The organism is Aquirufa nivalisilvae, from assembly GCF_004307455.1.
GTDB lineage: Bacteria > Bacteroidota > Bacteroidia > Cytophagales > Spirosomataceae > Aquirufa > Aquirufa nivalisilvae.
On record NZ_SEWX01000001.1, the window covers coordinates 519,044 to 576,714 of the forward strand.

Below are 57,671 nucleotides of genomic sequence, written 5' to 3' on the forward strand. Positions count from 1 at the left end.
CATTGGCAGCGGCTACTAATTTGGATGGGTTTGACATATTTTCTGTTTTAAAGGGACAAAGGTAAAGAAAATTCAAGGATTAATTTGAAAGCGGTCGGGCATCTTCGGGGAATTTGTATCTTTGTAAATAACTAAAACTACCACCTTATGTATGCTATTTTATTGAATGTACACTCGTACTTACGCTGGCTTGTTCTTATCCTAGGAATCTTAGCTATTTATAGAGGTTTTAAAGGGGCGCAATCTGGAGCACCATTTACTGAATCCGACAGAAAATCAGGTTTATTTTTCTTGATTTCTGTACACACGCAGCTATTGATTGGCTTATTATTGTATTTTGTATTTAGTCCGATTACGCAGGCTGCATTTGCTGATTTTGGCGCTGCGATGAAAGACCCAGCAGTTAGATTAATTGCAGTAGAGCATATCACAGTCAATATTTTGGCTGCTATTTTGGTGACAGTGGCTTATTCAAAAAACAAGAAAGCCATTGCAGATGCTCAAAAACACAAGAATGCTTGGTTGTTATTTGGTATTGCTTTGCTTTTGATTTTAAGTCGTATTCCTTGGAGTCGTTTAGCTTAATATGAGTAATAAATGCGTTTTTTTGGATCGGGATGGAGTGCTGAATGTAGATCGAGTGGATTATGTTTACCATCTAGGTCATTTTATTATTCCAGAAGGGGTTGTGGAGGCTTTGAAAGCATTGAAAGAAGCAGGCTATTTGTTGATTGTTATTACGAATCAGAGTGGTATTGCTAAGGGTATATACGAAAGAAAAGACGTTCAACTCATCCATGATGCTCTCCAAGAGGCTAGTGGAGGGGCATTGGATGATTTGTATTTTTGTCCTTACCATGAATTGCATGATAGTGCTTCTTTGACAAGGAAGCCAGGTTCTTTATTAATTGAGAAAGCTGCGGCTAAATATGACGTTGACATGTCCCAGTCTTATATGGTGGGAGATCATGAAAGGGATATTTTAGCTGGCACAAGGGCTGGACTTCGGACTATTCGAATTGCGGAGGAAGGAACAGTCACACAGGCAACATTTTTAGTGAAAGATTTATTAGCAGCATCTAACATTATATTATCGTAGAAATATGGAAAAGATTTATTTGAGTGACGCCGGCCCGAAAGTTTCTCCTGCTATTTATGGTTTTTGGAGATGGGAAAAGGAAAGTGCTAACAGTTTAAAGGACATGGACCAAATCGTTCATTTGTGTTTGGAATTGGGCATCAATACTTTTGACCATGCTGACCGTTATGGAAAATATAGCTGCGAAAGTCTTTTCGGAAAAGTACTTGCCAATAAATCATTTAAACGCAGTGATGTTGTTTTGTTTTCAAAATGTGGGGTGAATATTCCAGATTCTTCGAAGCCAGAAATCAGAGTGAGTCATGTGGATAGTTCGGCTAAGCACATTACGACCAGTGTGGAAAACTCTTTAAGAAATTTACAGACAGATTATTTGGATGTATTTTTATTAGATCAATTGGACCCGCTTTCGGATTTAGAAAGCACGGTTTTAGCTTTAGAGAAGTTAAAAAGTTCAGGAAAGGTAAAGAACATAGGTGTTTCTAATTTCTCGGTTTATCAGCACCAATTATTGGAGTCATTTTTATCTATTCCTGTCGTTTCTAACCACATTGATTTGAATTTGTTAAATACCTCTGCTTTGGATAATGGGGCATTGGATTATGTCAAGCAAAAATACATGCGTCCTTTAGCAGTATCTCCATTGGGAGGTGGTCGTATCGAACATGGCACGGATGAATTGGCCTTGAAAGTTCGTAAGAAATTGGTTGAAATGGCCGAGAAATATGAAAGTAATATTGAATCTATTGCAGTTGCTTGGATTGTTAAATTGGGGGCTCTGCCTTTGATTGGGACCTTGGAAGAAAAACGAATTCGCAATATTGTGAATTCATTTAGTGTCAAATTAGACCATCAAGATTGGTATGAATTGTACCATACGACACGTCCAGCACCCATAGTGCACGATTAAATTATCAATTAGATTTGTCAACTTTTTAAAAGTTGACAAATCTGTTTCAAAAGTTGACAAATCTTATCTTCTTTTACGACCAATATTATTTCTACGGTCTTTCCCTCTTGGAATTACGTTAGCAGGGCGCCCTTCTCTGCGTCTGATGCGGTTATTTCCAAAACGATCTCCACCAGACTTCATTCCGATTAACTCTAGGTCAATGGTTCTTTTAGCCAAATTGGTATCCCTAACTTTTACTTTTACCGCATCTCCAAACGAGAAAACACGTCCGTTGGATTTACCTACAATACGATAATTTTCTTTATCTAAATCATAATAATCGTCGTTCAAGTCGACCATCCTTACTAATCCTTCACAAGAAGTCTCGCCAATCTCGACAAAGATTCCAAATTCCGTTACTCCTGTGATGATACCATCAAAAACTTGAGGTTCATGCAAGGACATATATTCTACTTGTTTGTATTTCACAGAAGCTCTTTCGGCATCGGCGGCAAGCTTTTCTCTATCCGAACAATGTTTGCATTGAATTTCCAGTGGTGCCCTTTCTGGGGAAGCCCCTTTGTCTAAGTAAAGCTGCAATAAGCGATGCGTCATGACATCTGGATATCGACGAATCGGGCTAGTAAAGTGTGAGTAAAAAGGGAAAGCTAAACCGAAGTGCCCAATGGCATCGGTACTATAGCGCGCTTTCGACATGGTTCTTACCGCTAAACTTTGCAATACATGTTCTTCAGCTTTACCTTCCACGTTTTCCATTAGGGCATTAAACGATTGGGAAACTTGCTTAGGCTCAGTTGATACTTGATAGCCAAATTTCTTAGCAAAAGCAGAAAATACACGTAATTTTTCTGGGTCTGGAGCCTCGTGTACACGGTAAACCATCGTATTTCGAGGCTCTGTTTTTTTCAATTCATGCACGTATTCAGCCACTTTTTTATTAGCCATCAGCATGAATTCCTCGATTAATTTATGAGCATCTTTTCTCTCTCTTGGAAATACAGCCAAAGGAGTCCCATTTTCATCTAATTCAAATTTTACTTCAACCGTTTCAAAGTTGACCGAACCATGCTTGAATCTGTGATCTCGTAGTTTTTTAGCTATTCGATTCAAGTCCTTGATCACGGGTTCGTAAGCATCAATTTCTTCTCCTTCATTTTCAATTAAAACTTGAGCTTCTTCGTAGGCAAATCTGCGATCAGAGTGGATGACGGTTCTACCAAACCACTCCTTGACAATTATACTATTTGGATCAAACTCTAAAAGGGTAGAGAACGTTAATTTATCTTCATGGGGTCTCAAAGAACACAAACCATTGGATAGTTTTTCGGGTAACATGGGCACCACACGGTCTACTAAATAGACGGAAGTAGCACGACGAAATGCTTCTTGATCCAAAATACTACCGGGTTTCACATAATGGGAAACATCGGCAATGTGAACTCCAATTTCTGTGTTTCCATTGGCTAGCTTTTGATAACTAATAGCGTCATCAAAATCTTTGGCATCTTTCGGGTCAATCGTAAAACTTAAAATCTTACGTAGGTCTTTTCTCTTTTTAATTTCCTCTTTAGAAATTTCAGTTGAAATAGCTTCTGCTGCCAATTCTACCATTTCTGGGAACTCATATGGCAAGCCAAATTCGGCTAAAATGGAGTGCATTTCTGTCTCATTTTCGCCTGCTTTGCCTAGTATTTTAATGACTCTACCTTCTGCTTTTTTGCCAGGTGTTCCCCAACGGGTAACCTCCACAATGACTTTATCTAAGTGATTGGCTTGTAAGGTCTCTGTTTTTGGAATGTAGATATCCTCATAGATTTTTTTGGAATCAGGAATGAGGAAAGAATAATGGGGTGTTACTTGAATGACCCCAACTATTTCAAATGATTTCCTTTCTAAAATCTCTATAACTTCACCTTCTGGACGGTCATTTTTCTTTTTCTCGGATGGTCTTCTTGCTTGAACACGTACACGATCTCCGTCTTTGGCATTCATCAAATCTGCCGTAGCCACCCAAACATCTTTGCTTCCGTCATCTGGAATAACAAATGCGAATCTTGCATTGACATGATCAACACGGCCTTCAATTTGAAAGGATTCATTATCAAAACGGTAATTACCATCGGATTGTCGAATCAACCGATTCTCGATGACTAATTTTTGTACCAAATCAGCGTATAGCTCTTTGGTTTTACGGTCACGGATGGCAAATGCCTTATGAATTTGATTAATGGAGTAGGAACGATAGTCGTTCAACTCAAAAAATTCTAGGATGTCTTTTTGTAAACTAGCCAAAAAACGTTGTTCCTTAGGGGAAGTTGGCATATAAATGAAATTTAAAACTTACCCGAAGGTACGGGTTTTTACTTTTAGAATGATTATCAGTAGTTTATTTCCTTTCCTACATTCGATTTTCAAGATTTTTCAAAAAAATGTAGGCTTATCATCTCAATTTCAAGAAATTGTCTCATCAGGGGATTAATTCCAAGGGCTTCATTCCCTAATCCTAATTCTATTTAGTACTTTTGGGCTTGTTTTTCCTAATATTCATGAATCGATCTAGGGTTGCTCTATTATTGTTACTTGTCTTTATCCTCTCAGGCGTTGTTTATTGGTTTCAGAGTACCAGTAAAGTGAGTGAAGAGAAAACGGCAGCCGTTCAATTAGTTGACACACCGAATTTTAGCGCGGACTCTGCCTATGCTTATATCAAGCAGCAAGTGGATTTTGGTCCAAGGGTTCCTGGGACTAATGCTCATCAGAAGTGCCAAGAGTGGATTATTGCTAAGTTGAAATCCTATGGTTTACAAGTGAGTACGCAGCCATTTACAGCGACTAATTACGCAGGTAAAGTATTAAAAGGAACCAATATCATGGCCCAGTTTCAGCCAGAAATTGGGAAACGAATTTTATTGGCGGCACATTGGGATTCTAGAGCGGTAGCGGATAAGGATTCCATTCGAAAAAATGAACCAATCGATGCAGCGAATGATGGAGGAAGTGGAGTTGGAGTGATGATCGAATTGGCGAGACAATTATCTTCTAGTTCAAAAAAGCCACCTGTTGGCGTAGATTTTCTATTTTTTGATTTAGAAGATACAGGAGAACCCCATGGAGTAGAGACCAACGTTCAAAATACCTGGGCGCTAGGTTCACAATATTGGGCGGCTCATATTTTTCCACAAAATTACCGTCCTTTTTATGGAATATTATTGGATATGGTAGGTGCTAAAGGGGCTGTATTTCCTCAAGAATATGGTTCTATGCAATATGCGCCCACCGTTGTTCGGTCCATTTGGTCAGCTGCGGCAGATTTAGGATTTGGGCATTTATTTCTACAAGAAGAAGGCCCAGGAATAACCGACGACCATACGGCGGTAAATGAAGTAGCCAAAATTCAAATGATTGATATTATAGATTTACGGCCACAGGCTCCTGGAAGTATGGGAGATATCTTTGGTCCGTATCATCATCGACATGGAGATAATTTATCCATCATAGACCCCAAAACCTTACAAGCTGTAGGGCAAACTTTATTACAAGTTTTATATCGAGAATAATATGTCAGAACAATTACAACTCGTTCATTTGAACGATACCCATGTAGCGCTTGGAGCAAAAATGGTCCCTTTTGCTGGATTTAATATGCCTGTTTTGTACACCAATTTGATTGAGGAGCATATCTGTGTTCGTCAGCAAGTGGGGGTATTTGACGTGAGTCATATGGGGGAGTTTTATTTGAAAGGAGAGAAAGCCTTGGATTTGATTCAATATGTGTGCTCTAATGATGCTTCTAAATTGGTGGATGGAAAAGTTCAATATAGCTGCTTACCCAATGATCAAGGAGGAATTGTGGACGATTTGTTGGTTTATCGAGTGAAGGAAAATGAATATATGTTGGTGGTGAATGCTTCCAATATTGAAAAGGATTGGAATTGGATTTCTTCACACAATAGTTTTGGTGTTGAAATGACAAACCAAAGTGATGAGTATAGTTTGTTTGCCGTGCAAGGCCCCAAAGCCATTTTAGCATTACAAAAATTGACTGATGTTGAATTATCATCAATGCCGTATTATTCCTTTAAAATTGGTCAAATGGCGGGTGTTTCTGATGTGATTATTTCTAATACAGGTTATACTGGTGCCGGTGGTTTTGAGATTTATGTCAAAAATGAACAAGCATTATTTATGTGGAATGCGATTTTTGAGGCAGGAGCAGAGTTTGGAATTAAACCGATTGGACTTGGTGCGAGAGATACCTTACGTACAGAAATGGGTTATTGCTTGTATGGGCATGATATAGATGATACTACGTCTCCTATTGAGGCTGGATTGGGTTGGATCACATCATTCAATAAAGAGTTTATAGCTTCTGATATTCATGCCAAAATAAAGGCTGAAGGAGCTAAGAAAAAATTAGTGGGATTTGAGATGATTGATCGCGGAATACCACGTCAACATTATCCAATTGTGAATGAAGCTGGGGAGTCAATTGGTGAAGTTACATCTGGAACGCAATCTCCTAACTTATCAAAAGGTATAGGCATGGGATATGTGAAGACAGAATATGCTAAGGTAGGAACGGAAATTTTTGTACAGATTCGTGATAAATCCTTGAAGGCTGTAGTAGTTAAAATGCCATTTATTTAGAGTAATTATGAGAAAAATCGACGTTTGTTTGTCGCCAGAACTCATTCATTTGTATGATGTTCCTTCTCTAGCAGTTGTTGTCGTGGATATTTTTAGGGCGACATCCTGTATGGTGACGGCCTTTGCTCATGGGGCCAAGGAGATTATTCCAGTGGAGAAAATGGACCTTTGCAGTGCTTATGGAGCTAAGGGATATTTGACATCAGCAGAAAGAAATGGTGTTACTCCTGCGGGTTTTGATTTTGATAATTCCCCTTTTAGTTATCAAGTAGACAAGGTGAAAGGAGCAAAGATTTGCGTGACCACGACCAACGGCACTGTGGCTATTCGAAAGTCAAGAAAATCGCCAGCACTTTATGTGGGAGCATTTTTAAATATATCACGAGTTGCGGAGGCATTGAAAAAATGGGAGGGAGATGCGTTGATTGTATGTGCAGGCTGGAAGGGGAAGCCTAATCTAGAGGACACTTTATTTGCAGGTGCTTTAATAGATTTATTACATGGTTCTTACCATGTGGCAGATGATGCGGCCATGATGGCTTTGGGAACATACCGGGAGGCATCGGCTAACTTAATGCAAGCAGTGAAAGGATCTTCTCACGTGAATCGATTGTTGGGATTGGGTATTGAAAAGGATATTAGTTTTTGCTTGGAAAGAGATGTTTACCCAGTGTTGCCTGGTTTAAGAGGTAATAAATTGGTGTTGAAATAAGTATATGATGAAGTAGGTGTGATGCCTAATTAACAAAAAGGTGATGAAGTTATATAGTACACAACATCAAAGTCCTGATGTATCATTAGAAGAAGCCATATTTAGGGGATTGCCACCAGATAATGGCTTGTATATGCCATTGTCTATTGAGAAGATTGATTCTGCGTTTTTTGAAACCATTCAAGATAAAAGTTTCCAAGAAATAGCGGAGGCAGTGTGCCAACATTTATTAGGGGCTGATCTAAGCAAGGAAGAAATTCATGGAATTATTAGTCAATCGATGACGTTTGAAGCCCCTTTATTTGACTTAGAAAAGGATGTAGAGGTATTGGAATTATTCCATGGTCCATCCATGGCATTTAAGGATTTTGGAGCTCGCTTTATGGCGGCGATTATGTCGCACTATTTGTTGAAATCAAAAAGAGAGATTCGCATCTTAGTAGCTACATCTGGAGATACGGGTGGGGCAGTTGCACAAGGTTTTTTTAATACTCCTGGGATTTCAGTTACCATACTTTATCCAAAGGGGAAGGTTTCGGATATTCAGGAAAAGCAATTGACTACATTGGGTGGTAATGTCCATGCTTTAGAAATAGATGGGACTTTTGATGACTGCCAAAGTTTGGTAAAGCAAGCCTTTTTAGATGAGGAATTGAGGGCCAAATTTAATTTGGCATCAGCTAATTCCATCAATATCTCTCGATTGATTCCTCAATCTTTTTATTATTTCGCTGCTTTTGCAGAGGCGAAAAGAAAGGGATTAAAAATGCCAATAGTATTCTGTGTCCCGAGTGGTAATTTTGGAAACTTGAGTGCGGGCTTAATGGCATATCGCATGGGATTACCAGTAAAGGCATTTGTGGCAGCTTGTAATGAAAATAAAGTAGTACCAGATTATTTAACAACTGGGGAATATAAGTCAAAAACTAGCGTGGAGACCCTTTCCAATGCTATGGATGTAGGGAATCCTTCCAATTTTATTCGCATGAAATTGTTGGCTGGTGAAAAATGGGAATCTGTAAGGGAGTTGGTAAAAGGATATTTTACGAATGACGCGCAAACGAAGGTAAGGATGAAAGAGGTGTATGATCGGACAGGATATGTCATGTGTCCGCATACGGCAGTGGCTTACGATGGTTTACAGCAATACAAGGCAGAGGTTAAAGAAGAGTTTACAGGAATATTATTGTCGACAGCTCACTATGCCAAATTTTTACCAACAGTTGAAACTACATTAGGTCGACAAGTACCTATCCCAGAGCGTTTGTCAGCGCTATTAAGTAAAGAAAAAGTGGCGATTTCCTTGGGAACAGATTATGCTGGTTTTAAGCAGTATTTGTTGGAGAAATAGCCATATTTAAACAACGCTGTCAAGGTTCCGAACCTTGACAGCGTTGTTCGAACGAATCCAAATTTGAACTTATTGTCCAATAAGTTGGATACTTACATTCAAGTTAAAATGGCTAAAGTAATGCCTTAAACTTATCAAATTCTTGGTAAGCAATAATTCCGATTAAAATAATTAATACAGGGCCAGCGCCTAATCCTCCTAGAACTAAGAATTCTAAAACTACAATATTGATAGCAATTGGAGTCAGAACGAGTAATGATAGAGCTCTTTTGGAAGGTATAAGTAATAAGATGGCACCAATTATTTCTAGTGACTTCACAACTGCCATAAATCCAGTAGGCACCATTAAATTAAAAAAGACTGCTTGATTTCCAGATAATGGTGGAGTTGGTACAAATTCAAAGAAAAAATTTAGTCCTCCGAATAAAAATAGAAAGGCCAGTAAGAGGGTTGGAATCAGTTTTAAGTATTTCATGAGATAGGGTTTTGGAATAAGTTAAAAGAGAAATCTGACAACGCTGTCAAGGTTTTAAACCTTGACAGCGTTAAGGAAAATTAGGAAAAATTTTGGAATTGCCCAATCAATTTATTGATAAAACAATCAGAATATCAACTACTTAATAGCAGGTTTAAATTCGCCTTTGTTTAGCATTTGAACCATCATGAGATGAAGGTCATATTTTTTGACATTCTCTTTACTAAAGCCTAAACCCTGCTTTTCGTGAATGAACGATTGATAATCTTGAAGTAGAAATTCCTTTCTGCTTTTTATCGCTGGATAGTACGTAATGATAGAGCTAAGCCAAAATATCATAGCAACTGGAAGCACCCATTTGGTCGTAAAATTCGAAGAAACAAGATGGGTAGAAAGCACATAAGTAAGTAACATGGCTAATGTGGCAATAATTTTATAATTCCCTATTAAGAAGACAAATGGGCCGTATTTAGACCTTAAAACAGCCAATAAAACGCCATTTAAAAGGCAAAAAGTTAGACAACCCGCTAGAAAAAGTTGACTAGGATTAGCCATTTCTTGCGAAGTCCATCGATTTAATAAACTTGGATATGTCTTAAGCGCTTTGATGAAAACCCAACGTTGAAAGCCCCAAATAATAATGATAAACAGCAAAAATCCCATAGTAAAACTAAAGACCAATCTGATACTGGAATCTTGCTCATTGAAGTAGTCAGCCGAGCCTCCCAAAAACACAAAAAAGCCTTGTATACTTTGCCAAGGATGGCCCAACAAATAGATTAAACCATTTTGGTTTGCTCCCATACTGGGATAATTCCAGAAAAATAGTGTCAAAAATGTAATGAAAACGACCACCCAAATAACCAACTTTTTTAAGTCAAAAGCGGTTAAAAGTATCATCCCTCCTGAGGCAATGAATAGTAATCCATCCGAATTTGACATACAGGCTAACATGGTGCATACTATTCCAGTTACAAATAGTTTGTTGCCACCTCTGCTAAGACAAAACATAGCTAAAAACCCAAATCCAATAACCAAGTTTCTTTGAATGGAGACAATAAACCAAAAAGTATTTAAGTGGTATTGAAAGTTTAAATAAAGAAAGGGGATGGGTAAAAAGTACCACCATCGATTTTTAAGCGGTAAATTAAACCACATTAAAACAAATATGATGATGATATATAAATGAGAAGTGAGCAGTAATGCTTTTAAGTCCAATTGATGAAATACAAAATAATGAACCATCACCCATAAACGAAGTGTCACAATTCGGTGCTCATTATTGGGGAACCAAATCATTTTTAATCGGTCGAACCAGTCGGGATGAGCAAACCAAGCTCTAATGGTCATAGGAGCTTCAAAGTCATCTAACCAAGGGATATTGATAGAAAAGGAAAATAATGACCAAGTAAAAAATACGATAGGTATTAATCCAAGTAAAATAGAAATAAGTTTTAATCGTGGCAAGGAGGGCATTTATCGGAGGAGTGGTCCTTAATTAGTAATCGTTAGCGGAGATAAATATTGGTAAGTTGTAATATGATTCTTTGGAACATTTAGTAAATATACTTGAAAGCGGGGTATTGGCAAAGTATTGGGAATCAATAAATTACTATGTTTAATTCGATTTGGATAGTCATTAGATAAGGCGGCTATATAATATGTTGCTTGCGCAGAATTTGTTTGCTTTAAAACGAGGAACCTTTGATCGGATGAATTACTTTTTTCTTGTAGTTTATCAAAGGACAAAGATAATCTACCATCCTGAAAACGACTTATTTTTGGGGGAATTTGTGTATAATTTTGTTCCCTTAATTCTGGAAATTGAATAGGCAGCTCTTGAGTATCAAATTCATAAAAAGGTTTTTTCAATAATGCCATCGTTTGAGGAGGACAATCATAAGCGGTAGCGTTTTTAAAATAATAAGCTCCGAAAAGATCTGCAGTCCACCTCAGATTCATTTCTTGCAAGGGTCTTCTTGCCATAAAAAACGAAGCAATCATCCAAGTTCCAGATAGTAATAATGCCCAGGAAAGTCGAAGTGCTTGTTGTTTGTGGAGAATTAATGAACAGTAAATGGCAACAAGTGTAACATTACCGTACAATAAAAATCGATCAGAAAGAGTAATAAGCTCTAAATCTCCCATGCCAGACCTTCCATAGCAAATGAGAAATCCAGTGGCTAAAATTTGTAAAAAAAGTAAAGATGGAAATGATAGATTAATGCGAAAAGCACCTAAGATTCGCCAAGTAAAGAACAATATAATGGGAATACCCGCTAATAAATTAAACCATGCTCGCAGGGAATCGGAAATTGGTAAGGCCCAATTGCCCATAAAGATAAAAAGACCCTTTACGAGTGTCCACGATAGACGCCCATTGGAGGAAGAACTACCTGAATAGTCATGAAAATAAAAGAAAATGACCCCAAGGGCTAGTACTGTGAATGGCAATTTTAAGCTTGATTTTCTAGTCCAAAGCACATATCCTACCATGGGCAAAAAGGCAATGCCCTCCGTTGAAACAAAAGGGTAAAAGAGGGCTAAAAGAATGACCCAAATGCTATTTTCTGCGTAAAATAGTCCATACGCAATCCAAACTAAAAATAAGATGGAGCCAGTATGCTGTAATACACCTATTAAATTGAAGTTATCTAAATTACCAAATGGTGCAAACAGTAGACAAGCTATTCCAAACAAATGCCAAGGTGAGCGTTTGATTTTTTGTATGAATCTAAACAAAGGAATTAAAATCAATACCATTTGAACATTGGCTAGTAGAATGGCGGTTTTGAAATTTAGATTCCCTAAAACAGCAAACTGGATTAATATCCAGATTCTTGAATAGGCTATTCGATGAATATCATTATGAAAATGAAATATATACGCCATATTTTCCTGAAGAGTATGCTGTTTCACATAGTCTAGTAGCTCCAAAAAGGCATAGTCATCTCCCCAATTAGGAAAATTTAGGGTATAAACTTGAAGTCGATAAAAATGAAAGAATAGGAGAGCCCCCATGGCCAAAAACCAAGCCAATTTCTCCTTTACGCGCATGGTTGATGGAAGGAGTGAAAGCATTTATTTTTTTAAATAATCGTTTCTCGAAAGGTACTTTTCGATAAGAATGTACAATAGGATAAAAAGGTATCGACTTCCCATTTCTTTTATTTTCAAATTGGATTGTCCTGCTTTTCTATTGCGCCAAGAATTAGGTAAAACATCATAAGAATAACCCCGAATGATAGCCTTTAAGGGCAATTCAATGGTTAAATTAAAATGGGCCGATAAAAAGGGCTTTAGTCCTTCAATCGTGTTTTTTCGATACATCTTAAAGGCATTAGTCGAATCATTGTAAGGAATTCCTACTAACATACGAATGATCGTATTGGCCATGCGATTGATAATGTATTTGTGCTTAGGATAATCGTGGGTTGATCCTCCTTTGATGAAGCGTGAACCAAAGACACAGTCTAAATTCTTCTCGACCATTAAACGGTAAAATGCAATCAGATCTTGTGGATCATCGGATAAGTCGGCCATCATGACGGCCACTATATCGCCTTTGAATCGTTCAAGACCATATCGAATGGCATAACCGAAACCATTTGGACCTGGATTGGTATAAATGGTCAAGCTTGGAATACTTTTTTGTAAATTCTCTAGAATGCTTAAAGTTTGATCCTTGGAATTGTCATTCACCACGACAATCTCGTGGTCAATTTCTGCTTGTTGGAGTGCCTGATATAAAGACTCAAGCGTTTCTCCGATGGAACCTTCTTCATTATATGCAGGTATGACAATGCTCAGCTTGGACATACCTCTAAGATAAAATAGGTTGTAAAAATGCTTGATCTTGGATAAACCAATCATGTACTTCCTCCAGTAAGGTGGAGACATGTATTTCAGGTTTCCATTGGCTGAAAGCCGTAATTTGACTATTATCTGTGATGTAAATCGGAAGATCGCCAGGACGGTTTTCTTTCGAAGAACCAATCGGAATAGTATTCCCGGTGATTTGAACACATAAATCTGTTAATTCTGCCAGAGAAACACTATTTTCTAATCCGCCACCCACATTGAATATTTGACCTTGATGTAAATCTAGGTGCTGAATTTGCCAAAGGACCAATCGGAATAAATCTTTGACATGCAGCACATCTCGGATTTGCTGACCATTCCCTCCATAACCAATGTAAGAAAGGGATTTATTCCAAAAGTGTTTGGCCATCCAAAGCACAATAACCCCTTGATCGATTTTACCCATTTGATAGGGGCCACTTAATACGCCACAACGATTAATGACAGTTGGGATACCAAAATTATGCGCAAATTCTTGAATGATGTATTCAGAAGAAAGCTTGGTAGCACCATATAAAGAACGTAGGCCAGCTAAAGGAAAATTTTCAGCAATACCTTTTTCACTTAAACCTTCAAAGGGCTGTTGATTCGATAAAATAAAGCGTTTATCCTTTGTTTGGTAATTGATTTGGGATAAAGTATTGTATGGATAAACTCGACTGGTGGAAAGAAATATGAAAGCTGCTTGATGCTTTTTAGCAAAATACAGGGTATTGATGGTCCCATTTAAATTGGTATCAATTAAATATTCCAATTCCCCTGCTTGGCTACCCGCTAACACGGAAGGTTCTGCCGCGGCATCTATGACGACATCTACTTGAGGGATACGATCAAAGTCCGTTTTGATTCTTACGTCACCATGAACAAATTTTACCCCCAAAGGAAGGATTTTATTGAGGTTTAATTCAGAACCTCTTCTCGACAAATTATCAAGGCAATATACTTCACAATCAACAAGATGTTGTTTGAAAAGTGCCGCTAAATTTGAGCCGACAAAACCACAACCTCCTGTGATGAGTATCTTCATTATGCTTTGGCTTCCATATAACGGTTGTAAATATCTTGGAATACATCTTCCAAGGATTTAGTGATGTCCCAATTAGGATAATGGGCCTTCATTTTACGTAAATCGGAGTAGTAACAAATATGATCACCAATACGATTGGTCTCATCATATTTATATTTCATTGGAATGCCGCTTATTTTGGAAATGATTTGAAATGCTTCTAAAATGGAAACCGAGTTGGCTTTTCCACCTCCAATATTGTATACCTCCGCAATTCGAGGAGCCTGGATAAATTCTTCAATGAATCTGGCTACGTCATATGAATGTATATTATCTCTTACCTGCTTGCCTTTATAGCCAAAAACGGTGTATTCTTTTTGTTCTAAATTACATTTAATCAAATAGCTTAAAAATCCATGTAATTCAACGCCAGCATGGTTAGGACCTGTTAGGCAACCGCCACGTAAACAGGCAGTTGGCATATTAAAATAACGTCCATATTCTTGCACAGAAATATCAGCAGAAACCTTAGATGCACCAAAAAGGGAGTGTTTAGATTGATCGATGCTAAAGCTTTCTGAAATTCCATGTTCGTAAGTAGCATCATCGTAGTCAAAACGGGTCTCCAATTCTTTCATCGGAATGAAATTGGGAGCATCACCGTAAACTTTGTTGGTAGATAAATGAACAAATGGAACCGAGGTACTAAATCTACGCAGGGATTCTAATAGGTTAAAAGTACCTACAGCATTGGTATCAAAGTCTTCAAATGGAATGGATGCTGCTCGGTCATGGCTAGGCTGTGCAGCGGTATGAACAATGGCATCAGGACTTATTCTTGGAATCAAATCCAAGACTGCTTGACGATCACGAATGTCTATAGTATGATGTTGATAGGATTCTCCAAATTTGGCTAAACGATCTTGGTTGGTTGAATTGTCACCTTGAGAACCAAAAAATACGGCTCTTTGGTTATTGTCTATTCCGTGCACTTCCCAACCCTTTTCTAAGAAATATTCGCTCACTTCTGAACCAATTAGTCCTAAAGAACCAGTAACCATTAATTTTTTTGACATGTAGCTTAAAATAATTGGATTAAATCAAAGACAAAATTATCGTTTTATTTTTATAATATAGAATTAGAATGCGGATTTTGGCTTTTAATTCTACTATTTTTCGTTGAGTCTTTTTTTGTCGATTCAATGGTCCTTATATCCCTATGAAAAGGGAATTTTGATTTTGTTTGTCTTAAGAAAAACAAAATTCTTGGGACGATGAAGTAAAAGAAGATCAAATAATTAAATGGTTGTTTAATTATTTAAAATATTTCACAATTTCTGCCGCAATCAAGGCATGTCCTTTCTCATTAGGATGGTTTACTTGCGACATCAATTCGCCGATAGGAGTACCGGCTTTTACTTGCGTTCGAAACAAGCCATAGCTATCCACAAAACCCAACTGATGTAATCTGGCTAATTCATACACTTGTTTGCCATGTTGATCCAAAACAGAATTGGTATCCAAAATATCCACCCGTTGATCAGGAGAGGCACTTAACAAGATTACCTTGATTCCTTTGGATTGTGCCATTTGAATCATTTTTTCCCAAGCAGTTTTTGCTCTTTCCAAACCTAAACCTCGATCGTTTAGAACGTAATCAATAAAAATCACATCAGGACGATGACTTAATACGTCTTGCTCAAATCTCGCGGCTCCTTTTTCGGCATTTTCTCCTCCAATGGACGTATTGATGATATTGATGACAGCCAAAGGATATTGTTCCTTGATAGCTTTTAGTACTTGATATGGATATGCTCCTAGGGTATTTACTAGGGGTGTTTTGAAATAGCCAGCTGGGACAGAGTGTCCGTGAAAGACTAAATTGATCGTGCGATTTTTTGGCCATTCCTTGGCCAACTCTTGCTTGATTTCCGGTAAATAACTGGAAGAGGCGGCTTGACTCAAAGCTTGAATACTTAAGCCAAGAAAACAGACCATAAGGCCTGTCCATCGTGATGTTTTCATGGTATAGGTTTAAAACAAGAGCCTTAAGAGGCTCTTGTTAAATAGATAAATTACACATCTAGCGCATCAAAAACCACTACTTTTTTCCATAAATGGCTGTAGTTTTTGACAAAATCTTGGTGTATGCTATGGTCTTGATAAATCTTTTGATCTACTTCATTTTCAAAAAACATCAATTCCGATACATCCCAAGAAGTATCCACAACCTCTCTTTTTTCAGTAGAGGCTAATACACCAATGTGTATTTTTTTAATGGCATCAATGCCTTTTAGGGTGTTCAAACCTTCAATAAGTTTGTTTCGGTCTTCTAAAGACTCAGGATTGTTTAACCAAAAGAATACGTGATGTAATAAATATTTAGTTTCCATGTGTATAAAAAGATTCAGCAAAATAATAAACCTAAACTACATCAAAATGGGCAAAACGATGGTATTGTTTCTTAAAATTTAATACTTACTGAGTCTATTTTCTTCCTAAAATCTGTTTGATTTCTTGTTTTTCTTGTGCTGTAATTTTAGTCCAAACTTTACCCTGAATGGCCATTTCTATTCCGTAAAAGATGTTTAAATTGGGTTGTATCCCCAGTTCTACTAGTTTTTGAGAGATGCTGGGATAATCAGTCGACAGTAAATCTTGTTCCGTGTAAATCCCAATTTGGTTGAGGATACCTGTGGTATATGGCCCAAAGTTGCGAATATCTTCAAGTCGTCTATTGCTCATGGTTTTTAAAACTACTTTTACCAATCCACCCCAAATGTGTGTGGTCAAAACTATCTAATTTTAGACCATATCCTAGTACTCTGTCGATGGTGCTATGTGCCATAAAAATGATGCCTATTTGTAATAGTAGAGGTATCTGCCAATAAAAACCAATCAGAATTGCCAAGGCGATAACCCCTTGGTGGTGGAAAAAATTGTAGGCATGTAAACCTAGTTTTTTTGAGATAATAACGGCTACAAATGAAAGATCAGGGGCTAAAATCAACCAAGCAAATGTTCCCCATTGATTCGGAAATAGCTCCATGTATGCCCATATACTTAGGGCAAATAAGCCTAAGGACTCTAATTTTAATAGATTTTTCATGATATGCCTTTTGACCAAAATAAGGGTAAATATTTTAAAAATAGGAATGAATTATGACAAAAGGTTTATGAATTTCGTCATCCAGATGGCAGGCAGCAGGTTTCATTGAAAAAACTCAACGGGAAATAGGGTCATTTGTTCTTCCATGAATATTTAGACATATTTGAATTTCTAAGCCTTTGAAACATGAATCCATTACGTATTTTCGGTACTAGCATCCTTCTATTTTTTGGTTTAACTGTTTTTGCTCAAAAATCAAGTTTGTGGAAAGAAGTACAGCCAGGTGTCTGGAAGTCGCAAATAGGTAATTCCCGCCATATCAGTTTGCTCCAAGCAGCTGGTGGAAATGCGCTGCATGATGCATTGAAATTATTACCCAACAGTCATTTTCCCTTGTCGAAAGATGACATCAAAATTCAGATTATTGATAAAAAAATATACCTGCGCTTTCCTTTGAATCAAGAAGAGCAAATTTTTGGTTTGGGATTAAATTTTCAATCGGTTAATCAACGGGGACGGATTTTAAACTTGCATGTGGATCATTATGGAGGAAAAGATAATGGGCGTACCCATGCACCAGTTCCTTTTTATGTTTCTTCCAAAGGCTATGGAGTCCTTATAGATGCGGCAGCTTACATGACGGTTTATGCCGGCTCCAATGTACGTGCCGATGCCAAACGCCCAGCCCCTGTACAAGATAGAAATTCGGATAAAAATTGGGATTCCCAACCACCTTCGGATGTACTTGAAGTTTTTATTCCTGCTGATGGAGCTAGTATTTATGTTTTTGAAGGACCAAGTCCCATGCAGGTAGTACAGCGATACAATTTATTTAATGGAGGAGGCTATTTACCACCTAAATGGGGATTAGGATTTACTCAACGAGTTCCCACGCTGTTTAGTCAAGATGATATCATTAAGGAGGCAAAAAGCTTTGAAGCACATCAATTTCCGTTGGATTTTATAGGGGTAGAACCAGGTTGGCATAGTGCATCCTATCCTTGTACCTTTGAATGGGATCCAGGTCGCTTTCCTCGTCCAAAAGCATTTTTGGATACGTTATCTCGTATGGGATTATCCGCTAATCTTTGGTTGAATCCTTATGTTTCACCTAAGTCTTCACTGTACTCTGGAATTAAAAAATACACGGGCTCCCACTTGGTTTGGAATGGGCTTGTTCCTGATTTTACTATGGCAGAAGCTAGGAAATTGGTCAAGACTCATTTTGTAAAAAACCATTTGGATATTGGAGTAGGAGGCTATAAAATTGATGAAGTTGATGGTTATGACCATTGGATTTGGCCAGATGTAACCACGTTTCCATCAGGCACGAGTGCTGAGCAGATGCGGCAAATATATGGTTTGATGGTACAAGAAATGACGAGCTCATGGTTCAAGGAAAAAAATAAGAGAACCTATGGTTTGATTCGAGCTTCCAATGCCGGAGCAAGTTCATTGCCCTATGTGATTTATAATGATTATTACAGCCACAAGGATTTTATAACAGCTTTAGTCAATTCCAGCTTTATTGGAGTGCTTTGGACTCCTGAGGTGAGAGCGTCAAAATCGGCAGAGGAATGGGTTAGAAGGATGCAGTCGGTTTGCTTTTCTCCCATGGCCATGTTGAATGCTTGGTCAGATGGTACTAAACCATGGTCATTTCCAGAAGTAGAAAAGGCTGTTAGTGATGTGGCGAATTTACGCATGCAATTATTGCCTTACCTCTATACCACATTTGCCCAGTATCGTTTTGAAGGGAAACCTCCATTTAGAGCGATGAATTTGGTGGATGGTTTTGGGTTTAAACCTGTAGGAATGAAAGGGAAAGTAGATGGAACGGATAATCCTTATGGTATGAGCATTAAGAATGATATTAAAGACCAATATATGATGGGGGATTTTATCTTAGTGGCTCCTATGTTTGCAGGAGAAAAAACGCGGGATGTTTATTTGCCTGAAGGGAAATGGTTTGATTTTTATACAGGGAAATTAGTAGGGGAAAATCAAAAAATACAGATTAGCCCTAGTTTAGATAAGATTCCTCTTTTTGTCAAGGATGGGGCTTTGATTCCCATGGTGCCTGTGCACCGACAAGCCCCCAAAGACGGACAGGCTTTTGCATTAGAAATTCGACATTATGGTCAAAAGACAGGGACTTGGAAATTATATGATGATGATGGCCGGACATTTAATTTTGAAAAAGGAGCACATAGTTGGACTGAATTTGGGGTGAAGCAAGCAGCCAATGGGCAATTAGAAGCTTATCCTAAACAAGTAGCACCCAGGTCGAATTTTGGATATTTACCTGAAATCACTTGGACATTTATGACGAAATAAACCAAATAACATATGAAAAAAGGTATTCTATTAACAGTTTTAATGGCGTGTGTAATCGCCTGGAATGTAAGTGCGCAGGATCGCCCATTGCAAATTATCATGATAGGGGCACATCCAGATGACTGTGATATCAAGAGTGGAGGAACAGCGGCATTGTTTGTAGCCATGGGTCATCATGTCAAATTTGTATCAGTAACCAATGGAGATGCGGGTCATCAAACAGAAGGTGGGGGGATGTTGGCAAAACGAAGAATTGCTGAGACGAAAGAAGTGGCACGCAGATTAGGTGTTTCTTATGATGTGTTGGATAACCATGATGGGGAGCTTTTGCCTAGTTTAGAAATTCGTTTGCAGATTATTCGAAAAATACGGGAATGGAAGGCGGATGTGGTGATAGCTCCGCGTTCTAACGATTACCATCCAGATCATCGTTATACGGGTGTTTTGGTCCAAGATGCAGCTTTTATGGTAGGCGTTCCTAATGTGGCACCAGATGTAGAACCTTTGAGGAAGAATCCTGTATTCTTATATTTTCAAGATAATTTCAAAAAACCGAATCCATTTCAAGCGGATATAGCAGTTGATATTACGCCAGTGATTGAGAAAAAATTGGCAGGCTTAGATGCTCATCAATCTCAGTTTTATGAGTGGTTGCCATGGATAGGGAATTATGAAAACGAAGTACCTAAAGATCCTGCAAAACATAAAGAATATTTGTTAGCCAAACGTGTTCAGACGCCCAATCCAGAAGTGAGAAAAACCTTAGAAAAGTGGTATGGTAAATCACGTGCCGATCAAGCTAAATTTGCCGAGGCATTTGAAATTTGTGAGTACGGTACACAGCCTACGGAACAAGATATTCGTCGTTTATTTCCTATGCTTGGAAAATAAAATTTGGGGTCTGAACATTATTTAAATAGAAAGACCCCATACTTTTTATAATCATGGAAGGTGCCTGGTAAAGGTGACCAGGACCATTTCGCCATTTTCCCGGCATCATAGTCGAGCCGACAAAAATTCCCTTTCCACACTGTTCCTGGTTTTGCTGGTACATTTTCTAATGGTGTTAGTAAGGTAAATGGGATAAATAGTTCAGCTGACCAAGTACCAATACCTCCTGAAATGTGTTTGATAGAAACCTTCTTTTGAACTTTTCTATCTCCTTCATAATGCCATGGCAACCAACCATAAAATTTACCTTGGAAATTTGGTACCATTAAGACGAGTTCTTTTTCCAAAGGATTGATTTCATATTCAAAATAAAGAGGCACCGAAGGATTTGGATGGAAAAACACTTCGAATACATCGGCTTGGTATAAGTCCTCGAAATCGTTCTGAAATGTCGTACTGATTTTCTCATCTTTACCTTCCAAATACACATACATTCCTTTGTCGGAATACAGGATTTTAAATCGACTATCTAACTCTTTCGCTAATTCATTTCTGGCAGGCAGAGAATACCATTTGCTTTGTTGCCATGCAGGATGATTCGCTTGTCCATCGATCGTGAAGTCGGCAACATGCTGAACTAGCAGTGTATCTTGAGCAGTTACAGAAATTGGAAAAAGGAGTAATAGGTATAGCCAATGTTTCATATTGCTGGAGTGAGATTCATTTTTTTATGTCTGAAAAATAAGAATAAGGGGAATGCAAAAGCATAGCCAATCAGAAAAGTTAATAAAATGAATAGCCACATTTTTTTCATTTGTAGTCGATAACCTTCTACTAACATGAAAAAAGTCCCTGCTGTGGTTCCTGTCCAGAAGTCGAAAGTCAGACTTTTGGCATAATAACTTGTCCAAGTACTTTGAACAAACTGGACTACATCAAAATGTCCGTTTTGTTCTTGCATGCCTAACCAAACAAAATAAAAAGTGAGAGAACCTCCGACAACAGAAAGGAAGAGATAAAAATAGGCAATGTTGAATGGGAGAGGTTTCATGGCTTGTTGATTGTGAAGAGTAAAAGCTAATTAGTCCTGTACAATTTAGTCAAATATTCGAATCGGAACTTTTTATGTAGGTAATTCGGTTTTGGGATATTAACAAAGTCAACATGAAAATAGAAATTTGGAGTGATATCATGTGTCCCTTTTGTTACATTGGGAAACGTCATTTAGAAAAAGCCTTAGAACAATTTGAGTCGAGCACCCCGATTGAAATTGAATGGAAAAGTTATCAACTGGATCCTAGCATACCGATGCATTTTGATGAACCGGTGAATATTTATGAGTATTTAGCTGATCGCAAAGGAATCAGTGTGGAGAAGTCAAAGGAGATGCACCAACAAGTGGCCGACATGGCAGAAAAAGTTGGCTTGAATTACCGATTTGATCATTTGGTAGTGGCGAATTCCATGAAAGCACATCAGTTAATTCAGCTGGCCAAAGAGCAGAAGAAGGATAATGAAATAGAAGAAAAGCTATTTGAAGCCTATTTTGTGGAAGGGAAAAACTTGGCTAGCGAGTCAGAATTGCTTGCCATAGGGGAATCTGTAGGTTTAGAAAAAGAGGCTATTTTAGCAGCTTTGGAGAATGATGAATTGGCTTACCGAGTGAGACAAGATACGCAGGAAGGAGTAAGTTTGGGCTTGAAAGGGGTTCCCTTTTTTGTGTTCAACCGTCGCTATGGAATTCCAGGCGCTCAGCCTTTAGAAGTGTTTATCGACACGCTTCGTCAGGCAGCGGAACATGATTAATATCAGTATTTTATCGGGTAATTGGTAGTTTTCTCAGGAATCAAACCGGCTAATCTGTGTAGATTTGTCTGCGTAGGCTTGTCAACTTAGATTTGTCAACTTTTTAAAAGTTGACAAATCTGCCAGACTAGATCCCAAGCCAACAAATCTCTCAGAAGAAGCTGACAGATCACCCAGAAAATGCTGAAAAAATGAGTCCAATTGATACCCATTTACTGAATAAATACAATGTTCCTATTCCCCGGTATACAAGCTATCCAACGGTGCCTTATTGGGATAATCAAATAGATGCAAATCAGTGGAAATCTGCTTTTTCTATGCGCTTTGAGGAATGCAATGAAAATCAAGGAATTAGTCTCTACATTCACCTACCTTTTTGCGAAAGTATGTGCACCTTTTGTGGATGTAATAAGCGCATTACTACCAACCATAAAGTAGAAGATGAATACATCGATGTAGTGTTGAAAGAATGGCAATTATACCGCCAACAAATGACTTCCACTCCATTAATTCGGGAGTTTCATTTAGGAGGAGGTACCCCCACTTTTTTTTCCCCAAAAAATTTAAATCGCTTAATCCAATCCATCCTTTCGGATTCTCAGGTTGCCAAAGAGCATGAGTTTAGCTTTGAAGGACATCCTAATAATACGACCTACGCCCATTTGAAGACCTTATTTGATTTGGGATTTAATCGAGTGAGTTTTGGTATGCAAGACAGTAATCCTGAAGTTCAACAAGTGATAAACCGTATTCAACCTCAGGAAAATGTCCAACAAGTGGTTCAATGGGCCCGAGAAATTGGCTATGAGTCAGTGAATATCGATTTGGTTTATGGCCTTCCACTGCAAACCATTGACCGTATCGAAAAGACGATTCAAGATGCCATTTCCTTGCGTCCCGACAGGATTGCATTTTATAGTTATGCACATGTACCTTGGACCAGTAGAGGCCAGCGATTATTCGACGAAAATGATTTACCTGCTGCTTCCGAAAAATTAGCCTTGTACCAATTGGGGCGCAACCTTTTCTTAGCTAAAGGCTATCAAGACATTGGCATGGACCACTTTGCTCTACCAGATGATTTGATGTACAAAATCAAAGAGCAAGGGACTTTGCACCGTAATTTTATGGGCTATACTGTCCAACAAACGGGGATGGTTTTAGGACTAGGAGTTTCCAGTATCAGTGATGTTTTTTATGGTTTTGCACAAAACAAGAAAACGATTCATGATTATTATGAGGAAATCAAACAAGGAAAATTAGCGGTATTCAAAGGCTATTTTTTGACAGAAACAGATCAAGCGATGCGTCAATACATATTGGATGTTGCTTGCAATGGTAAGACTCAATTTAGACCAGAAGACCTTCCTATGTTAGAAACCTATACTTTTCCATATCTAGCCGAACTTGAAGAAGACGGATTAATTCAATGGGATTTTCAAGGGTTAACTTTAACTTCTATGGGGGCTAATTTTGTTCGAAACGTCTGTAAGGCTTTTGACTTAAAACTATTATCCGACGAGCATGCAACTCTGAAGTTTAGCCAAGCCGTATAAATAAACTAGCATTACATTTCATCCACCTTTAACCATACGGGATTTTTTATTTTCTTTACAGAAATAAATGGGGGCTTTTAGCCCCATCCCTATATATATGGGTATCAAGGTATTAAGAAGTCAGCGTTTATATGTCAAAGATCTAAATCTTCAAGACGTTCCATTTTTGTTGGAATTACTGAATACTTCTGGATTTATTCAATTTATCGGCGATAGAGGAGTTAGAACCTTACAAGAAGCGGAGGATTTTAGCATCAAATTGCGTGATAACCCAGCCATTCATTACCGAGTAGTTTTTCTCCAATCTAGCAATATTCCCATTGGAATCATTTCTCTGGTACAAAGAGATTATTTACCTCACCCTGATATTGGGTTTGCCTTCCTTCCTTCTCAGTCAAGTATGGGCTATGCTTATGAAGCAGCAAGCCTGGTATTAGATGATTATTTTGCTCATCATAAAGCGCCTATCTTCGCTACGACATTAGAACATAATGGACGCTCCATTAGCTTGTTATTGCGCTTGGGTTTAACTTTTGAGCGTTGTATTGAACGCGATCAGCAATTACTTCATCTTTATAAAAAAGATCCATGGAATCATTAGAAAGGCAAATCCACCAATTGGAAGAAAATATTGCTCATGCGCATGTGTCTAATTCCCAGATCTCTGAGGGCACTGTTGGATGGCATATAGAACATAGTTTACTGGTGATGATTACTGTCATCAGTGCCTTAAAAAAATCTGACCCCAATAGTTACCGCTGGGTATTTAATTGGAAAAGAGTGTGGATATTTTTTACCCAAAAAATCCCAAGGGGTCGAGTGAAAGCTCCTAAATATGTGGATCCCTTACAAGTAACGGATTTACTTGAATCGGATGTTCAAGAGAAAATGACCAAGGTGCACCAATTATTGGAAGAGATGAAAACACTACCATCAAAATCCTATTTTCGCCATTTTATTTTTGGAGATTTGGCTTTAAAAGACACCCATTATTTTTTGAGAGTACATACTCACCATCACTTGAAAATAATGGCCGAATTAATCCATGATAATGCCAAAGCTGGTCAGTAAACCGGCTAAACTTGATTTAGAAAATTTGGCTTTTTTGATTCGATTGATTTGAGGATTAATCTCAAAATGATATGCTGTTCTGAAATCGGCCTTTTCTAAGTTTGTTTGGTCAAATTGTGCATGCAATAAATCACAATCCTCAAAATTAGACTCACTTAAATTGGCATTGCTAAAATCAACTTCATGCAATGAGCAGTGTTTAAATTGTGCTTTTTTCATGTTACGCTGATAGAAGGAAGACAGATTCAAAAAGCAATTTTTAAAGTGTACTTCAAATAGAAATGGGTTGGCGTATTCGAAATGCAATCCTTGCAAGCGGCAATTCTCAAAGGACACATGTTGCCATTTGGTATTTCCCATTTTCACTAGGCTTAAATTACAATCATAGAATTCACAATCAATGAACGAATATTCTGATAAATCTAATTGGGCTAAATCACATTGTTTAAAAACGCAAGCCTCATATTCTCCCTTGGGCAAGCCTTCAATCGTGTAATTTTTCTTCTCAAAAGTTTGTTGAAATTGGTTTTCCATGATGGGAGATTTAAATAGCTAATTTACGAGAAATTTGAGCAATAACTCTATGAGGATTCATCTTTCCTAAGGCTAGGTGATTCAGAAAAAGATTGTAAATTAGGCAAGATTTAAAACCTATTTTCCCATCATGAAACACTTACTGCGAGCCCTTTTGGTATGTGCCCTGTTTGTGCATCCCTTTTTTGTTCAAGCTCAAAAATCCATCGAAGGTTCTTGGTCCAATGCGCAAGGAGATGTGTCAACTTGGATTTTGGTAACAGATCAAATTATTAGTGTTACTCAGTTTGAAACTAGCAGCCATAAGTTGCTGGCAACATACGGTGGAACTTATCACTTGAAAGGGAAAGAAATAGAAATTCGACAAGAATGGAATTCACAGGATTCATTACAAGTAGGTCAGTTGAAAAAGATTACATTTCAAAAGAAAAAGGGTCAAATTCAACTGGAGCAGCAGGTTTTCTCGCAGATGGACAAAGGGGAATCAGGGAAAATGAAAGGTGCATGGATAATTGTGGGGAATTTTTCGGGTGATGTTTTATCGCGAAGACCCAATCCTTTTTTTCCGAGGAGAACCATGAAAATCCATACAGGGAATGCCTTTCAATGGATTGCCTACAATGTTCAAACCAAACAATTTTTTGGCACCGGCGGAGGCTATTATAGCACCCAAGGAAATACCTATACAGAAGAGATTGTATTTTTTACCAAAGCCAGTTCTAGCATTGGCAAAAAGCTCCCATTTGAATTTCAAATTCAAGACGGCATTTGGCGCCACAAAGGTCAAAAATCGACAGGTGGACCCATGGATGAAGCTTGGTCTAGAAGGGAATTATTGGACCATAACTAATTTCCTTACATGATTGATTTGCTTGGCCATTTACATCCCATTTTAGTACATTTTCCCATTGGGATATTGGTCATTGCTTGTGTCATGATTTGGGTGCAAGCTATTCGAAAGACTGAAACCCAATCTTCCATTTCTGCCTTATTATTGTTGGGAGCCATTGCTGCTATAATGGCCTCAATATCGGGCTTTCTATTATCCAATTCGGGAGATTATGAAAAAGGGGATGTTTTAACCCATCAATGGTGGGGAATAGGAACTACCCTATGCGCTATTATCCTTTATTTTTTTCAAGCCTATCAAAAAATCATTAGCCTAGTGTTATTCGTAGCATTAGCCATCACGGGACACTTTGGGGGCGAGTTGACCTATGGATCCAACTATTTGTTTGCCAGTAAAAAGAAAGCCATTCCAACGAAAGAATTGAGCATTTCTGCAGCAGATACCACTCAACAGAAAGTGGAAGTAGATACTAGCATGGAAGTGCTCAGTTCGGTAAAAAATTCCCCTTTCCAACAAGAAGTTTTACCCATTTTGAAAAGCCATTGTTTTCAATGTCATTCTAGTAAAAAACAGAAAGGTAAACTGCGCTTAGATACAGAGGATTTTATTAAAAAAGGTGGAAAGGAAGGACTTATTTTACACGCAGGAAACCCACTAAAAAGTCATTTATATAGTTATCTGATTTTGCCAGAAGACGATGATTTGCACATGCCTCCAGAAGGTAAAAAACAGTTGAACTCAAGTCAGATTGCCATCATTAAAAGATGGATTGAAATTGGTGCACCTTTTGGAGAGACAGCAGAGTCAGAGTCGTTGCATGTGATGTCTTTACAGTCGCAAGCAATGACTATACCTTCGGATGCCCCAGATCAAATGCGTTCATTGGACCTTTCTGTGGAACCAGCGAACGAAGAAGCCCTGCAAGAAGCAAAAAACCAAGGTATTAGTATTAGTCCCTATCCATCCTCGAACGGAGGCTTGAGTTTAAATTTTGTCAATATTAAACGCCTGGATTCCAAGATTTGGCAAGCGACAAGAGCTTTACAAAAACAAGTCTTACAAATCAAATTAACCAAGCGACAAGACATCCAAGTGGAGGAACTTTTGAATTTTAAGAACCTCCAACAACTAAATCTGGAACAAAGTAATATTCATGATGTGGATTTAGAGAACCTAAGGCAATTACCTCACCTGACCCAGTTAAATCTCTATGGCACAGCCATTTCAGATCAAGGGATAAAAGCACTAGTTGCCATGAAGGCATTAAAAGTTCTTTATATTTGGCAAAGTAAGCTAAGTCAGGAAGGCTTGCAAGCTTTGAAGAAAGCTCGACCAGATGTAACCATCGTGGAAGGCAAATTTCAATTTAGTCCGCCAGATACAAATCGTTTGAAAGCAATAAAATAGCTTATGAAAAGGTATAGGTTTTTGATATTTCCGCTTTGTTTTTTGATGGCCGCCAAGCCACCTAAAAGCTTGCCATTACCTGCAGATGTGGCATTGGAATATCGTCAACTGCCACCTGCTTTGGATTTCAATATTCATATTAAGCCCATTTTATCCGACAAATGCTTTGCCTGTCACGGTCCAGATAAAGCGAAGCAAAAGGCGGGCTTGCGACTGGATTTGCCTGAAAATGCTTATGCCAAATTGCCAGAAAGCCCAGGGAAAGTAGCTATCACACCAGGCAATCTCCAAAAGAGCGAGTTGGCCCATCGGATTCTTTCCAAAGACCCAAGTATTGTCATGCCTGAGCCGAAATCTCATTTGAGTTTATCAGCCAAAGAAAAAGCTATTCTCCTAAAATGGATTCAAGATGGAGCCGTTTATAAACCGCATTGGGCTTTTGTTAAACCTGTAAAACATGCCATCCCAGAATCCAAAAAGGGGATGAATGTGATTGATTTTTGGGTACAAACAAAATTGGAAAAAGAAGCCCTAAAAATGAATGCCAAAGCTTCTAAAGCCCTACTGCTTCGTCGCCTCTCCTTTGATTTGACGGGGCTTGCTCCAAGTATTCCTGAACTAGATAATTTTCTTGCTGATAATGCATCGAATGCCTACGAAAAGCAGGTAGATCGACTGCTCGCTTCTCCTCATTTTGGCGAAAAAATGGCCGTTGATTGGTTGGATTTGGCTCGTTTTGCAGATTCTCATGGCTATACTGTGGACCGTATCCGAGATATGTCGCCCTATCGAGATTGGGTCATTAAGGCTTTCAATAATAATACGCCCTATGATACTTTCATACACCAACAATTGGCTGGTGATTTAATGCCTAATCCGAGCAAAGACATGTTGATTGCCACCGGATTTAACCGAAATCATCCCCAAAATACGGAAGGGGGCATTGTAGAGGAAGAGTTTCAAGCGGAATATGTGATTGACAGAACCAATACTTTTGGAGAGGCATTTATGGCAATATCCACTGGTTGCGCTCGTTGCCATGATCATAAATACGATCCTATTTCTCAAAAAAATTATTACGAGCTATTTAGCTTTTTCAATAATGTCCGTGAAGCGGGACAAATCTCCTATTCCGATGACCTGCCTACACCAACCTTGATGTTGCCCACCAAAGAAAAAGAGGAGGTGCTAAAATTCATTCAAACCAAGATTCAAACGGTAGAGGAGAAAATGAATCAAAGTCCTACTTCCAATGCTCTTTTTCAAAATTGGATTAAGAGCAAAAGCAATGAAAAATTGGCAGAAGATATCATTCCTCAACGTGGTTTGGTGGCCTATTTTGATTTGGATGCGACGCTAAAAAATAAGTTGACAGAAAAGCAGGTTGCCGTGATCAAAAGAGAATCAGGAAAGACAGGTGATCAGCCCATTTTTGTGAAGGGAAAACAGGGTCAAGCTTTGGCATTTGATGGGGATATTTATGCGGATTTAAGCCCTGCTGGTGTGTTTAGAAAGTCGGAACCATTCACCATAGGCATGTGGGTGAATATTCCCAAGGACATGAAAGAAGGGGTTATTTTTCATAAGAGTAATGCGGAGCGACTGTATAACTTTAAGGGTTTTCATGTCTATTTGAAAAACAATCGATTGGAAATAAACATGGCGCACACGGCTCCATCCAATGCCATCAATAAGGTGATGAAAGCAGATGTCCCTCGAGATCAATGGATACATCTGGCTTTGACTTATGATGGTTCTTCTCAAGCCGCAGGATTTAATTTGTTCGTAGATGGCCAAAAGTCGGACATGGAAACCGTCATTGACCAGCTGTATAAAGACATTATTTATTTCTCCAAAAATGAATTGGGCTTACAAATTGGGGGATGGTGGCGCGGACTTGGTTTTAAGGGAGGGAAAGCCGATGAAGTAGCCATTTATAGTCGGGAACTTATTCCTTATGAAATTCAGGTTTTGGCCCAAAGGGCTTCTTGGAAAGATTTGGTGTTTAAATCCCAAGATCAATGGACAAATCCCCAAGGCGAAGCTTTTAGGGCGTATTTCAAACAAAATTTGGATAGTACCCAGTTGGCTTTGACCCAAGAAATCAAACATTGGCGAACAGCTTTAGCGGATTCATCGGAGAAAATAGAGGAAGTGATGATCATGCAGGAAATGCCACATCCTAAAAAGTCTTTCTTGCTTCAGCGAGGTCAATACGATGCCAAAGGAGAAGAAGTTTTTCCGAATACTCCTCAAAAGATTTTGCCATTTCCTGCCAACTTACCAAAGAATCGACTCGGCTTAGCACAATGGTTAACACATGAGAATAATCCCTTGACTGCTCGTGTGGCCGTAAATCGCTTTTGGCAAAACTTTTTTGGGACTGGAATCGTCAAAACGTCCGAAGACTTTGGAAACCAAGGTGAAATGCCTTCTCACCCCGAATTATTGGACGCATTGGCTATCCAATTCCGAGAATCTGGTTGGAATATCAAGCAAATGATGAAGCAAATGGTGATGTCGGAAACCTACCAACAAGATTCTAAGGCTACGGCCGAACAAAGGGAAAAAGACCCAGAAAATCGCTTATTAGCTAGAGGCCCCTCTGTCCGATTAAGTGCGGAAATGATTCGAGACAATGCTCTTCAAGCTAGTGGTTTATTAGTTCAAAAAATTGGTGGAAAAAGTGTCTATCCTTATCAACCCGATGGATTATGGGAAATCAACAGCTCACATTACAAACAAGATACCACTTCAGCAGTATATCGTCGAAGCTTGTATGTGGTTGTGAAGCGGTCCGTGCCGAACCCTACATTAGCTACATTTGATGCCCCGGCAAGAAGTTCTTGTTTGGTACGTCGACAAAAAACCAATACACCTTTACAGGCGCTAGTGGGCTTGAATGATCCCACCTTTTTGGAAGCAGCCAAGATATTGGGGGAACAAATGGCCGCAGAAAAAGATGTTAACAAAGCCATACAAATGACCTTTAAAAAACTGACGAGTCGGGAAGCATCGGAAAAGGAATTGGCTTTGCTGGTCGACTTACAACGAAAGAGTTTAGTTCGTTTTCAGCAAGATGCAAGCAAGGCTAAAGGCTGGCTGCAAGCAGGAATGAGGCGAGTCCAAGGAAATAAGGACGGCAACATCGTTGCTGCCAATGCTGTGGCAGCCAATGCTGTGGTAGCTAGCGCTATCATGAATTCAGATGCTAGTATCACCAAACGATAAAATTATGGGACATCAACATACCGATCCATTTCGTTTATCGCATCCTGATTTAGAAAAACTTAATCGGGGACTAGATCGACGCGATTTTTTGAAGAAGACGGCCATGGGTTTTGGAGCGATAGCCTTGAACGGTTTGCTTGCTTCCCATCAGGCACAAGGCCAATCTTTGGAACAACAACTATTGGATGCCTTACCTAGAATTGCACCTAAGGCTAAACGGGTGGTGTACTTATTCATGAGCGGAGGCCCGTCCCAGTTTGAGACTTGGGATTATAAACCAGAATTGACTAAACGGATGGGTCAAGATTTACCCGATTCTATAAGGAAAGGTCAGCGATTAACAGGGATGAGTGCTAATCAGGCCATTTTGCCTGTAGCAGCTTCTGCCTATGGGTTCAGACAATATGGGCAAAGTCAAACTTGGGTGAGTGATTTATTGCCATATACCGCTCAGGTGGTGGATGAATTGTGCGTCATCAAATCCATGTTTACCGAGCAAATCAACCATGATCCAGCCATTACCTTTTTTCAAACGGGGCACCAATTGCCCGGTCGACCGTCCATCGGTTCTTGGTTAAGCTATGGTTTAGGTTCAGAGAATCAAAACTTGCCAGCTTTCATTGTCATGGTGTCTAAGGATGCATCTAAAGATCAGCCATTATATGCCCGACTCTGGGGAAATGGATTTTTGCCTTCGGAGCATCAAGGTGTTCAATTTAGATCTAGTAAAGACCCTGTTTTATTCCTATCAAATCCCGAAGGATACGATGGCAAGGATCGTCAAGAAATGTTGGATTATTTGAAGCAATTGAACCAATTGCAAAATGAATCTTGGGGTGACCCTGAAGTAGATGCTCGAATAGCCCAGTATGAAATGGCTTTCAAAATGCAAACCTCTGTTCCCGAAGTGATGGATGTCTCGGATGAACCTCAGGAAGTGTTTGATTTGTATGGACCCAATAGTCGAGATAAAGGAAGCTTTGCCGCTAATTGCTTATTAGCTAGAAAATTATTGGAAAAAGATGTGCGTTTTGTTCAGCTCTATCATCAAGGTTGGGATCATCACGATAGTTTGCCCAAAAACATCGTTAATCAGTGCAAGCAAACTGATCAAGCTACAGCAGCTTTGATCATGGATTTGAAGCGTAGAGGTATGTTGGAAGATACACTGGTCATTTGGGGTGGGGAGTTTGGTAGAACGGTTTATTCTCAAGGAAAATTATCGCCAACAGGTTATGGACGAGATCATCATCCAAAGTGCTTTAGCATGTGGATGGCAGGAGCTGGAGTGAAGGCGGGAACGACCTTTGGTCAGACGGATGATTTCAGTTATAATATCGTCAAAGATCCCGTGCATGTGCACGATTTTCAGGCTACTTTGTTGCATTTGATGGGCATTGACCATGAGCAATTAGTATATAAATACCAGGGTCGTAGGTTCCGATTAACCGACGTGCATGGCAAATTGGTCAAAGGTATTTTGGCCTAGTTTTTTCATCTTATGTTGACAAATTATGAAAGTTTATAAGGTTCTAATTGTAGTATTTCTTACTTGTCTTTTTCTACCTACTTGGGCACAAAAAAGCACCTATTCTGCCGATGTGATTGTGTACGGGGGAAATGCTTCGGCCATCATTGCGGCTGTACAAGTGAAAAAAATGGGACACAGTGTTATCGTTGTTTCGCCCGACAAACATTTGGGCGGACTTACATCTGGCGGTTTGGGATTTTCAGATACAGGAAACAAAGAGGTGATTGGAGGTTTATCAAGAGAATTTTATCAACGTATTTATCAGCATTATCAAAAGGAAGAAAATTGGCTTTGGGAAAAGAAATCGCAGTTTGGCAATAAGGGCCAAGGAACTGTGGCGATGGATGGCGCCAATAAAACCATGTGGATTTTTGAGCCACATGCTGCAGAGCAGGTGATTGAAGATTTGGTTAAAGAATACCAAATTCAGGTTTTGCGAGAGGAATTTTTGGACCGGAGTCGACAAGGCATTCGTTTAAAAGATGCTAAAATTCAGGAAATAACAACCCTGTCCAAGAAGCGTTTTGTGGGTAAAATGTTCATTGATGCTAGCTATGAGGGCGACTTGATGGCCTTAGCTGGAGTTAAGTACCATGTAGGTAGAGAAGCGAATTCGGTGTATGGAGAAAAGTGGAATGGGGTACAGGTTGGAGTTTTTCAGCATGGGCATTATTTCAAATCGAAGATTAGTCCGTATAAGGTTGCCAATGACCCCAGCAGTGGCTTATTACCCGAAGTATCCACGGAAAAACCTGGACCAAATGGTTCGGGTGATCATAAAATTCAGGCCTATTGTTTTAGGATGTGTTTGAGCAATCACCCCGACAATCGGATTGCTTTTCCTAAGCCTGAAGGATATAATCCAGATCGATATACGCTCTATGCCAGGGTTTTTGAAAGCGGTTGGCGAGAGACCTTTGATAAGTTTGATGCCATACCTAACCGAAAGACAGATACCAATAATCATGGACCGTTTAGTACTGATTTCATAGGTAAAAACTACGATTATCCAGAGGCTACTTATGCACGCAGAAAAACCATCATCAAGGAGCATGAATTATACCAAAAGGGATTGATGTATTTCTTGCAAAATGACCCAAGAGTGCCTTCAGAAGTTCAGGAACGCATGAAAACCTGGGGTTTAGCCAAAGATGAATTTAAAGATAATGGAGGCTGGCCACATCAATTATATGTGAGAGAGGCTAGAAGAATGCTTGGCAAATACGTCATGAAAGAGGCGGATGCATTGGGAAAAACGAAGATTGAAGAACCGATTGGGATGGGATCTTATTCTTTGGACTCACATAACGCCCAGCGATTTGTCACAGCGGATGGCTATGTTCAAAATGAAGGAGATATTGGGGTGCATCCAGATAAACCTTATTCCATCAGTTATGGATCCATTGTTCCCAAAGAGCAGGAATGTCAAAATTTGTTAGTGCCTGTTTGTCTTTCCAGCTCACACATTGCCTATGGATCAATCCGCATGGAACCCGTCTTCATGATATTAGGTCAATCCGCTGCCACTGCCGCGGTATTAGCCATTCAACAAAAAACCAGCACCCAGCAAGTGCCCTATTCGCTATTGAAAGACCGTCTTTTGAAAGATGGGCAGGTGGTTTCTTATTAGGAAATGTAGAATGAGGAATGTAGAATGTAGAATTTGTGGTGACTTGTCACGAAATAGGTAGATAGTTTTCTATTAATTATATCCAATTCAAATTCAAGGATTTCATTACAAAATTACCTAAGCAAATTGCTCTTGTTTTTTATACGAGGGTAAAAAAATTGAAAATTTACTCTTGTTCTTCAAATAAGAGTAAATATTACACTCGTTTGTTCCCACAGATGTTAGGGAATCAATTTGATATAGTTATGGAAACAGAATGATTTACCTGTGTACACAATAATCAAATGTAAATTTAACCTGGGAATTTCCGTCCTAGCTAAAAATTCTTCATTCTACATTTTTCATTTATAACACTAAACCCTAATAACTAATACCTATCAAAGCAGATCCTTAAACTGATACCCTTCCGTAATGCGTTCCTTGCTTAATTTACGGTATTCGGCTAATCCCCAAAGGACTAATTCTTTCATGAAATAGCGATTTTCTTTCTTGACTTTAGGAATGTATTTCTTTATTAAATCATCCAAAGGTTGGATGGAGTCTAAGCTGCTTTGGTATTCGGCATCCGAGCAATCATCCGTAATCACCACGCCACCTTCGGTAAAGATGTATTCCAAAAGAGGGTCATAAGGACTTACCAAATCTTTTTTGTGCAGCTTCTCAATTTTAGGGAAATAGTTCGGGAAAAAATGGTGTACTGCCTGACTAATCAATTGTTGGGCCACTTCTGCCGCTCCTTCCTGCTCGCCTTCATAGACCAGCTCCACTTTTCCAGTGATGGATGGCACGATGCCCATAAAATCCGACAATCGTAAAGAAGTATGATTATCTCCTGCACGCAATGAACGCCTTTCAGCAGCGCTCATCAGGTTTTCTAAGGCCGTAATGCTCATACGGGCACTAACGCCACTTTTGGCATCTACAAACTCACTATCCCTAGCTACAAAACTGATTTGCTCCAAAATGTCCATGGCCAATTCAGGAACATAGACGCGGTCTTTTTGCTCTTTTTCCAGCTTGGCTTCTTGGGCCGTAATGGTTTTAGCAATTTCAATACTTTCTGGATAATGCGTTAAGATTTGAGATCCAATACGGTCTTTCAATGGGGTCACGATACTTCCACGATTGGTATAATCTTCTGGATTCGCTGTGAAAATGAATTGCAAATCCAAAGGCATGCGCAATTTGAAGCCACGGATTTGAATATCCCCTTCTTGTAAAATATTGAACAAGGCCACTTGAATACGGGCTTGTAAATCGGGTAATTCATTGATGACGAAAATACAGCGATTGGCACGAGGAATCATTCCAAAATGTATCACTCGGTCATCGGCATAGGACAACTTCAAATTAGCCGCTTTGATGGGGTCAACGTCTCCAATTAGGTCTGCCACGGTCACATCTGGCGTAGCTAGTTTTTCAAAGAAACGTTCATCACGGTGCAACCAAGAAATGGGGGTAGCTTCTCCTTTTTCGGCGATCAAATCTTTGGCATATCGGGAGATAGGCTGGAAGGGATCATCATTGATTTCCGAACCACTGACAAAGGGAATGTATTCATCTAATAGGCTGACCATCAAGCGAGCCAAGCGTGTTTTTGCTTGTCCACGAAGACCAAGTAGGTTGATGTTATGTCTTGATAAAATAGCTCTTTCTAATTCAGGAATAACGGTATGTTCAAAACCATGCACCCCTTCAAATGGCGTTTGTCCCGCTTTGATTTTAGCGATCAAATTTTGTCTTAATTCGTCCTTGATGCCTCTGCTGGTATATCCTGATTTTTTTAGTTCTCCTAAAGTGGCAATTGTGCTCATTGACATGTGGCTTTATTTAATGCGTTTTTTTCGATTCGTTTCGTAGTCTTCAAAGATTATTTCCCCCAATCCTTTTAATCCCGTATAAAATGCTTTTCCTTGATTGGCTTGGGTAAACTCATTCACAAAGCGTTGCAGGTATTGATCTCGCGCAATCATGAAAGTTGTGATGGGAATATGCAATTTTCGGGCTTGCTGAGCCTGAGTATAGCATTTATCAACAATGTATTCATCGAGTCCATTGCTATTCATGTAATATTCTCCATTAGGTAATTTCACGCAGCTAGGCTTACCGTCAGTAATCATGAAGATTTGTTTGTTGGTATTTCTTTTTCTTCTCAAAATATCCATGGCCAACTGTAAGCCAGCCACCGTATTGGTATGGTAAGGACCTACTTTGAGATAGGGCAAATCTTTGATGGAAATACTCCAAGCATCATTACCAAAAACCAAAATATCCAAAGTATCCTTGGGATAACGTGTGGTAATGAGCTCAGCCAATGCCATGGCTACCTTTTTGGCGGGGGTTATGCGGTCTTCTCCATACAAAATCATGCTATGACTGATATCAATCATGAGCACGGTACTCATTTGAGATTTATGCAAGGATTCCTCGACCACTAGGTCTTCTTCACTTAATTGGAATTGGTCCATGCCATGATTGATTTGGGCATTTCTCAAACTCTCTGTCAACGATATTTTTTCTAAACTATCTCCAAATCGATACTCTCTGAACTCGCCCGTATGTTCGTCTCCGGAACCGGGATGCTTACTTTTATGATTCCCCGAACCACTGCGTTTTAGGTCACCAAAAATGGTATCTAAGGCTTGTTGGCGGATGGCTCTTTCTGTTTTGGCAGTAATGCCTAAACCCGAACTTCCGTCTTCTTTGGTTTCATCGCGGATATAACCTCTTTTTTTCAGGTCTTCGATAAAATCGTCGATGGTATAGGCCTCATCCGTCAGTTGATATTCCTTGTCTAATTCCCGAAGCCAGTCGAGAGCCTCATCTAAGTCCCCAGAAGTATGAACGATCAATTCTTTAAAAATGGCAAAAAGCTTGTCGAAAGGGCTCTGATTTTCAGGCTCATAGAGTTTAAAATAGAAAGCTCTTTTATTTTTTTGACTCATGTGATGGGGTAAGGAATCTTATTGGTAACGCTAATCTAGGCTTTTCTGTTTCATAAATTTTAAAATTAGATGAATGAGTTTGAATTCGCTCCATCAAAGTTTTTTTAGCCGCATGAATTCCATATTTTTACTAGTCAAATTTAAACCCATGACCGTAGAAAAATACCTTCAAATTTTATTTAGTATTGGTAGTCGATACTATTTGGTAGCAGGAGCTTATTTCTTGATTTTCTATGTTCTTTTTAAAAAGGGATTGTCCAATAAAAAAATACAAGCGGCTTATCCCAAATTGAATGATTACCTCCGTGAAATTGGGTATTCTTTAGGGACTATCATCCTTTTTGCGGCAGTCCCCATTTTCATTGTTCAAAATCCTGCAGTTCGTCCATATACTACTTTATACGACAGGATGGATAGCTTGGGTTGGGCTTATTATTGGTTTGCCTATTTGTTAATGTTTTTGTTGCACGATACCTATTTTTATTGGGCACATCGAATCATGCATCATCCCAGTATTTTTAAATGGGTGCATAAAGTACATCATTTGTCGACCAATCCATCTCCTTGGGCTGCCTATGCCTTTCATCCTCTGGAATCCATTGTGGAAACGGGTATTTTTGTCTTGTTTGTATTTACGATTCCCGTACATCAAAGTCATATTTACTTGTTTTTCTTTTTTTCCATTATTTACAATGCCTACGGACATTTGGGCTGGGAATTATATCCTGCTGGATTTTCCAAATCATTGATTGGTAAATGGATTAATACCTCGGTAAGTCATAACCAACACCATAAATATTTCAAAGGAAATTATGGCTTATACCTTCTATTTTGGGATCGTGTGATGGGGACATTGAGGGAAGATTATGATACTGCTTTTGAAAAAGTAAAACAGAAACAATAAACCTATTTATATGAAATTTTTATTCACTCTATTATTTAGCCTTTTGCTAGGCTTTAGCAGCTTTGGGCAAGCCAAAAAATTTGATTTTATTGCCTTTGGGGATATGCCCTACAAACTTCCAGATGATTATGGGCGATTTGAAGGAGTGATTAAAAAAATCAATCAAGAAAAGCCTGTTTTTAGCGTGCATGTTGGGGATATCAAATCAGGGTCAACCCCTTGCTCTACCGAGTACTTTTATAAAATCCATCAATATTTTGAGACATTTGATCAGCCTTTAGTTTATACGCCAGGAGATAATGAATGGACGGATTGTAACCGCAAAGCAGCAGGAGAATTTGATCCGAATGAGCGGTTGAAGGAGTTGAGAAAAGTGTTTTTTGCTAAGAAAGAAAGCTTTGGTAAGAAGAAAATTAAATTAGTGTCTCAATCCGAAAATCCATCCTTTGCCAATTATGTAGAAAATAATGCGTGGGAATACGGTGGTATACAGTTTGCCACGATACACTTAGTGGGGTCCAATAATAATTTGAAAGGCGCTAATGCTGATAACACCGAATTTAATGAGCGGGAAAAAGCGAATGAAGCGTGGTTGGAAGAAGTTTTTGCAAGGGCTAATTCTAAAATGGGCCTAGTTTTTTTCACTCAAGCAGATATGTTTTACCATGGTGCTGTTCCCACTGGTTTTACCCAAATCGTGGAGAAGCTTACAGCCTTAACTAGGGCATATGGAAAACCCGTTTTATGGATTAATGGAGATTCCCATCGTTTGCTAATAGAGAAGCCCTTATTGATGCCCGATAAGAAATCAACGATTTTGAATTTTACGCGTTTGCAGGTTTTTGGTGAGGCAGATATGGAAGCCGTGAGGATAAAGGTGGACCCTAAATCTTCTCAATTATTTTTGTTTGAGCAATTGATGGTCGACTAAGGAGCGAGCAAAGCTTCTATTTGTTTGTCTATTTCTAGAGATAATGTTAGGGCTTCCATCAATGGAAGTCCTTTTTTCATTTCAGGACGAAGATGTCCGGTAGAACCAAGCCAAGCATCTTTCATCAGATTATGTCGTTTGACAATTAATTGGAAAAAAGCATTGGGGTCTTTGATGGGGGCCAATGCTTGAATAATGGATGGGAATTGAAGGATGTTTTTTTGACCTAAGTAGCGTAAAATTTGTTGAGCCATAATCCAATGTCCCAATTCCCCAGGATGCACACCATCTTTGGCTAAGGCAAAATTAGGATCGGTTTTTTGCTGAGAAGCTTGGTAAGCCTTCATTGGAAAATGTACGTCGATTACCTCCCATGATTTTTGTTGCATTAGCCATTCCGAATAGCGATCCAAGACTTGGGCATAGCCTGGTTTTTTACCTAATTCTTCATCAAATGGAGCAGGTGTCAAATGAATGATTCTAGATCCTCGAGCCTCAATTTGGGTGTGTAACCAAAGGATGCCATCTTTGAATTTTTGAAACCGAAGCGAGTCTAGTGGAAGGTAAATACCATCATTCATGCCATAGGAGGCAAAGACGATATCGGGTTGCGTTTGAAGTAGCACTCGATCCAATCGTTCATGCAAATCGGGTCTTGGAAAACGTCCATCGGCATGGCCCTCTTCGGATAAGCCTGAGACTGTTTCACTGGGTAAGCCCACATTGATGAATTCAATTTTTTGTTGGGGGAAATGTGCCTTATGGTAGGCTTCTATGGCTTGGACATATCCAGCGGCATAGGTAATACTGTTTCCTAGGAAAAGGACTCGTTTGACGGAGGCATCAATTAAGGGAGTCTGCGCCTGAGTTAAGGAACAGAGGAGAATGAGGCAAACAAGTAGCCAATGAGTCTTTTTCTGCCTCATTTTTTCCTAGATTTAGGAATAGGTAAAACCTGAATTTCGATATTTCTAAAATCGATTTCTTGACCTTCACTTTGAAGCGCGATATATCCTTCTTTCAATAATTTTCCATCAATTTTAATGGCAGGATTATAGCCATTGGCCACACCTCCACCGATTTGAGGTTGAGCATATTCCAATACTTTATCGCCATTGATGTAGTGACTAACCAAAGAATCGCCCATAACGACCAATTCAGCTTTTACCCATTGATCTCCTTCGTAGGTCTTGGAACTGGAGTTGATGCAATGCCTTGGGTCAATTCGCCCATGATAGAACACATCGGTACCAGGCGAGCACATGTTTCCAGTTGGTCGGGGTTTACCATCACCTAGTCCCGCAAGGAACTGCATTTCTACCGAGATAGGCCAGTCTTGTTCTTTTAGGATGGTTTTAGGATCCTGAGCATGGAACATGACACCCGAGTTTTTCAAGGTATAATCTGGGGCATCTTTTCTCCATATGCCTGTAAAACGGTATTCCAAGCGAAGTTTATAATACGAAAAAGGTTTTTTATAATACAAATGCCCGTAGCGATTATTGAAATGCTCGTATTGGTCATATCGTACTTTGATCAATCCATCCTCTACCCGAAAAGTTTGACCATAATTATCTCCTACTTCATGATGAAAGATTTTCACCGTCCAATCGTTGATGTCCTTACCGTTGAAAAGGGATACCCACTTTTCTTTTTTTGGTTTAAAAGAAAAGGCTGAAAATGCCAGTAATAGGGCAAGCATTGTAAGAGGTAATTTGGACATCATTATCAGTAAATAGGTTATTTGAGAGAATGTCCAAATATATCAGATTCTTGAATAAAAAATTCGATTATTTTGTTTTTGTAACAGGGTTGACAGCGTTCCAAACGCTGGCAACCCTAACAATTTTAAGCATTAAATTCCTTTGATAAATGCCACCAAATCAGCCATATCTTGCAATTTGATATTGGCATCTAAGCCATTTGGCATGGCAGAAACCTTGGAAGACACTCTTGATTTTATTAAGTATTTCTCAATGGTTTGAACAGTTCCGCCCATTTGTTTCAAGCTTAGCGAATTATCGTTTTCAGAAGTAATAATTCCCGAAAGCCTTGTCCCATCTGAAAGCTGTAAATCCCAGTTACCATATTTATCTGCAATGGAATTATTTGGATTGATGATTTCAGTGATGATGGATAGCGCATTTCTGCTTTTTAAGGTAGATAAATCCGGTCCAAAAGAAACACCCGTTACGCCCTTGATTTGATGACACGCGGTACAGTTTGTCTTAAATATTTCCTTTCCTTTTGCTGCATTTCCTGCCATGTCTGCAGCGGGTAAATAATTCTGTAATACGGCTTTTCTATCCTCGCTGATGGCTAATACTTCACGGGCTAATTTCCGGATATTGGCATCATATGAATTCATCAATTCGACAAATTGTGGCCATTCTAAATCTGTTTTTGGGATATTTTTATTCGCAATTTCCTTCAACAGGGGAATCATGAATTTTTCATTTACAACTTGGTAGCGAATCCAAGCCTTTCGAGAAGGCATTTTCATTTGTTGGTATACCTGATTAATCTGAGCCATTTCTTGTGCTGAAATCTGATTCGGCAAAGCTTTAATACTGGCCAATTGAATGGATTCACTGGTAGAAGAACGAATGAACGCAATTAATTTGCTCGTGAATGCTGGGTCCTTTTGTAAGGTTAACAGGGCCAAGGCATCCTCTTGAAATTTGGCATCTTGACTACCCGAAAATTTGGCAAAAACTTGTTTAGCAAAAGTCTTGTCAGTTGGTAAACCTACTGCTTTAAATACTCCAATGATGGCATGGCGCATTTTCGTATCTGGAGAAATCAAGAAGGATTTAGCCAGCGCATTTTTTTGATTTTCGTCTAAGCTAATTTTCTTTTCAGCATATTCCGCATAATTAGCAAGGCCTTTTAATAAAGCGGCTTGCCACCAATCGTTACTGACTTGGGCATCACTGGTTAATGGCAAGAAACTAACATCTTGCTTTTTCATTAATGCAGCAGCAACATAGGCAAAGAAATTTTCTTTGCCCTCCGAAGGCTTATTCCCAAAATGTGTAATGGCACCTTTTAATAAACTCATCTCGGATCCTTTGGATGCTGCAATGGCTGCTACTCCTACCCAGTGGTCATCAATGTCTTGATTCAGGATGTTGCTTCTTAGAGCTACAGCTTCAGGAAAAGTAAAAAAGGCAGATGAACATAACCATTGAAAACGTACACGGGCATCCGTGTCTTTGGCTGTTTGTATAAGTGATTGGGTAAGTTCTTTGTTTGAAGCAAAGGCAGGTAAACTCCATTGGTGATCGGCAATTTTTAGGGCATTTTCACGCACTCCTGCTGTCTTATTTTCTAAAGCTGAGACCAAGTCTTCTGGGGTCAATTTGCCCCAGTCCGACAATAGCCATAAGGCAGGAACACTGGCTTCTGCTTCCTTCTTGGCGATAATTTCTTTCAATGCAGGAGCAACAGACACGTCTTTACGATGGAACAATAAACGTTGTGCGGTTTTCCGGAACCAACCATTGTCTGATTGTAGTAGTTCAACTAGCTTTTCGGAAGATTCTTTCGATAAATGAGTTTCATTCATCCAATTCATTCCGGCACTTCCTTTTTTCGTGATTCGATAAATACGCCCTTTGGTCTTTCCATTGTATAGGGCCCCACTTTTATTTACCTCTTCAGACATCCATTCAGGATGTTCGATTAATTGTCGGTAATAATCAATCACATATAAAGCACCATCGGGTCCAACATAAAAATTGACAGGTCTAAACCAAGGGTCTTTGGAAGCTAAAAACTCTTTTTTCTCTAAAAGTCTTTTACCAGAAAAGGTTGAGCCTTTGGATTCAATGATATCGGCATGGACCAAATTGTGTACGGGCTCTCCCACAAACGTCACTTGACTAAAATCTTTACCAAATGCTCCTCCATCATACCAAGTGATACCACAGCTAGATGTCACCACCCCCACATCTGTTAACAATTGATGATTGGGATTTTCCGAAATAGGATATACCTCACAAGCGTCACCATGATCAGGGATTTTTTCCATGGCTTCAGGAATGACTAAATTGGGATTGGTGCTGGTATAGCGAGCATCCAATACTTCATGGTAGAGGTGATCGGCATTATCGGTGTAAAAACGGTGCCCCCATGGGTCAAATGTGTGCCCATATTGAGTTTCTCCAGACATGGATTCCAGTCCGAAACTATCGGGTTTAAATCGAACATTGCGCCCATTTCCGTTTTTGGGAAGGATGTTTGCCTTAGGATTGGCCGGGTAGCGGATATCACTTCCTTTATCGCCAAAAAGATATTCATAGGCGAAGGAATTGATGGATCCAGAATGGCCTAAATAAATCCAGTTGTCTAGACCAAATTTAGGCGTATTCATATTATGCTGAGGGTTAGACAAGGAGAAGCCAGTTAAAATAACTTCTCTTTTATCCGCTTTATTGTCGCCATTGGTATCTTCAAAGTATAGGATATTAGGGGCATCTGCTACGATGATTCCTTTTTTCCATTTCATAATTCCCATGGGTAGGGTCAAACTATCCACAAAAACCTCCGATTTGTCGGGATAACCATCCCCATTCGTATCCATGAGTTTGCGAACTTGCCCAGTCTTACTTAAGTCCAAAGGATAACCCGGCATTTCTAATACAAACCAGTTGCCATCTTCATCTATTTCCATGGCTACAGGGTCGGCTACTAGCGGCTCAGCAGCCACCATTTCAATCTCAAAACCATCCATGATTTGAAAATCATCTAAGGCTTTTTGGTGTTCTTTGGAAAGTGTAGGAATATTCTTTTTCTCTGTCGAACAAGCGAGAACGCTTAGACAAAGACATAGGAGTATAATATTACGCATAATGTTTGATAGGTTTAGTTAACGCAAGTTAGCGTATTTATTAGGTTTCGAAGTATCTCAAAAACGATCTAAAAAGAGAATTTAATCAATATGCTAGATTTTATTATTAAGATGTATAAATAGTTGTCTTTTGCAGGTCTTTGGAAATACGTGAACGGGCGATTTTTACAATTCACCTAGGTTGTTTCTCCGTTTATCCCAAAGTTGATGAAGCCATTTGACCTTTTTCTTTAATTGAAGGATAAATTTATACCCTATACTCATGAGCAAAAAATCTACTTCAAAATCAAGCGGTTCCGTTGGCATTGTTTTTCTTTTGGTTGGAATCGTATTTTTAATTCGCCAAGCAGATTGGCTTGAATTACCTGATTGGATATTTACTTGGCCCGTTTTGTTGATTGTCATTGGGCTTGTTTCTGGAATTAGTAGTTCTTTTCAGAGGAATAACTGGATTTGGCCAGTATTAATTGGTGGGGTTTTCTTGGTGGATCGAGAATTTATGGATGTTGATATATTTGAATATACACTACCCATCGTTTTCATAATTATCGGGATTTCTATGATTCAGAAGTCGAACCGCAAAAAAGGTCAAGCACCATGGGGCCCGCCTATGGGAAACTGGGGAGGCTCTTCCAGCCAATCGACTGTCAATTTTTCTTTGAATGATGCCCCCTTTATTGCTATATCCAACGTATTTAATTCAACGACCATTCAGGCGACCAGTAAAGAGTTTAAAGGAGCCAACATAACAAACATAGTAGCAGGCTTAGAGTTGGACTTTAGCCAAGTTGCATTTGAAGGAGATTCGATCAGCATTGAGATTACTCAAATCATGGGAGGGGCCACGTTGTTTGTTCCAGAACATTGGGAAATTAGGCAGCATTACACAACTTTATTGGCAGGTTTTGAAGATAAACGAACCACTTTAAGTAATAAAACAGAAGGAGAGAAGAAGATATTACATATAAATGGCTTTCAGATTTTATCAGGTATTCAAATTAAGGATGTCCTTTAAGTATGCGTTTTAGGGCCACATGGGGGATTTGTGAAAAATTGAAATCAAACATGGAAGACTCTTTTTTTTCAAAACTTTGGGCAAAAAGGATGATTTTCTCATAAATAGTGTAATTTCGCTTTCCATTGAACCTATTTAACTATGAAAATTTTGTATATACTAGCACTGATGGTGCTAGGTCAAGGAGCTTTCGCGCAAATTACAAGCTCAGAATTTATTTATGAGAAGGCACCATTTCCCTCGTGCCACGCTTCAACCATTGAAGAGACTCCCACAGGTTTAGTTACGGCCTGGTTTGGAGGCACAGAAGAGCGTCACCCCGATGTTGGAATTTGGGTGAGTAGAATGGTGAATGGCAAATGGACAGCTCCAGTGGAGGTGGCCAATGGTGTTCAGAACAGTACCATTCGTTATCCACTTTGGAATCCAGTTTTATTCCAAATGCCAGCTTCTAAAGGAGGGGAACTATTATTATTTTATAAAGAAGGCCCAACTCCGCAAGATTGGTGGGGCATGATTAAGCGTTCCAAAGACGGTGGAAAAACATGGTCAAATACTGAAAGACTTCCATTAGGAATCTTAGGTCCCATCAAAAATAAGCCAGTAATGCTAAAAGATGGCACTTTACTTTGTCCTACTAGCTCAGAAGACAATGGCTGGCGTTTACATTTTGAAATGACAAAAGATGGTGGTCGTACTTGGTCCCGCACAGAAGCCATTAATGATGGAAAAGAGTTTTCAGCTATTCAACCAAGTGTGTTATTCTTAAAAGACGGACGTTTACAAATTCTTTGTCGCAGTAAGAATGGGTACATTCTAGAATCTTTTTCTTCTGATCAGGGCAAAACATGGTCACCTTTAAAAGCTACTTCTCTTCCAAACCCAAATTCGGGTACAGATGCGGTTACATTAAAGGATGGTCGCCAAGTGTTGATTTACAATCATGTGACCAAAGAATCACAAGAATGGGGAGGGAAACGTTCTCCACTTAATGTGGCAATCTCATCGGATGGTAAAACTTGGAAAGAACTAGCCGTATTGGAAAAAGAGCCCAAGGCGGAATTCTCCTATCCAGCAGTGATCCAAACGAAAGATGGTAAAATACATATTACCTATACTTGGAAGAGAGAGAAGATTAAGCACGTTGTGATCACCTTATAATATGACTCTACCTGTTCTTGATCTTAGCATCATCGTTGTATATTTACTCTGCATGGTGGCTATAGGTATTTATTTTTCTAGGAAAAATAATAGTTCCGAGCAATTTACTACAGCCTCTGGTCAAATTCCTGGCTGGGCATTAGGATTGAGCTTTTATGCTACATTTTTAAGTGCGATTACTTTTTTAGGAGATCCTGGGAAATCATTTGGCTCTAACTGGAATCCTTTTGTTTTTAGTTTATCTATACCCTTTGCGGCTTGGGTATCTACGAAGTATTTCGTTCCCTTTTATCGAAACTCGGGAGAAGTTAGTGCATATACGCATTTAGAAAAACGCTTTGGAGCATGGGCTCGTACCTATGCTATGGTCTGTTTTATCATGACCCAATTGGCCAGGATGGGGACTATCTTTTATGGTATAGCTCTAACTATCAATGCTCTAACAGGCGTGGATATGCGTTTGATTATTATCGTTTCGGGTTTATGTATCATATTTTATACCGTTTTAGGTGGTATGGAAGCGGTCATCTGGACGGAGGTAATACAGGCTATTTTGAAGACGATGGGTGCTCTCATGATTGTGGGGATCATTGTTCATCAAACGGGTTTTTCAAAAGTCATTGAAGTCGGTATTCGTGATGATAAATTTAGCTTAGGAAGTTTTAACCCTGATTTTAGTACGAGCTCCGTATGGGTGGTTTTGATGTATGGCTTCTTTATTAATTTGACCAATTTCGGAATTGATCAAAATTATATTCAACGATATCATACTGCGAAAGACGCCAAAGAGGCGGCTAAAAGTATTTGGCTATGCGTGGTTTATTTCGTTCCTGTTTCTTGTTTATTCTTCTTTATCGGGACAGCGCTTTATACTTTTTATATGGAAAACCCAGCCTTGATTTTAGAATTGAAGCAACAGGTTTCTGCAGAAAAAAGTATTGCGATAGATGCTTTAAAACCATCTGATTATGGCGACCGAGTTTTGCCATTTTTCATGAAGACTCAGATTCCAAAAGGCTTATTAGGCTTATTGATGGCAGCGCTATTGTCGGCAGCTATGAGTACCATGAGTAGTGGAATGAATAGTTCGGCAACCGTTTTTCTTAAGGATATTTATTTACGGTATGTTCAAAAGGATTTACCAGCAGCTAAGCAATTGAAAGTCTTGCATATTGCCACAGTGATTATGGGCTTGCTTGGTATCACCTTTGGAATTAGCATGATTGGAGTTAAAAGCCTCTTAGATGTTTGGTGGAAATTATCAGGAATTTTCGCTGGTGGTATGCTGGGGATATTCTTGTTGGGATTCTTATCCAAGAAAGTGGAAAACTTGGCTGCCAAAATTGGTGCCATAGCAGGTGTAGCCATCATTGCTTGGATATCCTTTAAAGATAGCTTTCCAGAGGCTTATCAGAGTCCATTTGATTCTAAAATGACCGTAGTACTAGGAACCATTTCCATTGTATTAATTGGTCGCCTTGTTCAAAAATTGATTAGTAAATAGTAAAAATGATGCAGCAGAAATTACCAAAGGGTTTCGTACCCGTGATGATAAGTACCTTTAAAGAAGATCATTCTTTAGATTTAGAAGGAATAGCCCGTTTAACGGAAATGTATATCCAGACAGGTTCAGTTGGTTTATTTGCCAATTGTTTGTCGAGTGAAATGTATGAATTATCTCGAGCTGAACGATTGAGTTTAATAGAAACAGTAGTGAAAACGGCAGCGGGACGAGTTCCTGTGGTGGCTACTGGTACACTAGGAGATAGTATAGAGGAAATGGCAGATTTTTCTAGAGCCATTTATGCCTTGGGAGTAGATGCCGTTATTGTATTGAATAACTTGATGGTCAAGGAAGATGAGTCTGATGCGGAGTTTTTAAAGCATATGCACCATTTCATGGATTTGACACCGGGTATCCCGTTTGGTATATACGAATGCCCAGTACCGTACAAACGTTTGATTAGTCAAGAAGTGTTAGAAGATCTATTGCCTTCTGGGCGACTAGTTTATCATAAAGATACATCCTTAGATTTAGCGAAAGTGGCTTTGCGAATTCGTACAGCTCAAGGCTACAACTTTGGCTTATATGATGCCTATATGGGTCATGCTGTGTCGGTATTGAAGGCCGGAGCCATGGGCTTATCGTGTATTCAAGGGAATTATTTTCCTGAATTGATTGCTTGGCTATGTGCCAACTTCAATGCTCCAGGGAAAGAAGATCAAGTGGCAACCGTGCAAAAGTTCTTTATTGATAATATGGATGTAATGCATACGGTTTATCCAACCAGTGCAAAATATGTATTACAAAAAAGAGGCTTCCCTATTCGTTTAGCTACCCGCCGTGAAGTGGGTCATTTAACGCCGAAGGAAACCTCTGCATTGGATCAATTAATTCAAGATTATTTGAAATTACCGATGGTAAAAAACCTGGATTTTGCTCCTTTAGTTTAACGAGATTGAATGTATTTGGCCACTGTTCCCATGGGAGCTATCCAAATACCATTGGCTGGATTATTGGCATATTCCATTAGTTTTTTGAGCATACTGAGTCGGGTGGTTTGATTGCCCGACTCATTCATTTCATGACCAGCTAAAACAAGCCATTTCCCCGAATTTCGTGCTTCTTCAATCAAAGGTAAGATTTGCTCAAAATCTTGACCATCCATTTCAATGCCCGTCAATTGGGCAAAATTATGGTAGTTAGGGTCATTTGGCGCCTCACTTTTCCATACTCTTCCGAGTAAAAAATGCTTAGCAATCAAGGGGACATAACTTTGAGTTTGAGTGGCATTTCCTATAAAGGTTTGTCCACATGGATAGGCAAATACTTCGGCTTTCACTCCTAGGTTTTTTTCAATGGATGTGTTACAATCCAGAATATCCTTCTCCATTTTTTCCATGGTATAGTTTTCTAATGCATTACTTCTAGACCAAGTAAAAATTCCAGTACAAGGGTGAGATGTACTATGGTTTCCTATTTCATGACCAGCGGCAACTGCTTTTTTCCAGCCAGCTAGGTTTTTTTCCATGGCACCTGGGTTGAGGAAGAAAGTGGCTTTAACTCCATACTGGTTGAGTAGTGGAGTTCCCTGCGTGACTTGACTCCCTCGGGCGTCATCAAAGCTAAGGCTCAAGGCCATTTTTTTGCCTTGTGGCCAATTGAAATTTTGTGAAAAGGAAGGAATAGCCCCCAAGAGAGCAATTCCAAAAAGAAAGGGATGTATTTTTTTCATGTTATGGTTTGGGAGTTTCTAGTGGAATTACTTCTCCAAATCTTTTGTGGGAACCTTTAATTTCATCGTGTGAGCTTGCAGCTACATAGGCTAAAACCGCGATGAAGGCCAAGACAATTCCGAAATTTTTGGCATAAGTATTCCAAGAAATCAGCTGATTTTCAAAGTCGACTTCCACCTGTGTGAGAAGGTATAAGATAATGACAAAATTTACGATGTATAAATACTGTTCAATGCGGTAGGTGCTTAAAAATGCTCCAGTGACGAGTATGCTCAATAACATATAAAGTCCAAAATGGCCAATGAAGAATTTTTTGATATCCCCATAACCTAAGGATTTAGATTTAGCATGAACATTGAGCCAATAGATTCCTGCAAAAAGTACCAATAATAGAGAGTCCCAGCGAACAGAGAGTTCTATGGCTTGATCAGAGGCATTGAGTAAAGGTGTGATGGTTTTTTCTAAACGGTCCATGCGGAAATTTTGTTGCCACATAGTAAAAGGAATAATCAGCACCAACATAAGTATAGGAAACCACTGTTTGGAATACTTTTCTTCCGTAGTATCTTCCCAATGCGAAGTAAAAGTTCCATAGGCCATTCCGATGCCGCCAAAGAAACCTAATGAATATTCCATGACATTCCAGAAGTTGAATTTAATTTCGGAAACATGTCCTAACACTTGGAGGAAATTTCCAAAGGCAAATCCGAAACCTCCACCTAGTCCAGCAAATAGCGCTACACGTAAAGCAGAATATTGTTTGGTACGAAACATGAACCAAGCGAGTGCCGCAGCCATGCCTAAAACTCCTGCCCAAGATTCATCCCTAGGGGGAGTCATGAGCCATTCGTATTGTTGGATGATGAAAAAGTAAAACAAAAGTGCGCCTACTACCATTTCTACTAAGAGCTGTGGCCAAGCAACAGGACTTTTGCTAGAGTTTGACAAGCTAAGTCCAAATAAGCCTCCACCGATGAATCCATAAAGTCCACCAATGACAAACAGAGAAATTAGGCCATAATAGACATTGACAAATTCTGTATCTCGGCCATAGCCTACGACCATACCATAGCTCATTACACCTCCGATTCCCCAGCCCATGGCTCCAGAAACGATGACTTGAAATGCTTTAGAAAACCAGTCTTGTCGATTGGCTATCAGCATGATAGCCATAGATCCTATAGCTCCTGCCCAGGCGGCACCATGCTCATGTCCAAACTGTCCACGTATAGCCCATGCCGTTCCGAATGTCATCCCTACTGTAAGTAAGGATAATACTAATTTTTTGTTGTTCATTGTTTGATAGGTTTAGATAAAATGGTAATAACATATTGAGGTTTTAATTAAACTCCTTGGCATATTGAAAAGGAGTTTTACCTGTGGTTTTTTTAAAAGCTTTGTTGAAGTTGGTAAAGTTATTAAATCCAGATTCATAACATATTTGAGTCACTAGAAATTGATTTTCTTTAATCAACTTACAGGCATACTCTACTCGAATTTCATTTAGGAAGCTGGCGTAGTTTTTTCTGGTTTTGGTTTTAAAATATCGACAGAAAGACAGTGGGCTTAAATGGGCAATCCCGGCAATTTCATCGATGCTGATTTTTCTTTTGAAATGCTTGACCGAATAATTGTAAATTAAGTTTAGGCGTTCTGTCTCTTTTTCACTGGTTGAATTCTCTAAGATACCCATGGAAAGAATTTCTCTTTCCTTACTCATAGATAGCAAATCAAGAATTTGATATAAGTGTAAAACTAAGTTTTCATTTTCATTGTCTAGGATGGAGTTCATCCGACAAATTATTTGTTTTTTAGTTTCTCCTTGAATTCGAATTCCTTTTCTAGCTTCTTCTAGTAATTGAAGAACGAAACGATTTTCGTGTAACTTGAAAAAAGAATTTCCAAATAAATCTGGATTAAAGTGGATGACTAAAGCACTGGCTTTTAAATCCTCGTCCCCTTGAAAATACACGTTATCACTACGTAAATAGTGCGGACAATTTGATCCAATTAACAGTAAATCACCGTCTTGAAATCGTTGAATACTGTCGCCCACAAACTGGGTCCCAGTCCCTTTTTCGATTAGTAACAATTCGATTTCCGGATGGTAATGATACTTGTTAAAAAAGTAATTAACTATGTCCCTTCTAACACTAAATGAACGTAGTGGTTGGTTCGAAACTTTAAGTAAATGAGCCTTCATTGAATTATTAAAGTTGTCAATTTAGATGAAATGCAGCTATTATGCTAGAATAGTTGTGCTATTTGACAAATTTATTTAATTATTCAACCATTATAATGCATTTTTTTGTTAAAATTTTTAACCCTGAATACTGAGTAAAGTCTTTTTCAACCAAATCTATTTAATTATGAGATTAAATTTTACAGTAAAAATGTTTCGGCATTTTCTCTTTGTAGCGGTCATGATAGCTGGGTGCTATTCAGCTGCTTTCGCTCAGTCCCGACTGATCACTGGAAAGGTGACTTCCAGTCAGGATGGTACGGAACTTCCAGGAGTGAATATTTCACTCAAAGGAACCACTAAAGGAACAACCACTAATTCATCTGGAGCTTATTCCATTGAAGTTAGCGGACAGAATCCTGTTTTAGTATTTTCGTTTGTTGGTTTTGATGCGCAAGATATTCGTATCGGAAGTCGTAGTGTAGTAGATGTTTCTTTATCATCTAGTACTGCTTTATTAAATGAGGTAGTAGTTACTGCCTTGGGTATCAAACGTGAAGAGAAATCACTTGGATACTCTGTGGGTAAAGTAGCAGGTAAAGATTTAAGTCGCGTTGTGAATGAAAACGTATTGAACTCATTATCTGGTAAAGTAGCTGGTGTGAGTATCAATGCTACTGGTGGTACTGGTTCATCTGTCAGTATGATCATTCGTGGAGCTAAGTCATTGAGTAATGACAACCAGCCCTTGTTTGTGATTGACGGTGTACCTGTAATTAACTCCTTGAATAACGTAGGTCAAATCGGTAATGATAACCGTGTGGATTATGGAAATGCAATCTCTGACTTAAATCCAGAGAACGTAGAAAGCGTATCGGTATTGAAAGGACCAAGTGCTGCGGCTCTTTATGGTTCACGTGCTGGTAACGGTGTTGTATTAATCACGACTAAAAATGGTTCAAAGGCGAAGAAAATGACGGTAAACATTACTTCGAACACCGTATTTGATAATCCTTATAAGTTTTTGAAAATGCACTCGAAGTTTGCAACAGGTGTACTTCCATTTACTCCAGACAATAACCCGTATCCAGGTGGAATTTTAAGTATTGAAGAAGGATCATCAGGAGGAATTGGACCAGAGTTGGATAAAGGTTACAAAGCGATTCAATGGAATAGCCCTAAAGGCGCAGATGGAAAACAAATTCCTACCGAGTTGAAATCGTACGCAGACAATGTGAAAAACTTTGTTCAAACAGGTATCACCACAACTAACGGTGTTTCTGTTACTAATGGAAATGATGTAGCTAATTATCGTTTGACTTATTCAAATATGACTAGCCGTGGAATTATTCCTGGTTCAGATTTATTCAAGAACTCATTATCAGCAGCTTCTTCTTTCAAATTGTCGAACAAATTGAAATTGAGCGCTAACATTGACTTGAGTAGAAATAACTCAAACAATCGTCCTGCAAGTGAAAGAGGATCTAACCCATTACAGTGGGCTTATGCGGTTTCTCCACACATCAACATCATGGACTTGAAAGATTACTGGGTTCCAGGTCAAGAAGGTTTGCAACAGAAGTCACAATCTATCGGAAACTTTAATAACCCATGGTTCTTAGCTTATGAAGTGAAAAACGGATTTGAGCGTAATCGTGCATTTGGTAACTTGAAAATGGATTATCAAATTACTCCAGAGTTAAGCTTAATGGCTCGTTATGCTTTGGATACGTATGGTGAAACTCGCGAGACTAAAATTGCGAAGTCTTATACAGGGGAGAAAAATGGTGCTTACGGTATCGTTAACTTAGATCGCTATGAGCGTAATGTGGATTTCTTAGCTACTTGGACTAAACCAGTAGAAGATTTCCATTTATCATTCTCAGTTGGTGGTAATGCAAGAAGTTCTAAAACTTCTGATGTAAGTACTTCTTCTAAAGGAGGAACTGGTTTGATTATCCCAGGTTTGTATACTTTACAAAACATTGCTAACACAAATATTAACTATACCAGCTTCCAAACGAAGAAAGTAGTTTATAGTGCTTACGGAATGGCCAACTTATCATACAAGGATATGGTATATTTGGATTTAACAGCTCGTAACGACTGGTCAAGTACTTTGCCAGTTGAAAATAGATCATACTTCTATCCATCGGCTTCTTTAAGTGTCTTGTTGAATGAAGCATTTGCGATTCCAAATGATAAAATTGATTTATTAAAAGTACGTGCAGGTGTAGCTCAAGTAGGTAATGATACCAATCCTTACACTTTGATCAATACCTTGCAAAATCCTGAAGCTTGGGGTTCATTAACTCGTTTAGCAAAATCTGGAACTATTTTATTGCCAGATTTGAAGCCTGAAATTTCTACTTCTTATGATTTAGGTGCTGATTTGACGATGTATAAAAACCGTTTAAGATTCTCAGGTACGTATTATACAGTAGAAAATCGTAACCAAATCATTCCTACTACGCTTCCAGGTTCTACAGGTTTTACATCTAAGAACATTAACGCTGGTTTGTTAGTATCTAAAGGTATTGAATTAACTGCTGGAGGTACACCGATCGATAAGAATGGTTGGAGATTGGATTTGACGGCTAACTTCTACAAGAACGAAACAACGATCAAAGAACTTTCTGATGGATTGAGCTTCTATACTCTTTGGACAGATGCTAAAGGTGGAGCATGGACATACGTAGGAGATAAAATCGGTGATATCTACGATGCTGAAATTGTAACAGTAAAAGACAAGTCATCGAAATATTATGGATATCCAATATTGGATACTGATGGTTCTTGGCAATCTGTCAATGCGAGCAATACACGTACTAAGATTGGTAACTTCAACCCAGATTTCATTTTAGGCTTACAAACTTCTTTATCATATAAGAACTTTAGCTTAAATATGACATTTGACTGGAGAAACGGTGGAGATTTTGTTTCTCAAACTTATCGTTACAGCGAGTCTGACTTGAAATCTCAACGTTTCTTAGACAACTTGATTAATCCTAATGGTTTGACAGGTGATGCTTTGCGTAATTATTTAGTTGCTAATGAAGATAAGTTCATCCGTATTAATAAAAACGGTTATTTCCCTATCGTAGGTGGACCTACTGCTGAGTACGGTGGATATCCTTTTGAATATGGTGGAAAAACATATCCTAACGGTGTATTTAACCCAGGTGTAATTGCTAAATATGATGCACAAGGAAATATCACAGGATATGAGGAAAACTTAGGTGGTCCTAATACACGTATCTTACCATATGGTGATAACTACCCTTGGAGCTTTACTCGTGCAGCTACATTCGATGCTTCTTTCGTGAAGTTGAGAGAGATCTCTTTAGGATATGAGCTACCAAGTAATTTTGTTAAGAGCTTAGGTTTGCAAAGTGCTAACTTCTCTGTTTACAGTCGTAACATCATTTTATGGACGGCTTCTAAAATTGGAATCGACCCTGAAACAGCTTTCCAACCACAGTCTGGAGCTCAAGCAGGAACCCAATTCAAGCAAGGAATTGAGCGCTATAATGTTACCCCTTGGGTTATCCCAGTTGGATTTAAACTTGGTTTGACATTTTAATCAAAGCACCTTAAAACATTAAAATCATGAAAATAAGATTAATAAAAGCTGTCGCCTTCACCCTATTAACTGGAGTATTTTTCTCTTGTGAAGACTTGACAAAAGTGAATATAAATCCAAACGGAGTTCAGCCAGAGGTTGTAAATCCGAACTTGGTTATGCCTACCGTTTTAACGGAAATGTCTAAGACTTATGTAAACCTTGGATATCAAGATATTGCGGGTGTGGTTCAACATACACAAAAGGATGCTTGGTCATCTGGACATAATGATTACGATTGGGGTGGAAACCAAAGTTGGAATGATTATTATGCGATTTTACGTAACAACGATTTACTTTATAGTCGTGCAGTTTCTTTAAACTGGGAATTCCAACAAGGAGTTGCTTTAGTAAATAAAGCCTTTATGTTTGGTTTGATTACTGACCTTTGGGGTGATGCTCCATATACAAATGCTTTGAAAGGAGAAGTAGGTGGAACTGATAATATCTTACCAGCTTATGATTCTCAAGAGGTTATTTATACGGGAATCTTAGCCGATTTAGAGAAGGCTAATACCTTGTTATCTAAGCAAAAAAGCGAGTACTCAAACATCGTTGATAACGTGGATGTGATTTATTCTGGAGATCCTACTAAATGGCGTAAATTGGCTAACTCATTAGCTTTACGTTATTACATGCGTATTTCTGCTAAGAAACCGGATGTCGCTAAAGCAGGAATTGAGAAAATTGCTAAAAACCCAGCGAACTATCCAGTGATTTTGGCAAACTCTGATGATGCTACTATGGGATTCCCTGGTACTTCTGATGGTACTTCTTGGCCAGCTAACGCAGTATATGATGTGAGTGGTAGTAACTACCGTCGTATCAAAATGGCAAATACATTTGTTAAATATCTACAAGGAGTTAAAGATCCTCGTTTAGGAGTTTGGGCAGCTAAAGTGGAAATTCCATTAGTGTTAGATGCTTCTCTTCCAGCTAAAACGGATAAAATTGTTGATGGTAAGCGTTATTTGTCTCCAGATGTAGTGGGTAGTTCTAAAATTGATACTGACCCAGATTACGTAGGATTGCCTACTTCTTTCTCTCAGCTACCATCTGCGTACAACTTGAACCCAACACCAGGTCAAACTTCGTTTAACCCGCACGTTTCATTCTTAGCGCCTATGTATAAGAATGCTTCTGGGCCATTGTTGAAAGCTCGTTTGGTATCTGCGGCTGAAGTTAACTTCATCTTAGCGGAGGCTGCTTTAAAAGGATATGCAGTTGGTGATGCAAAGACATTCTATGAAAATGGAGTTAAAGCATCTTTATCTACTTGGGGAGTTGGTTCTAATTCAACAGCTTATCTAGCTAATGCTGGTGTTGCTTTTGATGGATCAGTGAAACAAGTGATTGAGCAAAAATGGATTGCTAGCTGGACTGCAGCTACGGAGGCATGGTTCGACTTCCGTCGTACAGGTTTCCCAGAGTTAAAAGCTGGTCCGGTAGCGAAACGTCAAGCTATTCCTGTTCGTTTCTATTACATGCAGGATGAATTGCGTATTAATTCTAAGAATACAGCTGCTGCTTTAGATAAATTAGAAGTAACTAATTTCTCACAAGCGGATGGCAAAAATAGTGCTTGGTCTAAGCCTTGGATTATCCAAGGAACTGGTAAGCCATATTAAGATTTTTAAGGGGTCTCCTTCGGGAGGCCCTTCAAAAAGCTAGATTTTCTAATCCTGTTTAACCAATGAAATTAAATACACCTCTAAACCTTTTCATACTTTTATTCTTGTGTTTGTTTACTCAAGCGACTGCTCAAACCCTCCGGGTAGGGGCAGCCGTGCGAGTAATTACACCAGATCCTTTACTACCAGTTTCGGGAGGTATTGGTACACCCAAACCAAGTGTTGAAAAAAAGGGGGATTTGTATGCCCGAGCTATGGTTTTTGAACAGGGGAATACCCGTTTTGCCATTGTTAACGTAGATAACTTAGGTTGGTCATCCATCCTTGGAAACAAATCCAGAGCACTGATAAAAGGAATTGCACCTGAGAACATTTTAATTGGAGCTACGCATACACACTCCGCTCCTGATGCTTATGGATTTCCAGATGCCACAGGGAAAAATTATGCCGATTTAAAATACCTAGATCGTTGTGTTCAGCAAATTGCTGATGCTGTCAACGAAGCCATTACGAAATTAGAACCAGCAGCTTTGAAAGTAAATGTGGAAGAAGCTAAAGGTAAAATTGCTTATAATTATTATGCTCCAGCTTTATATGACCCACGCTGTGGAGTTATACAAGCTATTGCCACCAAGGGTGCCCGTCAAGGGAAGGCCATTGCTACTTTAGTTAATTATGCCATTCATCCGGAAGTCATTGGTAGCGGTAGAGGAATATTAAGTCCAGATTTATGTGGACCTCTGTACGATAGAATCGAAGCTCAAGCAGGTGGTGTGGCTCTATTTATGAATGGAGCACAAGGTGGAATGGTCACTGCCGATACCCGTTTGGAATACGGAAAAGAAGGTCAAAGTAATCAAAAAGAAGCCAATACTTGGGAAGAATGCATCCGAATTGGAGAGCTTTTAGCGGATGAAGCTTTACGAATTATTAACAAAGCTCCTGTTTTAGATTCTCCATCTATATATTGTACGTCCAAAATGATTGATTTACCTGTGGATTCAGAAATCATGCGTTATATTTTGACTCATTCTCCTTTGAAATATGAATACACAAAACCGAATACGGTCAGTACTCAATTAAATCTGTTGAACATTGGACCAGCGCAAATTTTAACGGTACCAGGTGAAGCATTACCCAATGTAGGATATTATGTCAAACGTCACATGGCAAC

At 39.0% G+C, this 57,671-nt stretch carries 50 protein-coding genes (2 of these 50 running past the window's edge); 27 read left to right on the plus strand and 23 right to left on the minus strand.

The genetic code is table 11. The features are described 5' to 3' along the window. A protein-coding gene (locus tag EWU22_RS02325) for a DUF983 domain-containing protein (RefSeq protein WP_226998246.1) crosses the window boundary here: on the minus strand, positions 1 to 37 show its beginning. The gene continues 362 nt to the left of window position 1, outside the view; 37 of the gene's 399 nt are visible here — the first part of the coding sequence; it begins with the start codon at positions 35 to 37; its stop codon lies beyond the left edge, outside the window. 110 nt (positions 38 to 147) lie between these two features. On the opposite strand from EWU22_RS02325, the gene EWU22_RS02330 reads away from it, so the two are divergent. From EWU22_RS02330 to EWU22_RS02340, 3 genes are read left to right on the plus strand one after another with little or no spacing between them, the layout of a single operon-like run. Then, complete coding sequence (locus EWU22_RS02330; protein ID WP_109321779.1) at positions 148 to 585, plus strand: hypothetical protein; 438 nt, start codon at positions 148 to 150, stop codon at positions 583 to 585. A gap of 1 nt (position 586) precedes the next feature. Next, positions 587 to 1,099 (plus strand): D-glycero-alpha-D-manno-heptose-1,7-bisphosphate 7-phosphatase, encoded by a 513-nt coding sequence (locus tag EWU22_RS02335; protein ID WP_109321780.1) that lies wholly within the window; start codon positions 587 to 589, stop codon positions 1,097 to 1,099. Between the two features lie 4 nt (positions 1,100 to 1,103). Beyond that, the gene (locus tag EWU22_RS02340) at positions 1,104 to 2,009 is read left to right on the plus strand and encodes an aldo/keto reductase (protein WP_109321781.1); all 906 of its coding nucleotides are present in this window, start codon (positions 1,104 to 1,106) and stop codon (positions 2,007 to 2,009) included. A 63-nt stretch (positions 2,010 to 2,072) separates the two neighbouring features. On the opposite strand, the gene rnr is transcribed toward EWU22_RS02340, so the two are convergent. Next, positions 2,073 to 4,334: a ribonuclease R gene (rnr, locus tag EWU22_RS02345; protein ID WP_130924248.1), complete on the minus strand. Its 2,262-nt coding sequence runs from the start codon at positions 4,332 to 4,334 to the stop codon at positions 2,073 to 2,075. A gap of 224 nt (positions 4,335 to 4,558) precedes the next feature. On the opposite strand from rnr, the gene EWU22_RS02350 reads away from it, so the two are divergent. Genes EWU22_RS02350 through thrC form a run of 4 tightly spaced genes read left to right on the plus strand, consistent with a single transcriptional unit; the run spans position 4,559 to position 8,722 of the window. Continuing rightward, entirely contained in the window at positions 4,559 to 5,569 is a 1,011-nt protein-coding gene (locus tag EWU22_RS02350; RefSeq protein ID WP_130924249.1) for a M28 family peptidase, read from the plus strand. A gap of 1 nt (position 5,570) precedes the next feature. Further along, complete coding sequence (gene gcvT, locus EWU22_RS02355) at positions 5,571 to 6,659, plus strand: glycine cleavage system aminomethyltransferase GcvT (RefSeq protein ID WP_130924250.1); 1,089 nt, start codon at positions 5,571 to 5,573, stop codon at positions 6,657 to 6,659. 7 nt (positions 6,660 to 6,666) lie between these two features. After that, on the plus strand, positions 6,667 to 7,371 hold the full coding sequence (locus EWU22_RS02360; RefSeq protein WP_130924251.1) for a 2-phosphosulfolactate phosphatase: 705 nt from the start codon (positions 6,667 to 6,669) through the stop codon (positions 7,369 to 7,371). Positions 7,372 to 7,414: 43 nt separating this feature from the next. Continuing rightward, positions 7,415 to 8,722, plus strand: a complete 1,308-nt coding sequence (gene thrC / locus EWU22_RS02365) for a threonine synthase (protein WP_130924252.1) — start codon at positions 7,415 to 7,417, stop codon at positions 8,720 to 8,722. A gap of 112 nt (positions 8,723 to 8,834) precedes the next feature. On the opposite strand, the gene EWU22_RS02370 is transcribed toward thrC, so the two are convergent. The 10 genes from EWU22_RS02370 to EWU22_RS02415 form a co-directional block, all read right to left on the minus strand. Then, a complete protein-coding gene (locus EWU22_RS02370; protein ID WP_130924253.1) occupies positions 8,835 to 9,197 on the minus strand; it encodes a hypothetical protein in 363 nt (120 codons plus the stop codon). A gap of 138 nt (positions 9,198 to 9,335) precedes the next feature. Beyond that, the gene (locus EWU22_RS02375; RefSeq protein WP_231962607.1) at positions 9,336 to 10,673 is read right to left on the minus strand and encodes a hypothetical protein; all 1,338 of its coding nucleotides are present in this window, start codon (positions 10,671 to 10,673) and stop codon (positions 9,336 to 9,338) included. An 18-nt stretch (positions 10,674 to 10,691) separates the two neighbouring features. Then, complete coding sequence (locus EWU22_RS02380; RefSeq protein ID WP_231962609.1) at positions 10,692 to 12,254, minus strand: hypothetical protein; 1,563 nt, start codon at positions 12,252 to 12,254, stop codon at positions 10,692 to 10,694. A gap of 24 nt (positions 12,255 to 12,278) precedes the next feature. Continuing rightward, positions 12,279 to 13,016, minus strand: a complete 738-nt coding sequence (locus EWU22_RS02385; RefSeq protein ID WP_130924425.1) for a glycosyltransferase family 2 protein — start codon at positions 13,014 to 13,016, stop codon at positions 12,279 to 12,281. A 4-nt stretch (positions 13,017 to 13,020) separates the two neighbouring features. Further along, positions 13,021 to 14,085: an NAD-dependent epimerase/dehydratase family protein gene (locus EWU22_RS02390; protein ID WP_130924256.1), complete on the minus strand. Its 1,065-nt coding sequence runs from the start codon at positions 14,083 to 14,085 to the stop codon at positions 13,021 to 13,023. Beyond that, the gene (locus EWU22_RS02395; protein WP_130924257.1) at positions 14,085 to 15,140 is read right to left on the minus strand and encodes an NAD-dependent epimerase/dehydratase family protein; all 1,056 of its coding nucleotides are present in this window, start codon (positions 15,138 to 15,140) and stop codon (positions 14,085 to 14,087) included. Before EWU22_RS02395 ends, EWU22_RS02390 begins: the two co-directional genes overlap by 1 nt. A gap of 238 nt (positions 15,141 to 15,378) precedes the next feature. Beyond that, positions 15,379 to 16,089: an SGNH/GDSL hydrolase family protein gene (locus EWU22_RS02400; protein ID WP_130924258.1), complete on the minus strand. Its 711-nt coding sequence runs from the start codon at positions 16,087 to 16,089 to the stop codon at positions 15,379 to 15,381. Between the two features lie 50 nt (positions 16,090 to 16,139). Next, positions 16,140 to 16,457, minus strand: a complete 318-nt coding sequence (locus EWU22_RS02405) for a Dabb family protein (protein ID WP_130924259.1) — start codon at positions 16,455 to 16,457, stop codon at positions 16,140 to 16,142. Positions 16,458 to 16,551: 94 nt separating this feature from the next. Beyond that, complete coding sequence (locus EWU22_RS02410; protein ID WP_109321795.1) at positions 16,552 to 16,809, minus strand: TfoX/Sxy family DNA transformation protein; 258 nt, start codon at positions 16,807 to 16,809, stop codon at positions 16,552 to 16,554. Beyond that, positions 16,799 to 17,173 (minus strand): DUF4260 domain-containing protein, encoded by a 375-nt coding sequence (locus EWU22_RS02415; protein WP_130924260.1) that lies wholly within the window; start codon positions 17,171 to 17,173, stop codon positions 16,799 to 16,801. Before EWU22_RS02415 ends, EWU22_RS02410 begins: the two co-directional genes overlap by 11 nt. Before the next feature lie 186 nt (positions 17,174 to 17,359). On the opposite strand from EWU22_RS02415, the gene EWU22_RS02420 reads away from it, so the two are divergent. Both EWU22_RS02420 and EWU22_RS02425 read left to right on the plus strand, forming a co-directional pair. Beyond that, on the plus strand, positions 17,360 to 19,510 hold the full coding sequence (locus tag EWU22_RS02420; RefSeq protein WP_130924261.1) for a TIM-barrel domain-containing protein: 2,151 nt from the start codon (positions 17,360 to 17,362) through the stop codon (positions 19,508 to 19,510). A gap of 12 nt (positions 19,511 to 19,522) precedes the next feature. After that, complete coding sequence (locus EWU22_RS02425; protein WP_130924262.1) at positions 19,523 to 20,401, plus strand: PIG-L deacetylase family protein; 879 nt, start codon at positions 19,523 to 19,525, stop codon at positions 20,399 to 20,401. 17 nt (positions 20,402 to 20,418) lie between these two features. Here the strand turns inward: EWU22_RS02425 and EWU22_RS02430 are convergent, their stop codons facing one another. After that, the gene (locus tag EWU22_RS02430; protein ID WP_130924263.1) at positions 20,419 to 21,105 is read right to left on the minus strand and encodes a carbohydrate-binding family 9-like protein; all 687 of its coding nucleotides are present in this window, start codon (positions 21,103 to 21,105) and stop codon (positions 20,419 to 20,421) included. After that, positions 21,102 to 21,452: a DUF2834 domain-containing protein gene (locus tag EWU22_RS02435; RefSeq protein WP_130924264.1), complete on the minus strand. Its 351-nt coding sequence runs from the start codon at positions 21,450 to 21,452 to the stop codon at positions 21,102 to 21,104. Before EWU22_RS02435 ends, EWU22_RS02430 begins: the two co-directional genes overlap by 4 nt. A 113-nt stretch (positions 21,453 to 21,565) precedes the next feature. On the opposite strand from EWU22_RS02435, the gene EWU22_RS02440 reads away from it, so the two are divergent. From EWU22_RS02440 to EWU22_RS02455, 4 genes are all read left to right on the plus strand, one after another. Further along, the gene (locus EWU22_RS02440; protein WP_130924265.1) at positions 21,566 to 22,207 is read left to right on the plus strand and encodes a DsbA family oxidoreductase; all 642 of its coding nucleotides are present in this window, start codon (positions 21,566 to 21,568) and stop codon (positions 22,205 to 22,207) included. 191 nt (positions 22,208 to 22,398) lie between these two features. Beyond that, the gene (hemN, locus tag EWU22_RS02445) at positions 22,399 to 23,763 is read left to right on the plus strand and encodes an oxygen-independent coproporphyrinogen III oxidase (protein ID WP_130924266.1); all 1,365 of its coding nucleotides are present in this window, start codon (positions 22,399 to 22,401) and stop codon (positions 23,761 to 23,763) included. 97 nt (positions 23,764 to 23,860) lie between these two features. Further along, a complete protein-coding gene (locus EWU22_RS02450) occupies positions 23,861 to 24,364 on the plus strand; it encodes a GNAT family N-acetyltransferase (RefSeq protein WP_161566773.1) in 504 nt (167 codons plus the stop codon). Beyond that, positions 24,352 to 24,834, plus strand: coding sequence for a hypothetical protein (locus EWU22_RS02455; protein WP_130924268.1), 483 nt, complete (start codon positions 24,352 to 24,354; stop codon positions 24,832 to 24,834). The genes EWU22_RS02450 and EWU22_RS02455 overlap by 13 nt, the downstream gene beginning before the upstream one ends. Here EWU22_RS02455 and EWU22_RS02460 read toward each other — a convergent pair. Beyond that, complete coding sequence (locus EWU22_RS02460; protein WP_130924269.1) at positions 24,802 to 25,368, minus strand: pentapeptide repeat-containing protein; 567 nt, start codon at positions 25,366 to 25,368, stop codon at positions 24,802 to 24,804. The two genes, EWU22_RS02455 and EWU22_RS02460, sit on opposite strands and share 33 nt — an antisense overlap. A gap of 130 nt (positions 25,369 to 25,498) precedes the next feature. On the opposite strand from EWU22_RS02460, the gene EWU22_RS02465 reads away from it, so the two are divergent. From EWU22_RS02465 to EWU22_RS02485, 5 genes are read left to right on the plus strand one after another with little or no spacing between them, the layout of a single operon-like run. Beyond that, positions 25,499 to 26,218 carry a hypothetical protein gene (locus EWU22_RS02465; protein ID WP_130924270.1) on the plus strand — a complete coding sequence of 240 codons (720 nt, stop codon included), beginning with the start codon at positions 25,499 to 25,501 and terminating at the stop codon, positions 26,216 to 26,218. A 9-nt stretch (positions 26,219 to 26,227) separates the two neighbouring features. Further along, entirely contained in the window at positions 26,228 to 27,625 is a 1,398-nt protein-coding gene (locus tag EWU22_RS02470) for a c-type cytochrome domain-containing protein (RefSeq protein ID WP_130924271.1), read from the plus strand. Positions 27,626 to 27,628: 3 nt separating this feature from the next. Continuing rightward, positions 27,629 to 30,856 carry a DUF1553 domain-containing protein gene (locus EWU22_RS02475; protein ID WP_130924272.1) on the plus strand — a complete coding sequence of 1,076 codons (3,228 nt, stop codon included), beginning with the start codon at positions 27,629 to 27,631 and terminating at the stop codon, positions 30,854 to 30,856. A 4-nt stretch (positions 30,857 to 30,860) separates the two neighbouring features. Continuing rightward, a complete protein-coding gene (locus EWU22_RS02480) occupies positions 30,861 to 32,345 on the plus strand; it encodes a DUF1501 domain-containing protein (RefSeq protein WP_130924273.1) in 1,485 nt (494 codons plus the stop codon). A gap of 25 nt (positions 32,346 to 32,370) precedes the next feature. Further along, complete coding sequence (locus tag EWU22_RS02485; RefSeq protein ID WP_130924274.1) at positions 32,371 to 34,017, plus strand: FAD-dependent oxidoreductase; 1,647 nt, start codon at positions 32,371 to 32,373, stop codon at positions 34,015 to 34,017. Between the two features lie 377 nt (positions 34,018 to 34,394). On the opposite strand, the gene EWU22_RS02490 is transcribed toward EWU22_RS02485, so the two are convergent. Both EWU22_RS02490 and EWU22_RS02495 read right to left on the minus strand, forming a co-directional pair. Further along, a complete protein-coding gene (locus tag EWU22_RS02490; protein WP_130924275.1) occupies positions 34,395 to 35,837 on the minus strand; it encodes an AAA family ATPase in 1,443 nt (480 codons plus the stop codon). A 6-nt stretch (positions 35,838 to 35,843) separates the two neighbouring features. After that, positions 35,844 to 36,962, minus strand: coding sequence for a vWA domain-containing protein (locus EWU22_RS02495; protein ID WP_130924276.1), 1,119 nt, complete (start codon positions 36,960 to 36,962; stop codon positions 35,844 to 35,846). Positions 36,963 to 37,074: 112 nt separating this feature from the next. Here EWU22_RS02495 and EWU22_RS02500 point away from each other — a divergent pair, with 112 nt between their 5' ends. Next, positions 37,075 to 37,866 carry a sterol desaturase family protein gene (locus tag EWU22_RS02500; RefSeq protein ID WP_231962610.1) on the plus strand — a complete coding sequence of 264 codons (792 nt, stop codon included), beginning with the start codon at positions 37,075 to 37,077 and terminating at the stop codon, positions 37,864 to 37,866. A 10-nt stretch (positions 37,867 to 37,876) separates the two neighbouring features. Further along, positions 37,877 to 38,797: a metallophosphoesterase gene (locus EWU22_RS02505; protein WP_231962612.1), complete on the plus strand. Its 921-nt coding sequence runs from the start codon at positions 37,877 to 37,879 to the stop codon at positions 38,795 to 38,797. Here EWU22_RS02505 and EWU22_RS02510 read toward each other — a convergent pair. The 3 genes from EWU22_RS02510 to EWU22_RS02520 all read right to left on the minus strand — a co-directional run bounded on the left by EWU22_RS02510 (position 38,794) and on the right by EWU22_RS02520 (position 43,649). Next, on the minus strand, positions 38,794 to 39,723 hold the full coding sequence (locus EWU22_RS02510) for an SGNH/GDSL hydrolase family protein (RefSeq protein ID WP_130924277.1): 930 nt from the start codon (positions 39,721 to 39,723) through the stop codon (positions 38,794 to 38,796). The genes EWU22_RS02505 and EWU22_RS02510 overlap by 4 nt on opposite strands. Next, positions 39,720 to 40,499 (minus strand): 3-keto-disaccharide hydrolase, encoded by a 780-nt coding sequence (locus EWU22_RS02515; RefSeq protein WP_231962614.1) that lies wholly within the window; start codon positions 40,497 to 40,499, stop codon positions 39,720 to 39,722. Before EWU22_RS02515 ends, EWU22_RS02510 begins: the two co-directional genes overlap by 4 nt. 153 nt (positions 40,500 to 40,652) lie before the next feature. Continuing rightward, the gene (locus tag EWU22_RS02520; protein WP_130924278.1) at positions 40,653 to 43,649 is read right to left on the minus strand and encodes a PVC-type heme-binding CxxCH protein; all 2,997 of its coding nucleotides are present in this window, start codon (positions 43,647 to 43,649) and stop codon (positions 40,653 to 40,655) included. Between the two features lie 262 nt (positions 43,650 to 43,911). On the opposite strand from EWU22_RS02520, the gene EWU22_RS02525 reads away from it, so the two are divergent. The 4 genes from EWU22_RS02525 (at position 43,912) to EWU22_RS02540 (ending at position 48,279) form a co-directional block, all read left to right on the plus strand. Next, positions 43,912 to 44,664 carry a LiaF transmembrane domain-containing protein gene (locus tag EWU22_RS02525; RefSeq protein WP_130924279.1) on the plus strand — a complete coding sequence of 251 codons (753 nt, stop codon included), beginning with the start codon at positions 43,912 to 43,914 and terminating at the stop codon, positions 44,662 to 44,664. Positions 44,665 to 44,805: 141 nt separating this feature from the next. Continuing rightward, positions 44,806 to 45,825, plus strand: coding sequence for a sialidase family protein (locus EWU22_RS02530; RefSeq protein ID WP_109321817.1), 1,020 nt, complete (start codon positions 44,806 to 44,808; stop codon positions 45,823 to 45,825). Position 45,826: 1 nt separating this feature from the next. Continuing rightward, positions 45,827 to 47,329 carry a sodium:solute symporter gene (locus EWU22_RS02535; RefSeq protein WP_130924280.1) on the plus strand — a complete coding sequence of 501 codons (1,503 nt, stop codon included), beginning with the start codon at positions 45,827 to 45,829 and terminating at the stop codon, positions 47,327 to 47,329. 5 nt (positions 47,330 to 47,334) lie between these two features. Continuing rightward, positions 47,335 to 48,279 carry a dihydrodipicolinate synthase family protein gene (locus EWU22_RS02540; protein WP_317127078.1) on the plus strand — a complete coding sequence of 315 codons (945 nt, stop codon included), beginning with the start codon at positions 47,335 to 47,337 and terminating at the stop codon, positions 48,277 to 48,279. Here EWU22_RS02540 and EWU22_RS02545 read toward each other — a convergent pair. From EWU22_RS02545 to EWU22_RS02555, 3 genes are read right to left on the minus strand one after another with little or no spacing between them, the layout of a single operon-like run. Continuing rightward, positions 48,276 to 49,061, minus strand: a complete 786-nt coding sequence (locus tag EWU22_RS02545; protein WP_130924281.1) for a polysaccharide deacetylase family protein — start codon at positions 49,059 to 49,061, stop codon at positions 48,276 to 48,278. The genes EWU22_RS02540 and EWU22_RS02545 overlap by 4 nt on opposite strands. Position 49,062: 1 nt before the next feature. Continuing rightward, entirely contained in the window at positions 49,063 to 50,358 is a 1,296-nt protein-coding gene (locus EWU22_RS02550; protein ID WP_130924282.1) for a hypothetical protein, read from the minus strand. Between the two features lie 43 nt (positions 50,359 to 50,401). Continuing rightward, complete coding sequence (locus tag EWU22_RS02555; protein ID WP_109321821.1) at positions 50,402 to 51,265, minus strand: AraC family transcriptional regulator; 864 nt, start codon at positions 51,263 to 51,265, stop codon at positions 50,402 to 50,404. Positions 51,266 to 51,431: 166 nt separating this feature from the next. On the opposite strand from EWU22_RS02555, the gene EWU22_RS02560 reads away from it, so the two are divergent. The 3 genes from EWU22_RS02560 to EWU22_RS02570 all read left to right on the plus strand — a co-directional run. Beyond that, positions 51,432 to 54,827 (plus strand): SusC/RagA family TonB-linked outer membrane protein, encoded by a 3,396-nt coding sequence (locus tag EWU22_RS02560; protein WP_231962617.1) that lies wholly within the window; start codon positions 51,432 to 51,434, stop codon positions 54,825 to 54,827. A 26-nt stretch (positions 54,828 to 54,853) separates the two neighbouring features. Further along, the gene (locus tag EWU22_RS02565) at positions 54,854 to 56,494 is read left to right on the plus strand and encodes a SusD/RagB family nutrient-binding outer membrane lipoprotein (protein ID WP_109321822.1); all 1,641 of its coding nucleotides are present in this window, start codon (positions 54,854 to 54,856) and stop codon (positions 56,492 to 56,494) included. Positions 56,495 to 56,559: 65 nt separating this feature from the next. Then, positions 56,560 to 57,671, plus strand: the 5' portion of a protein-coding gene (locus EWU22_RS02570; protein ID WP_130924283.1) for a hypothetical protein. The gene runs 187 nt beyond the window's last position; only the first 1,112 of its 1,299 coding nucleotides appear in the window; it begins with the start codon at positions 56,560 to 56,562; its stop codon lies off the right edge, out of view.

Coding starts and splice junctions, on each gene's coding strand:
- EWU22_RS02335 (WP_109321780.1), top strand. CDS start 587: ATGAGTAATAAATGCGTTTTTTTGGATCGGGATGGAGTGCTGAATGTA.
- EWU22_RS02380 (WP_231962609.1), bottom strand. CDS start 12,254: ATGCGCGTAAAGGAGAAATTGGCTTGGTTTTTGGCCATGGGGGCTCTC.
- EWU22_RS02485 (WP_130924274.1), top strand. CDS start 32,371: ATGAAAGTTTATAAGGTTCTAATTGTAGTATTTCTTACTTGTCTTTTT.
- EWU22_RS02525 (WP_130924279.1), top strand. CDS start 43,912: ATGAGCAAAAAATCTACTTCAAAATCAAGCGGTTCCGTTGGCATTGTT.
- EWU22_RS02405 (WP_130924259.1), bottom strand. CDS start 16,457: ATGGAAACTAAATATTTATTACATCACGTATTCTTTTGGTTAAACAAT.
- hemN (WP_130924266.1), top strand. CDS start 22,399: ATGAGTCCAATTGATACCCATTTACTGAATAAATACAATGTTCCTATT.
- rnr (WP_130924248.1), bottom strand. CDS start 4,334: ATGCCAACTTCCCCTAAGGAACAACGTTTTTTGGCTAGTTTACAAAAA.
- EWU22_RS02360 (WP_130924251.1), top strand. CDS start 6,667: ATGAGAAAAATCGACGTTTGTTTGTCGCCAGAACTCATTCATTTGTAT.
- EWU22_RS02520 (WP_130924278.1), bottom strand. CDS start 43,649: ATGCGTAATATTATACTCCTATGTCTTTGTCTAAGCGTTCTCGCTTGT.
- EWU22_RS02555 (WP_109321821.1), bottom strand. CDS start 51,265: ATGAAGGCTCATTTACTTAAAGTTTCGAACCAACCACTACGTTCATTT.
- EWU22_RS02350 (WP_130924249.1), top strand. CDS start 4,559: ATGAATCGATCTAGGGTTGCTCTATTATTGTTACTTGTCTTTATCCTC.
- EWU22_RS02505 (WP_231962612.1), top strand. CDS start 37,877: ATGAAATTTTTATTCACTCTATTATTTAGCCTTTTGCTAGGCTTTAGC.
- EWU22_RS02490 (WP_130924275.1), bottom strand. CDS start 35,837: ATGTCAATGAGCACAATTGCCACTTTAGGAGAACTAAAAAAATCAGGA.
- EWU22_RS02430 (WP_130924263.1), bottom strand. CDS start 21,105: ATGAAACATTGGCTATACCTATTACTCCTTTTTCCAATTTCTGTAACT.
- EWU22_RS02425 (WP_130924262.1), top strand. CDS start 19,523: ATGAAAAAAGGTATTCTATTAACAGTTTTAATGGCGTGTGTAATCGCC.
- EWU22_RS02415 (WP_130924260.1), bottom strand. CDS start 17,173: ATGAAAAATCTATTAAAATTAGAGTCCTTAGGCTTATTTGCCCTAAGT.
- EWU22_RS02435 (WP_130924264.1), bottom strand. CDS start 21,452: ATGAAACCTCTCCCATTCAACATTGCCTATTTTTATCTCTTCCTTTCT.
- EWU22_RS02385 (WP_130924425.1), bottom strand. CDS start 13,016: ATGTCCAAGCTGAGCATTGTCATACCTGCATATAATGAAGAAGGTTCC.
- thrC (WP_130924252.1), top strand. CDS start 7,415: ATGAAGTTATATAGTACACAACATCAAAGTCCTGATGTATCATTAGAA.
- EWU22_RS02330 (WP_109321779.1), top strand. CDS start 148: ATGTATGCTATTTTATTGAATGTACACTCGTACTTACGCTGGCTTGTT.
- EWU22_RS02480 (WP_130924273.1), top strand. CDS start 30,861: ATGGGACATCAACATACCGATCCATTTCGTTTATCGCATCCTGATTTA.
- EWU22_RS02450 (WP_161566773.1), top strand. CDS start 23,861: ATGGGTATCAAGGTATTAAGAAGTCAGCGTTTATATGTCAAAGATCTA.
- gcvT (WP_130924250.1), top strand. CDS start 5,571: ATGTCAGAACAATTACAACTCGTTCATTTGAACGATACCCATGTAGCG.
- EWU22_RS02515 (WP_231962614.1), bottom strand. CDS start 40,499: ATGCTTGCCCTATTACTGGCATTTTCAGCCTTTTCTTTTAAACCAAAA.
- EWU22_RS02370 (WP_130924253.1), bottom strand. CDS start 9,197: ATGAAATACTTAAAACTGATTCCAACCCTCTTACTGGCCTTTCTATTT.
- EWU22_RS02500 (WP_231962610.1), top strand. CDS start 37,075: ATGAATTCCATATTTTTACTAGTCAAATTTAAACCCATGACCGTAGAA.
- EWU22_RS02565 (WP_109321822.1), top strand. CDS start 54,854: ATGAAAATAAGATTAATAAAAGCTGTCGCCTTCACCCTATTAACTGGA.
- EWU22_RS02455 (WP_130924268.1), top strand. CDS start 24,352: ATGGAATCATTAGAAAGGCAAATCCACCAATTGGAAGAAAATATTGCT.
- EWU22_RS02495 (WP_130924276.1), bottom strand. CDS start 36,962: ATGAGTCAAAAAAATAAAAGAGCTTTCTATTTTAAACTCTATGAGCCT.
- EWU22_RS02395 (WP_130924257.1), bottom strand. CDS start 15,140: ATGTCAAAAAAATTAATGGTTACTGGTTCTTTAGGACTAATTGGTTCA.
- EWU22_RS02375 (WP_231962607.1), bottom strand. CDS start 10,673: ATGCCCTCCTTGCCACGATTAAAACTTATTTCTATTTTACTTGGATTA.
- EWU22_RS02440 (WP_130924265.1), top strand. CDS start 21,566: ATGAAAATAGAAATTTGGAGTGATATCATGTGTCCCTTTTGTTACATT.
- EWU22_RS02510 (WP_130924277.1), bottom strand. CDS start 39,723: ATGAGGCAGAAAAAGACTCATTGGCTACTTGTTTGCCTCATTCTCCTC.
- EWU22_RS02475 (WP_130924272.1), top strand. CDS start 27,629: ATGAAAAGGTATAGGTTTTTGATATTTCCGCTTTGTTTTTTGATGGCC.
- EWU22_RS02550 (WP_130924282.1), bottom strand. CDS start 50,358: ATGAACAACAAAAAATTAGTATTATCCTTACTTACAGTAGGGATGACA.
- EWU22_RS02530 (WP_109321817.1), top strand. CDS start 44,806: ATGAAAATTTTGTATATACTAGCACTGATGGTGCTAGGTCAAGGAGCT.
- EWU22_RS02460 (WP_130924269.1), bottom strand. CDS start 25,368: ATGGAAAACCAATTTCAACAAACTTTTGAGAAGAAAAATTACACGATT.
- EWU22_RS02340 (WP_109321781.1), top strand. CDS start 1,104: ATGGAAAAGATTTATTTGAGTGACGCCGGCCCGAAAGTTTCTCCTGCT.
- EWU22_RS02400 (WP_130924258.1), bottom strand. CDS start 16,089: ATGAAAACATCACGATGGACAGGCCTTATGGTCTGTTTTCTTGGCTTA.
- EWU22_RS02410 (WP_109321795.1), bottom strand. CDS start 16,809: ATGAGCAATAGACGACTTGAAGATATTCGCAACTTTGGGCCATATACC.
- EWU22_RS02545 (WP_130924281.1), bottom strand. CDS start 49,061: ATGAAAAAAATACATCCCTTTCTTTTTGGAATTGCTCTCTTGGGGGCT.
- EWU22_RS02560 (WP_231962617.1), top strand. CDS start 51,432: ATGAGATTAAATTTTACAGTAAAAATGTTTCGGCATTTTCTCTTTGTA.
- EWU22_RS02535 (WP_130924280.1), top strand. CDS start 45,827: ATGACTCTACCTGTTCTTGATCTTAGCATCATCGTTGTATATTTACTC.
- EWU22_RS02540 (WP_317127078.1), top strand. CDS start 47,335: ATGATGCAGCAGAAATTACCAAAGGGTTTCGTACCCGTGATGATAAGT.
- EWU22_RS02470 (WP_130924271.1), top strand. CDS start 26,228: ATGATTGATTTGCTTGGCCATTTACATCCCATTTTAGTACATTTTCCC.
- EWU22_RS02420 (WP_130924261.1), top strand. CDS start 17,360: ATGAATCCATTACGTATTTTCGGTACTAGCATCCTTCTATTTTTTGGT.
- EWU22_RS02390 (WP_130924256.1), bottom strand. CDS start 14,085: ATGAAGATACTCATCACAGGAGGTTGTGGTTTTGTCGGCTCAAATTTA.
- EWU22_RS02465 (WP_130924270.1), top strand. CDS start 25,499: ATGAAACACTTACTGCGAGCCCTTTTGGTATGTGCCCTGTTTGTGCAT.